Annotated in this window: 46 protein-coding genes and 1 pseudogene (1 of these 47 running past the window's edge); 20 read left to right on the plus strand and 27 right to left on the minus strand. The window is 73.1% G+C overall.

Annotated features, from left to right (window positions below; genetic code table 11):
- Positions 1–51: 51 nt before the first annotated feature.
- The gene (locus F9B16_RS14525; RefSeq protein ID WP_151540583.1) at positions 52–267 is read right to left on the minus strand and encodes a hypothetical protein; all 216 of its coding nucleotides are present in this window, start codon (positions 265–267) and stop codon (positions 52–54) included.
- Positions 268–347: 80 nt separating this feature from the next.
- Here F9B16_RS14525 and F9B16_RS14530 point away from each other — a divergent pair, with 80 nt between their 5' ends.
- Together F9B16_RS14530 and F9B16_RS14535 are read left to right on the plus strand one after the other, a co-directional pair.
- Entirely contained in the window at positions 348–728 is a 381-nt protein-coding gene (locus F9B16_RS14530; RefSeq protein ID WP_151540584.1) for a YchJ family protein, read from the plus strand.
- 131 nt (positions 729–859) lie between these two features.
- Positions 860–1,510, plus strand: coding sequence for a hypothetical protein (locus F9B16_RS14535; protein WP_151540585.1), 651 nt, complete (start codon positions 860–862; stop codon positions 1,508–1,510).
- Positions 1,511–1,621: 111 nt separating this feature from the next.
- On the opposite strand, the gene F9B16_RS14540 is transcribed toward F9B16_RS14535, so the two are convergent.
- From F9B16_RS14540 to F9B16_RS14580, 9 genes are all read right to left on the minus strand, one after another.
- Entirely contained in the window at positions 1,622–2,029 is a 408-nt protein-coding gene (locus F9B16_RS14540; RefSeq protein ID WP_151540586.1) for a cupin domain-containing protein, read from the minus strand.
- Positions 2,029–2,850 carry a phosphoenolpyruvate hydrolase family protein gene (locus tag F9B16_RS14545; RefSeq protein WP_151540587.1) on the minus strand — a complete coding sequence of 274 codons (822 nt, stop codon included), beginning with the start codon at positions 2,848–2,850 and terminating at the stop codon, positions 2,029–2,031. The genes F9B16_RS14540 and F9B16_RS14545 overlap by 1 nt, the downstream gene beginning before the upstream one ends.
- Positions 2,847–4,172 (minus strand): Tm-1-like ATP-binding domain-containing protein, encoded by a 1,326-nt coding sequence (locus F9B16_RS14550; protein WP_318839234.1) that lies wholly within the window; start codon positions 4,170–4,172, stop codon positions 2,847–2,849. The genes F9B16_RS14545 and F9B16_RS14550 overlap by 4 nt, the downstream gene beginning before the upstream one ends.
- 37 nt (positions 4,173–4,209) lie before the next feature.
- Positions 4,210–4,908: an ABC transporter ATP-binding protein gene (locus F9B16_RS14555; protein ID WP_151540589.1), complete on the minus strand. Its 699-nt coding sequence runs from the start codon at positions 4,906–4,908 to the stop codon at positions 4,210–4,212.
- On the minus strand, positions 4,905–5,840 hold the full coding sequence (locus F9B16_RS14560) for an ABC transporter ATP-binding protein (protein ID WP_151540590.1): 936 nt from the start codon (positions 5,838–5,840) through the stop codon (positions 4,905–4,907). The genes F9B16_RS14555 and F9B16_RS14560 overlap by 4 nt, the downstream gene beginning before the upstream one ends.
- Positions 5,841–5,897: 57 nt before the next feature.
- Positions 5,898–8,543 carry an FtsX-like permease family protein gene (locus F9B16_RS14565; protein ID WP_151540591.1) on the minus strand — a complete coding sequence of 882 codons (2,646 nt, stop codon included), beginning with the start codon at positions 8,541–8,543 and terminating at the stop codon, positions 5,898–5,900.
- Complete coding sequence (locus F9B16_RS14570; protein WP_151540592.1) at positions 8,543–11,878, minus strand: ABC transporter permease; 3,336 nt, start codon at positions 11,876–11,878, stop codon at positions 8,543–8,545. The genes F9B16_RS14565 and F9B16_RS14570 overlap by 1 nt, the downstream gene beginning before the upstream one ends.
- 145 nt (positions 11,879–12,023) lie before the next feature.
- Positions 12,024–13,289 (minus strand): alpha/beta fold hydrolase, encoded by a 1,266-nt coding sequence (locus tag F9B16_RS14575; protein WP_151540593.1) that lies wholly within the window; start codon positions 13,287–13,289, stop codon positions 12,024–12,026.
- 7 nt (positions 13,290–13,296) lie between these two features.
- The gene (locus tag F9B16_RS14580) at positions 13,297–14,232 is read right to left on the minus strand and encodes a helix-turn-helix domain-containing protein (protein WP_404800498.1); all 936 of its coding nucleotides are present in this window, start codon (positions 14,230–14,232) and stop codon (positions 13,297–13,299) included.
- A 272-nt stretch (positions 14,233–14,504) separates the two neighbouring features.
- Here F9B16_RS14580 and F9B16_RS14585 point away from each other — a divergent pair, with 272 nt between their 5' ends.
- Both F9B16_RS14585 and F9B16_RS14590 read left to right on the plus strand, forming a co-directional pair.
- Entirely contained in the window at positions 14,505–14,858 is a 354-nt protein-coding gene (locus F9B16_RS14585) for a YciI family protein (protein ID WP_151540594.1), read from the plus strand.
- 236 nt (positions 14,859–15,094) lie between these two features.
- Positions 15,095–16,339 carry an RNA polymerase sigma factor gene (locus F9B16_RS14590; RefSeq protein WP_225991633.1) on the plus strand — a complete coding sequence of 415 codons (1,245 nt, stop codon included), beginning with the start codon at positions 15,095–15,097 and terminating at the stop codon, positions 16,337–16,339.
- On the opposite strand, the gene F9B16_RS14595 is transcribed toward F9B16_RS14590, so the two are convergent.
- Both F9B16_RS14595 and F9B16_RS14600 read right to left on the minus strand, forming a co-directional pair.
- Complete coding sequence (locus F9B16_RS14595; RefSeq protein ID WP_151540596.1) at positions 16,333–17,502, minus strand: FAD-dependent monooxygenase; 1,170 nt, start codon at positions 17,500–17,502, stop codon at positions 16,333–16,335. The two genes, F9B16_RS14590 and F9B16_RS14595, sit on opposite strands and share 7 nt — an antisense overlap.
- A 113-nt stretch (positions 17,503–17,615) precedes the next feature.
- Positions 17,616–18,206, minus strand: coding sequence for a TetR/AcrR family transcriptional regulator (locus tag F9B16_RS14600; RefSeq protein ID WP_151540597.1), 591 nt, complete (start codon positions 18,204–18,206; stop codon positions 17,616–17,618).
- A gap of 206 nt (positions 18,207–18,412) precedes the next feature.
- On the opposite strand from F9B16_RS14600, the gene F9B16_RS14605 reads away from it, so the two are divergent.
- A complete protein-coding gene (locus F9B16_RS14605; RefSeq protein ID WP_151540598.1) occupies positions 18,413–19,372 on the plus strand; it encodes a threonine/serine dehydratase in 960 nt (319 codons plus the stop codon).
- Between the two features lie 17 nt (positions 19,373–19,389).
- On the opposite strand, the gene F9B16_RS14610 is transcribed toward F9B16_RS14605, so the two are convergent.
- Entirely contained in the window at positions 19,390–20,115 is a 726-nt protein-coding gene (locus F9B16_RS14610) for an SDR family NAD(P)-dependent oxidoreductase (RefSeq protein WP_151540599.1), read from the minus strand.
- Positions 20,116–20,162: 47 nt separating this feature from the next.
- Between F9B16_RS14610 and F9B16_RS14615 the strand changes: the two genes are divergently transcribed.
- A complete protein-coding gene (locus F9B16_RS14615) occupies positions 20,163–20,708 on the plus strand; it encodes a MarR family winged helix-turn-helix transcriptional regulator (protein ID WP_151540600.1) in 546 nt (181 codons plus the stop codon).
- Positions 20,709–20,711: 3 nt separating this feature from the next.
- On the opposite strand, the pseudogene F9B16_RS14620 reads toward F9B16_RS14615, so the two are convergent.
- A pseudogene (locus F9B16_RS14620) lies at positions 20,712–21,668 on the minus strand (RNA polymerase sigma factor); the annotation flags it as partial.
- 203 nt (positions 21,669–21,871) lie between these two features.
- Here F9B16_RS14620 and F9B16_RS14625 point away from each other — a divergent pair.
- Positions 21,872–22,495, plus strand: coding sequence for a TetR/AcrR family transcriptional regulator (locus F9B16_RS14625; RefSeq protein WP_225991626.1), 624 nt, complete (start codon positions 21,872–21,874; stop codon positions 22,493–22,495).
- An 11-nt stretch (positions 22,496–22,506) separates the two neighbouring features.
- Here F9B16_RS14625 and F9B16_RS14630 read toward each other — a convergent pair whose 3' ends face one another.
- Together F9B16_RS14630 and F9B16_RS14635 are read right to left on the minus strand one after the other, a co-directional pair.
- A complete protein-coding gene (locus F9B16_RS14630) occupies positions 22,507–25,878 on the minus strand; it encodes a pyruvate carboxylase (protein ID WP_151540602.1) in 3,372 nt (1,123 codons plus the stop codon).
- Positions 25,879–26,067: 189 nt separating this feature from the next.
- A complete protein-coding gene (locus F9B16_RS14635) occupies positions 26,068–26,640 on the minus strand; it encodes a TetR/AcrR family transcriptional regulator (protein ID WP_151540603.1) in 573 nt (190 codons plus the stop codon).
- 106 nt (positions 26,641–26,746) lie between these two features.
- Between F9B16_RS14635 and F9B16_RS14640 the strand changes: the two genes are divergently transcribed.
- Positions 26,747–27,940, plus strand: coding sequence for an MFS transporter (locus F9B16_RS14640; RefSeq protein ID WP_192808789.1), 1,194 nt, complete (start codon positions 26,747–26,749; stop codon positions 27,938–27,940).
- Here F9B16_RS14640 and F9B16_RS14645 read toward each other — a convergent pair.
- Entirely contained in the window at positions 27,915–28,094 is a 180-nt protein-coding gene (locus tag F9B16_RS14645) for a hypothetical protein (RefSeq protein WP_151540605.1), read from the minus strand. The two genes, F9B16_RS14640 and F9B16_RS14645, sit on opposite strands and share 26 nt — an antisense overlap.
- A 61-nt stretch (positions 28,095–28,155) precedes the next feature.
- On the opposite strand from F9B16_RS14645, the gene F9B16_RS14650 reads away from it, so the two are divergent.
- From F9B16_RS14650 to F9B16_RS14670, 4 genes are all read left to right on the plus strand, one after another.
- On the plus strand, positions 28,156–31,629 hold the full coding sequence (locus F9B16_RS14650; protein WP_151540606.1) for an AAA family ATPase: 3,474 nt from the start codon (positions 28,156–28,158) through the stop codon (positions 31,627–31,629).
- A 1,613-nt stretch (positions 31,630–33,242) separates the two neighbouring features.
- On the plus strand, positions 33,243–34,172 hold the full coding sequence (locus F9B16_RS14660; protein ID WP_151540607.1) for a MinD/ParA family ATP-binding protein: 930 nt from the start codon (positions 33,243–33,245) through the stop codon (positions 34,170–34,172).
- Positions 34,169–34,471 carry a hypothetical protein gene (locus tag F9B16_RS14665; RefSeq protein WP_151540608.1) on the plus strand — a complete coding sequence of 101 codons (303 nt, stop codon included), beginning with the start codon at positions 34,169–34,171 and terminating at the stop codon, positions 34,469–34,471. Before F9B16_RS14660 ends, F9B16_RS14665 begins: the two co-directional genes overlap by 4 nt.
- Complete coding sequence (locus tag F9B16_RS14670) at positions 34,468–35,415, plus strand: DUF6177 family protein (RefSeq protein ID WP_225991627.1); 948 nt, start codon at positions 34,468–34,470, stop codon at positions 35,413–35,415. Before F9B16_RS14665 ends, F9B16_RS14670 begins: the two co-directional genes overlap by 4 nt.
- A gap of 702 nt (positions 35,416–36,117) precedes the next feature.
- Here the strand turns inward: F9B16_RS14670 and F9B16_RS14675 are convergent.
- The 4 genes from F9B16_RS14675 to eccD form a co-directional block, all read right to left on the minus strand.
- The gene (locus tag F9B16_RS14675) at positions 36,118–36,414 is read right to left on the minus strand and encodes a WXG100 family type VII secretion target (RefSeq protein ID WP_151540609.1); all 297 of its coding nucleotides are present in this window, start codon (positions 36,412–36,414) and stop codon (positions 36,118–36,120) included.
- Positions 36,415–36,456: 42 nt separating this feature from the next.
- On the minus strand, positions 36,457–36,771 hold the full coding sequence (locus tag F9B16_RS14680; RefSeq protein WP_192808790.1) for a WXG100 family type VII secretion target: 315 nt from the start codon (positions 36,769–36,771) through the stop codon (positions 36,457–36,459).
- 233 nt (positions 36,772–37,004) lie between these two features.
- Positions 37,005–38,366, minus strand: a complete 1,362-nt coding sequence (eccB, locus tag F9B16_RS14685; protein WP_151540611.1) for a type VII secretion protein EccB — start codon at positions 38,364–38,366, stop codon at positions 37,005–37,007.
- Entirely contained in the window at positions 38,366–39,757 is a 1,392-nt protein-coding gene (gene eccD, locus F9B16_RS14690; RefSeq protein WP_151540612.1) for a type VII secretion integral membrane protein EccD, read from the minus strand. Before eccD ends, eccB begins: the two co-directional genes overlap by 1 nt.
- Before the next feature lie 135 nt (positions 39,758–39,892).
- Between eccD and eccCa the strand changes: the two genes are divergently transcribed.
- Entirely contained in the window at positions 39,893–43,903 is a 4,011-nt protein-coding gene (gene eccCa, locus F9B16_RS14695; protein ID WP_225991628.1) for a type VII secretion protein EccCa, read from the plus strand.
- A 43-nt stretch (positions 43,904–43,946) separates the two neighbouring features.
- On the opposite strand, the gene F9B16_RS14700 is transcribed toward eccCa, so the two are convergent.
- The 4 genes from F9B16_RS14700 to F9B16_RS14715 form a co-directional block, all read right to left on the minus strand.
- A complete protein-coding gene (locus tag F9B16_RS14700) occupies positions 43,947–45,359 on the minus strand; it encodes a S8 family serine peptidase (RefSeq protein WP_151540613.1) in 1,413 nt (470 codons plus the stop codon).
- 66 nt (positions 45,360–45,425) lie between these two features.
- Positions 45,426–46,151 (minus strand): hypothetical protein, encoded by a 726-nt coding sequence (locus F9B16_RS14705; RefSeq protein ID WP_151540614.1) that lies wholly within the window; start codon positions 46,149–46,151, stop codon positions 45,426–45,428.
- Positions 46,148–46,486 (minus strand): PadR family transcriptional regulator, encoded by a 339-nt coding sequence (locus tag F9B16_RS14710; RefSeq protein WP_151540629.1) that lies wholly within the window; start codon positions 46,484–46,486, stop codon positions 46,148–46,150. Before F9B16_RS14710 ends, F9B16_RS14705 begins: the two co-directional genes overlap by 4 nt.
- Before the next feature lie 38 nt (positions 46,487–46,524).
- Complete coding sequence (locus F9B16_RS14715; protein ID WP_151540615.1) at positions 46,525–47,271, minus strand: CPBP family intramembrane glutamic endopeptidase; 747 nt, start codon at positions 47,269–47,271, stop codon at positions 46,525–46,527.
- 224 nt (positions 47,272–47,495) lie between these two features.
- On the opposite strand from F9B16_RS14715, the gene F9B16_RS14720 reads away from it, so the two are divergent.
- Positions 47,496–47,681: a hypothetical protein gene (locus F9B16_RS14720; RefSeq protein WP_151540616.1), complete on the plus strand. Its 186-nt coding sequence runs from the start codon at positions 47,496–47,498 to the stop codon at positions 47,679–47,681.
- A 168-nt stretch (positions 47,682–47,849) separates the two neighbouring features.
- Entirely contained in the window at positions 47,850–49,670 is a 1,821-nt protein-coding gene (locus F9B16_RS14725; RefSeq protein ID WP_225991630.1) for a serine/threonine protein kinase, read from the plus strand.
- 232 nt (positions 49,671–49,902) lie between these two features.
- Here F9B16_RS14725 and F9B16_RS14730 read toward each other — a convergent pair whose 3' ends face one another.
- Together F9B16_RS14730 and F9B16_RS14735 are read right to left on the minus strand one after the other, a co-directional pair.
- Entirely contained in the window at positions 49,903–50,157 is a 255-nt protein-coding gene (locus F9B16_RS14730; RefSeq protein WP_372442232.1) for a DUF397 domain-containing protein, read from the minus strand.
- Complete coding sequence (locus F9B16_RS14735; protein WP_151540632.1) at positions 50,154–50,975, minus strand: helix-turn-helix domain-containing protein; 822 nt, start codon at positions 50,973–50,975, stop codon at positions 50,154–50,156. The genes F9B16_RS14730 and F9B16_RS14735 overlap by 4 nt, the downstream gene beginning before the upstream one ends.
- A 407-nt stretch (positions 50,976–51,382) precedes the next feature.
- On the opposite strand from F9B16_RS14735, the gene F9B16_RS14740 reads away from it, so the two are divergent.
- The 5 genes from F9B16_RS14740 to F9B16_RS53870 form a co-directional block, all read left to right on the plus strand.
- Positions 51,383–51,862: an ATP-binding protein gene (locus F9B16_RS14740; protein ID WP_225991631.1), complete on the plus strand. Its 480-nt coding sequence runs from the start codon at positions 51,383–51,385 to the stop codon at positions 51,860–51,862.
- A gap of 83 nt (positions 51,863–51,945) precedes the next feature.
- Positions 51,946–52,299 (plus strand): STAS domain-containing protein, encoded by a 354-nt coding sequence (locus F9B16_RS14745; protein ID WP_151540618.1) that lies wholly within the window; start codon positions 51,946–51,948, stop codon positions 52,297–52,299.
- Between the two features lie 340 nt (positions 52,300–52,639).
- Positions 52,640–53,899 carry a M16 family metallopeptidase gene (locus tag F9B16_RS14750; RefSeq protein ID WP_151540619.1) on the plus strand — a complete coding sequence of 420 codons (1,260 nt, stop codon included), beginning with the start codon at positions 52,640–52,642 and terminating at the stop codon, positions 53,897–53,899.
- Positions 53,896–55,290: a M16 family metallopeptidase gene (locus F9B16_RS14755; protein ID WP_225991632.1), complete on the plus strand. Its 1,395-nt coding sequence runs from the start codon at positions 53,896–53,898 to the stop codon at positions 55,288–55,290. Before F9B16_RS14750 ends, F9B16_RS14755 begins: the two co-directional genes overlap by 4 nt.
- A 678-nt stretch (positions 55,291–55,968) precedes the next feature.
- Positions 55,969–57,671 carry the 5' portion of a sporulation protein gene (locus F9B16_RS53870; RefSeq protein WP_318839236.1) on the plus strand. It continues 352 nt past the right edge of the window, so 1,703 of the gene's 2,055 nt are visible here — the first part of the coding sequence; its start codon is at positions 55,969–55,971; its stop codon lies beyond the right edge, outside the window.

The following is a 57,671-nucleotide window of genomic DNA, read 5'->3' on the forward strand; positions in this document are numbered from 1 at the left end:
CGCCCGCCCGGTGCCCTCCCGCGCTGGCCCCGCGCTGGCCCCGCGCGCGGCTCAGCTCGTGTCGACCGAGCGCTGCTGGCCCGGGTAGCCGGGCTTCTGGTAGGGCAGCCCGACCATCTCGTCGTCGAGCGTCCCGGCGGTGAGCGGCAGGTCCGGCGGCTCGGGGGCGGGGCCGTCCGGCTTCGCGCCGGACGGCGGGGCGTCCACGGGACCGCCCGCGTTCACCCCCTGCGACTCGACGAGGTCGTCTTCATGCTCTTTGTGCATGTTCGTCCCTTTACCCGGCAGGAAGCGGAATAGCCCGACGTCAGGCGGGGGCCTCCGCGCCGCTGCGGGAGAATCGCCGCATGGCGAAGAAGTGCCCCTGCGGGACCGGGACCGCGTACGGGGAATGCTGCGGGCGGCTGCACCGGGGCGAGGCCGCCGCGCGGACGGCCGAGGAGCTGATGCGGTCGCGGTTCAGCGCGTTCGCCGTCCAGGACGAGGCGTACCTGCTGGAGAGCTGGCATCCGGCGACGCGGCCCGAGCGCGTCGAGGCCGATCCCGGGACGCGGTGGACGCAGCTGGAGATCGTCCGCACCGAGGACGGCGGCCCCGGCGACGGCAAGGGCGTCGTGGAGTTCCGCGCGCACTACACGTCGGGCGGGCGGGACGGGGTGCTGCACGAGGTCAGCCGCTTCGTCCGGCACGACGGGGCGTGGGTCTACGTCCGCGGCAAGGTCCAGTGACCCCCGCGCGGGGGATGCCGGTCGACCTGTGAGGGGCAGCGGCTTCGGCCGTGCGGGGGAGGCTCGGCCGCCGCGGCGGCTGCGACGTTGGGGACGCGGGCGACGGGCGCCCGCGGCGAAGGGAGACCCACATGTCGCACCGGAAGATCGCGGTCGCGGTGGCCGTCCTGGCGGCGGCCGGCGCCGCCGGCGGCGGGACGGCCATGGCGCGGGAGAACGGCGGTCCGGCCCCGCGGGAGTCGCACGTCACCGGCGACGCCTGGCTGAAGTACCCCGGCGACCCGCAGTACCCGTACCGGCGGTTCGTCGTGGACGCGCATGGCGGGCCGTGGAAGTTCGTCAACGGCAAGATGGTCATGGGCGCCGCCCGCGGGACGGTCCGGTTCGACCACTTCGCGCCGGACGAGCCGGGCGGGCCGTCCACCCACCACTGGGGGACGATCAAGGTCGACTACGTGATGGCGTCCGGGCCGGTCGCGGTCGTGTCCGGCATCCGGCAGGACGACGAGCACGGCATCCCGCCGAACCAGAAGCGGGCCAACCTGACCTTCTACCAGTCGCCGCGCGGCCACCGGTTCGACCGGATGGGCTTCTCGTGGGGCCTGGTGTACGCGCAGTGCCAGCAGATGGGGAGCGGGCCCGCGCCGTTCAGCCCGGCCGCCGCCGGGCCGGACGGCCGCTGGCTCAAGGGCTACACGGTCAAGGCCGCGCCGCTGGAGATCCCCACGGGCCCGATCCAGGCGCCGGACGACCCGGCGGACTGCTCCTTCGCCGACGGATAGCGCTCCTCCAGGGCGTTCGGAGCGTCTTGGGGCCTCCCGGGGCCTCCCGGGGCCTCTCGGGGCGGCGGGTCAAGCCCAGCGCCACTCCGGCCAGGCGCGGCGCCATTCCGGTCAGGCCTGGCGCCACTCCGGGACGGTCCCGGCCGCGTGGAGGCAGAAGTCGGGCGCGCCTTCGAGGGCCTTCTCCTCGCCGCCCGGCGTGTACGTGACGATCAGCCGCAGCGGGCGCCACGTCGCGTTGTAGGTGGAGTGCCACGCGCCCTTCGGAATGTGGACGGCGTCACCCTCGCGGATCGTGAACGGCGCGCCGTCGTCCACCATCTGCTCCGCCTCGCCGGAGACGACGTAGATGACCTCCTCCGCGTTCGGGTGGTTGTGCCGTGCGTGCCCCTTACCCGGGTTGACGATGACCTCGCCGAGGGTGCTGCCCGCGCCGTCGACGGCCGACGGGGTGACGAACCACTTGATCGACCCCCAGTCGAAGGTCATGGTGGGCACGTCGCCGGGAGTCACGTGCATCAGATCTCCAGGTTCTTGAAGGCGGCCACCTGCTCGGTGATGGCCTGCTCGGTCGGCAGCCGCTCGACCGAGGAGGCCCCGAAGAAGCCGACGACGCCGGTCGTGCGGGACAGGACGTAGGCGGCGTCGTCCGGTTCGGCGATGGGGCCGCCGTGGCACAGGACGAGCACGTCGTCGCGGACCGCTGCGGCCGCGTCCCGCATGGCCTGCACCTTCGCGACCGCCTCGTCCAGCGTCAGGGCGGTGCCGGCGCCGATGCTGCCCTTGGTGGTGAGGCCGACGTGTGGGACGAGGACGTCCGCGCCGGCCTCCGCCATCGCCCGCGCCGAGTCCTCGTCGAAGACGTAGGGGGCCGTGACGAGGTCGCGTTCATGGGCGAGCCGGACCATCTCCACTTCGAGGTCGTAGCCCATGCCGGTCTCTTCGAGGTTCTGCCGGAACACGCCGTCGTAGAGGCCGACGGTCGGGAAGTTCTGCACTCCGGCGAACCCCATCGCCTTCAGCTGGTCGAGGAAGACGGGCATCACGCGGAACGGGTCGGTGCCGCACACGCCCGCGAGGACCGGGGTGTCCCGGACGACCGGCAGCACCTCGGACGCCATCTCGACGACGATCTGGTTGGCGTCCCCGTAGGGCAGCAGCCCGGCGAGGGAGCCGCGGCCCGCCATCCGGTAGCGGCCCGAGTTGTAGATGATGATCAGGTCGACGCCGCCGGCCTCCGCGCATTTCGCGGACAGGCCGGTGCCCGCGCCGGCGCCGATCACCGGTTTGCCCTGCGCGACCGACGCGCGCAGGCGTTCCAGGACGGTCTGACGGTTCACCGCGCTCCCCCTGCGTTCGTCTCGTGCCCTGCGTTCGTCTCGTGCCCTGCGTTCGCTTCGCGTCCCGCGTGCGGCCCGTGCTCCGTGATGAGCTCGTGCAGGCGGTCGGCCATCGCGCGGCCGAACGACGGGTCGTTGATGTTCACGTCCAGGGTCTCGGTCGGGACGGCGCCGTCCATCGCGGCGAAGCAGGCGGCGTCGGCGTCCGGGTCGTGGAACGGCATGCCCGGCGCGTCGAGCGCCGACACGCCGCCGAGCGGGACGAACAGCACGGTCGGTCCGGTGGCCGCGGCGAGCTTGGCCGCGACGCGGCGTCCGAGTTCCGCCATCTCGTCGCGGGTCGTCCGCATCAGCGTCACGGTCGGGTTGTGGACGTACAGGTTGCGGCCGGCGAACCGGTCCGGGACGGTCTCGCGCGGGCCGAAGTTCACCATGTCCAGCGCGCCCGGTGCGACGACCTGCGGGACGCCGTGCCGTCCCGCGGCGGTGAGCCGGTCCGGGCCGGCCGACAGGACGCCGCCGACCAGGTCGTCCGCCAGTTCCGTGGTCGTCAGGTCGAGGACGCCCGCGATGAGGCCGCTGTCGACGAGGCCCTCCAGCGCGCGCCCTCCGGCGCCGGTCGCGTGGAAGACCAGCACCTCGTAGCCGAGGTCGCCGAGCCGCTCGCGCGCCGCGTCCACCGCCGGGGTCGTCACGCCGAACATGGACGCCGCCACGAGGGGCCGCTCGTCCGCGGGCTCCGGCGGCGCGTCCGCGCGGGCCTTCGCCATGCCCGCCGCCGCTGCCGCCGCGTTCCCGAGGATGAGCCGCGACACCCGGTTCACGCCCGCGATGTCGACGACGCTGTAGGTCATCGTGACGTCCTTCGCGCCGACGTACGGCGCCACGTCCCCGGCCGCCATCGTCGACACGATCAGCTTCGGCAGCCCGATCGGCAGGTCCCGGACGGCGCGCGCCGCGATCGACGACCCGCCGCTCCCGCCGACCGCGAGGACCGCGTCGACCCGGCCTTGCACGAGCAGCCCGGCGAGGACGACCGCCGCGCCCTCGCCCATCGCCGTGACGGCCGCGCCCCGGTCCGCCGCGCCGCGCAGCGCCGCGAGCGTCGTGCCGCCGGCCTCCGCGACGCGCTCCGCCGGCACGTCGGCCACCACGCCGGGCGCCGGTTCGCCGACCCCGGCGTCCACGAGGACGACCTCGCAGCCCAGCTCGCGGAGCCGGTCGCGCAGCCACGCGTACTCCGCGCCCTTGGTATCGAGCGTTCCCACCAGTACCACGGTCGCCACGCCGCGCACCTCCCGTCCCGGACTCCTCGAGATCATGCCCGTGCCCCGTCCCCGGCAACCGGCCCGCCGCGGCTCATCCCGCCGCGGGCACCGGCGCTTCGGTGATCTTGCCGTCCTCCAGGTTCAGGACCCGGTCGGCCTCCGACAGCAGCGCCTGGTCGTGCGTGGCGACCAGCACGGTGACGCCCTCGCCGGCGACGATCGCGCGCAGCAGCGGCATGATCGCGGCAGCGGTCTCGGAGTCGAGCTGGCCGGTCGGCTCGTCGGCGAGCAGCAGCCGCGGCCGGTTGGCGAGCGCACGGGCGATCGCGACGCGCTGCTGCTGCCCGCCCGACAGCTCGTAGGGGCGCTGCGCGGCGTGGTCGGCGAGGCCGACGAGCGCGAGCAGCACCCGGACCCGCTCGTCGCGCTCGGCCGGCGCGGTCCGGGTCAGCCGCAGCGGGACCTCGACGTTCTCGGCGGCGGACAGCACCGGGATCAGGCCGTGCGACTGGAACACGAACCCGATGTGGTCGCGGCGCAGCGCGAGCAGGTCGTCCTCGGAAAGGGCGCCGATCTCGCGGCCGTCGACGCGGACGGTGCCGCCGTCCGCGGTGTCGAGGCCGCCGATCAGGTTCAGCAGGGTGGTCTTGCCGGACCCGGACCGGCCCCGGATCGCGACGAGCTCGCCGGGCTCGACCCGGAACGACGCGCCGCGCAGCGCGGGCACCTCGACCTTCCCGGTGCGGTAGGCGCGGACGAGGCCGTCGACGGCGACCATCGGCTCGGTCATGCGCCCTCCTCGCGGGGCCGGTCGGGCCAGACGCCGACGTGGTCGTCCTCCAGGGCCAGCCGCACCCGCTCGCGCATGTCGAGGGCCTCGGTGAAGCCGCGCGGGAGCTGGACGCGTCCGGCCCGGTCGAGGACGGCGTACTCCTCGGCGGTGCGGGTGCCGTCCGAGGCGTCGCGGCGGCGGACCTCGCTGCTGGTGCGGCCGTCGCGGATGCCGACGGTGCGGTCGACGCGCTCGGAGACGCCGGCGTCATGCGTGACGATCACGGTGGTGGTGCCGAACTCCTGGTTGACGCGGCGGAACGCGGCGAACACCTCGGCGGCGGTGCCGGTGTCGAGCTCGCCGGTCGGCTCGTCGGCGAGGACGACGTGCGGCTCGTTGGCGACCGCGACGGCGATCGCGATGCGCTGCTGCTGGCCGCCGGACAGCTCGGCGGGGCGGCGGCCCGCGCAGTCGCCGACGCCGAGCATGCCGAGCAGGTCGGCGGCGCGGGTGGCGCGCTCGCGCCGGGACCGGCCGGCGAACCGCATCGGCAGCTCGACGTTCTGCGCGGCGGTGAGGTACGGCAGCAGGTTCCGGGCGGTCTGCTGCCAGATGAACCCGACCTGCTCGCGGCGGAACGCGAGGCGCTCCTTCGCCGACATGGTGAGCAGGTCGGAGCCGGCGACGCGGGCGACGCCGGCGGTCGGCACGTCCAGCCCGGACAGGATGTTCAGCAGCGTGGACTTGCCGGACCCGGACGCGCCGACGAGGGCGATCAGCTCGCCGGGGTCGACGAGCAGGTCCAGGCCCTGGAGCGCGACGACCTCGATGCCCTCGCTCTTGTAGATGCGGACGAGGTTGTCGCAGACGATGTGCGCGCCCTCGCCGTAGGCGGGGCCGCGTTCGACGGCGCGGCGTTCGAGTTCGGCCAGATCCGGTGCGTCTACCAAGGCTCCCCCTCCATCCGGGGGGACGGCCCGCGCGCCCCCTGGTTCGCTTCGCTCATCTCAGTCCCCCGTTCTCAGGACGTCGCCCAGGTTCGGGCGGTCGAAGGCGCGGTCGACGGCGAGGGCCGCCGCGGCGGCGAGCAGCAGCGCGGCGAGCAGCCCGAGCAGCGCGGCGGCGCCGGGCGTGTGGCCGGTCGCGGTGAACCCGGACGTGTAGGGGCGCAGGTCGACGACCGGCCCGGTGATCTCCGGCAGCAGCAGCCCGAGGACCCAGCCGGCGGCGACCGCGCACAGCAGCACCGGGGCGATCTCGACGAGCGCGAGGGCGCGGCTCTGCCTCCGGTTGAAGCCGAGGACGCGCAGGTGCGCGACGGTCCGCCCGCGGGCGCGGGCGCCGACGACCAGCACCAGCAGGACGGCGAGCAGCCCGTACCCGCCGCCGATCAGCGCCGCGTTCCGGAACGTGCGGTGTACGAGGTGGACCATCGGGACGGCGGTCATGCCGTGCAGGACGTCCGCGCGGAGCTGCACGTCGCGGGGCGCGCCCTTGGGGGCGGCGGCGTCGAGGACCTTGCGCAGCGCGGCGACGTCGACGTGGTCGCCGCGGACGAACAGCTCCGTCGGGTAGTTGCTGGAGCCGAACGTCGTGTACGGGACGACGACGAACGCCGATCCGGTGTCCATGGACGGGAACCGGTCGATCGTCGCGGCAGGCTTGAACCGGAACGGGTCGATGTAGTGGCTGCTGAGGGTGACCGGCTTGGACCCCGACGCGAGGATCCCGGCGGCGCCGGGCGAGACGAGCTGCCCGTTCGGCGCGTCGGGGAGGCCGGGAACGCCGGGGAACGCCTTGCGGTAGGCGTCGAGGTCGATGCCGACGACGGTGATCGGGGCCGGCTCGCCCAGCCCGGTGACCTGCTGGACGACCCGGGCCGGCACCACCGCGGTGACGCCCCGGACGGCGCGCGCCTTGGCGACGGCGCTCGGGTCGAGGCCGGTGGAGCCGATGCGGACGTCGCCGCCGACGACGCTGTAGGAGGCGCGGACCTGCCCGTGCCGCAGCGCCGCGTCCACGGTCGCGCTGAACCCGGCGACGGCGGCGGCGAGCAGCAGGATGACCAGCGGCAGCGCGCCGATCACGCTCTGCCGGGAGGCGCGCGCGAGGCCGACGAACCACAGGGCGCCGCGGCCGCGGCGCAGCAGCGGGCCGGCGGCGCGCAGCAGGTACGGGTAGGCGCGCAGGACGAGCATGCCGAGCGCGGCGCCGAGCAGCACGGGGACGGCGGCGACGAGCGGGTCGCCGCCGGACGCGGCGCCGCGCTGCCGCAGCACCACGACGCCGGCGACCGCGACGACGACCAGCAGCAGGTCCAGGACGAGGCGGCGCAGGGACGGGCGGGCGGCGGTGAAGTCGTCGCGCCGCGCGCCGGCGGAGCCGAGGCCCCCGCCGCGCTCGCGCAGCACCATCGCGCCGGACAGCGCGAGGACGACCGCGACCAGCGCGGCGACCGCGTAGAGCGAGCTCCTCTGCGGCGGTCCGGCGTCCAGGAGGAGACCGGCGGCGTAGCCGGCCGCCGCGGCGGGCAGCACGCCGAGGGCGGTGAGGCCGCCCGCGTACCACGCGAGCTGGCGGAGCGACGCGCCGCGGGCCCGCATCGTGCCGAGGAGGGGCCGGAGCCGTTCGCCGAGGAGGCCGGCGGCGAGCAGCAGCACCCCGGCGGCGACGGCGAGGAGCCCGGCCAGCGCCATCCCGAGGACGGACTGGGCGGTGCGCAGCCGGCCGAGGAAGGCGTCCAGCCGTGCTTCCAGCGGGGTCTCCACCGTGCAGGCGAACAGCCCGGCGTGGCCCTGCACGGCCGCGCGGTAGGAGTCGAGCTCGGCGGCGATGGTCCGCGCGCGGCCGGTGTCGACCGCACCGGTGCGCACCGGGAACCGCCAGGTGAAGGTGAAGCCCCGGCGGGCGTCGGCGGCGATCATGGTGTAGCCGCCGGTGTCCGTCAGCGCGGTGCCGACGACGGCCTTGGTGCCCTCCCTGTCGATGATCCGCTCGGTGGGCCGCAGCAGGGAGACGCGCGGCGCCCAGTAGGCGTCGCGGGGGTTCGCCGGTGCGTAGAGCCCGGTGATGCGGACGTGCAGCGGCTCGGGGATCTCCTCGTCGAACAGGGTGAGCCGGGCGCCGACCTTGTAGCCCATGGCGTCGGCGTACCGTTCGGCGACCATCACCTGGATCTCCGGCGTGGTGCGGCCCTGGTTCAGCGGAACCTCGTTCACCGGCGGGCGCCCGGCGACGATGTCGATGCGCCGGTCGGTGTCCGGGTCCCAGCCGAGGGTCAGCTCCCGCGGTTCGGAGAACTCGCCGGCGATCGACTGGGGGGAGTCCAGCGCGACGGACGCCTCGGGCGGGCCCGTGACGTTCCGCAGCGAGCCCGGGAGGAGCTGCTGCCAGGTGAACGCGTTGGCGGTGAGCGCGCCCACGTTCGGGATGGCGCTGGACGCGCCGGTGCCCTTCGCCCTTCCGACGACCTGCAGGTCGGCGTCGGTGCCGACGGTGGTGGCGGCGTCGCGGTCGTATCCGGCGGCGGTGGCGGCCGGGACGGCGACCGCCAGCAGCGCGCTCACCAGCGCCAGCACGGCCAGCGCGGCGAGCGGCGCCCACTGCGTGCGGGCCAGCCTGAGCCAGGGGCCGGTGTGCAGGGCTCGGCGCATCATTCCTCCCCCGCGCGCAGTCCGGCGCCGACGTTGCGGCGGCGCAGGACCCGGATGACAGGCGGCAGCACGAGCCCGAGGACGGCGGCCGTCCCGGCGAGCATCGCCGCGACCAGCGGCCACTGGACGATCAGGACGGCCGGCGGGTACGGCTCGGTCGCCTGCACCCCGACGACCAGGTGCGGGACGACGAGCCGCGCGACGAGCAGGCCGAGCGCGGTGCCGCCGGCGAGGCCGAGCACGACCAGGAACGCCTGCTCGACGGCGAGCATCCCTGCGACCTGGCGGGGGCCGACGCCGAGCGCGCGCAGCACCGCGAACTCGCGGGACCGCTGCCCGGCGGTGACGGCGGCGTTCACCACGAACGCGATGACGGCGAAGGCGAGCGCGGAGCCGAAGCCGAGGACGAGCGCGCCCTGGAGCGCGGCGCCGAGCGGGGCGTCGCGGAGCCGGGAGCGCAGCGCGGCGCGGTCGCCGGTGACCTCGCCCCATTCGCGGTGCGCGTCGGCGGCCTTGACGGCGGGTCCGGTGCGGTCGCCGCGGACGGACGCCCACCATTCGCCGGGCCGGGTGCTGTCGGGTCCGGCGCGTCCGGAGGCGAGCCGCTTCTCCACGAGGGTGGGCAGGTCGACGAGGACGCCGGGGGCGTCGGGCGCGGTGGTGGGCAGCGCGTCGACGACGCCGATGACCTTGACGGGCTGGTCGCCGTCGACGGTGCTCAGGGTGAGGGTGGCGCCGACGCCGACCTTGGCGCGAGACGCGGCGGCGGCGGTGATGACGCCCGGCACGGCCGGCTGGAGGTGTACGTTCTGGTCGCCGTGGGGCGGTGGCGTGCCGGCGCCGAGCACCGCGTGGACGGACGTCCCGCTGGCGAGCCGGAGGCTGCCGAACACGACCTCGCCGGGCGGGCTGGCGGGGATCGCGATCTCGGCGAGCCCGGGCCCGTTCGCCAGCTTCGGGCGGGACGGGTGGACGGGGTCCGTCGGCTCGGCGAACACGTCCCACCGGGCTCCGGCGGGTGGCGCGGCCTCGCCGGTCCCCTCTCCGCGGACGTGCTCCAGGGTGAGGTCGATGGCCCCGCTGTAGCCGTTGTCGTCGTAGGAGTAGTGCAGGGCGCGCACGGACAGCGGGTAGCTCAGCACGCCGCCGGGTCCGGCGAGGGCGGCGGTGTCGACCGCGATGGTGTGGGTCCGGCCGTCCGGCCGGATGCCGGGGAGCGGGACGCGGGCCGTCACGCCGTGGGCGTCGGCGACGGTCGCCTCGGCCTTGTACGCGTCGACCGGCGGCGGGACGGTGCCGTCGGGCAGCGGCGGGACGGGTCCGGCGCGCTTCAGCCGGATGTCGAACAGCAGCCGCGCGGGCCTGCCGGGGACCGCGAGCCCGGGGGTCGGGGGGCGCGCGGCGGCGAGCGCGCCGAGCGCCAGGCCGTGCCGCAGGTCGGAGCGGATCCGGAGCATCGTCCCGAGCCGCGCGGTGTCGGCCGCGAGCAGGGTGGCGGACGCGGTGCCGATGGTGCCCTCGACGCGCAGCGCGCCGGTCACGGAGGTGACGCCGGGCAGCGCCGCGACCCGGCCGCCGGCGCCGAGCGGGGTCGGGGCGAAGACCCCGACGGGCGCGCTGACGCGCAGGTCGCTGCCGCTCTGGAAGTCGGCCTGGTCGGTCTGCGAGCGGCGCCAGGTCGCCATGGTCGTGACCGACAGCACCCCGACCGCGATCGCCATGACCAGGAGCAGCACGGGCCCGGCGTAGCGCAGCGAGCGGCGGCCGACCTGCCGGGCGCCGAGCGCGGGGGCCAGGCCGCGGCCGCGCGCGGCGACCCGTTCGGCGGCGCCGGAGGCGACGGGCACGACGCGCAGCAGCAGGACGGCGCCGGCGAGCAGCCCGAGCGCGGGCCCGGACACGATGACCGGGTCGACACCGGACGCGCCGCCGGACGCGCCGGTCCCGTCGACGCCGTACCGGGTGAGCTGCCAGATCGCGAGCGCGGCGACGAGCAGCAGCGCGAGGTCGGCGCCCGATCCGACGAGCCCGCCGCGGCGGGCGCGGCCCATGCCGGCCTGCGCCTCGACGAAGGTGCGGTTCGCGCCGCGCAGCGTCGGGACGGTCAGCGCGACGGCGCCGGCGAGCGCGGTGGCGACCGAGACGCCCCACAGCGGCGCGAGGGGCCCGGCGTCCAGCCGCAGCCCGGACGCGCGGATCGCGGGCGCCCATCCGGCGAGGTGCAGCAGCGGCCCGGCGAGCAGCGGCCCGCACACCGCGGCGGGCAGCACGATCAGCGCGCCCTCGGCGACGCCGAGCCGGGCGAGCTGGCGCATGCCGAGGCCGCGGGTGCGCAGCAGCGCGACCTCCCCGCGCCGGTGGTCGGCGAGCAGCCGGGCGACGAGCATCCAGGCGCATCCGGCCAGCAGGATCAGCTGGAGCACCGGGATCAGCATGGTGGAGCGGGTGACCCGGACCGCGTCGGCGAGCTGGGCGGCGAGCGTCGGCAGGCTCGTCACGACGGTGTACTGGGCGCCGCCGGAGGCCTTCTGGACGATGGCGCCGCTGCGCGCGGCGCGGCCGCCGAGCGGGTCGATGTCGCCGGTGCCGATGTGCCGCAGGTCGGGCATGACCGTCCACCGGACGTCCACGCCGGTGCCGGTGAGGCGGGCGGCGAACACGTCCTGCGGCACCACGAGCGGCCCGTAGGTGGTGTAGTCGCCGTGCTCGGCGCCGGTGGTGACCAGCTGGTCGCCCTGCCAGAAGTAGTCGTCCGGGCGGGGCACCTCGAAGAGCCCGACGACGCGGGCGCGCACGACCGACCTCTTGTCGACGCGGCCGTGCAGGGTGAGGACGTCGCCGACGGCGGCGTGCATCGAGCGGGCGGCGGCGGCCGGGAGGGCGGCCTCCATCTCGGCGTCCTTGCCGGTCCCGGCGCCCGGCGAGGGCCAGCGGCCCTGGGCGAGGCGGGCGTGCCGGTCGATGCCGGTGAAGGTCGCGAACGCGGTGAGCTGCGGGTGCTCGCTCTTCTCCTGCCCCGGCAGCGTGTAGGAGTCGCTGCGGACGCCCATGGAGACCGATAACGGGACGTCCCGGTAGATCTGCTTGAGCGCGGCGTCCACCTGCCGCTGCGCGGTGCCGAGCCCGCCGGCCGGGACGTTGGTGCTGAGCGTCGTGCCGACCGTCGCGAACGTCGCGTCGGCGAGCGTGCGCTGGAGGCCCTCGCGGGTCACCGAGCCGGCGTAGCCGACGAGGGCCGCGAGGACGGTCGTGGCGAACAGCGCGGTGGCGCACGCGGCCAGCACCAGCGTGCGGTCCGCGGCCATGCGCCTGACGACGAGCCCCCGTTGCCCCATAGCCGCACATGATCAATGGGCGTGACCTGGACAACAAGAGCTGAGCGGGTTTCTTGTACTTATCGCAACATTTCCGGTACTTCACCATGATCTGGACAGATCAACCGCCCTACCCGGTGCGCGGGCCTGTCCGGTGCGCGGCGGGTCACGCCTCGCCGCGGCGGAGGGCGATGAGGCGGTCCAGGACGTTCGCGTCCGCGGACAGGCCGTTGTGCGCGTACTCGCTCGTCACCCACGTCCGGATGCCCGGGATGGCGGCGGCCGTCGCCATCGACATCTCGCGGTCCACGTACATGTCGTCGTAGTAGACCGCCGCCGCCACCGGCACGGTCGTGGACGCCAGCCGCTCCGGGTCGTACAACGCCGGCCATTCGTGCGCCGCGACCAGGTCGGCGCACTCCCGCAGCGGGACCAGCGCCGGATCCTCCTCGAAGAACGACGGGAAGATCGTCTCGCCCAGGAAACGGAACGGCTCCGCCTGCGGCGCGAACTCGGGGAACTCCTCGACGACCCGCGCGGCCGACCAGTTCGACGCCGTCCCGTTGCTGAGGGACGACTCGTGGATGAGCGCGTAGAGCGGCTGCGCCGCGAACGAAACGAGCGCGTTCACGCCGTGCAGGAACGTGTCGGACAGCCGGTCCTCGGCGATGAACGCCTCCTCCAGCAGGTAGTGCAGGTTGTCGAACTGCGCGGAATGGCCGAGCCCGATGCCCAGGCCCTGGAACCGGCGGACGGTCAGCCGCTCCCCGCCCGGCAGGCGCTCGTCGGCCCGGTCCAGGTGCGCGGCGATGCGGCGCGCGACGTCCTGGTCCCCCGGGTAGCGCGCGAAGTAGCGCTCGTTGGCCGCGGCGATCCGCCGGTACGCCGCGCGGTACCAGTCGTCGGGCGTCGCCGTCAGGCTCGGCAGCCCGCCGGTGATGAACGCCTCGCTCAGCCCCTCCGGCGCGATCGACAGGTACGTCACCGTGCAGAAACCGCCGAAGCTCTGCCCGAGCACGCTCCACGGGCGGTCCCCGGCCAGGTGGCGGCGCAGCAGTTCCGCGTCGCGGACGATCGAGTCGGCGCGGAAGTGCCGCAGGAGTTCGGCGGCGGCCTTCGGATCGGCGGGGAGCGTCTGCCGGTTCAGCGGCGTGCTGCGTCCGGTGCCGCGCTGGTCGAGCAGCAGCACCCGGTATTCCTTGAGCGCGCGGGCGAGCCACGCCGCGGGCATCGCGCCGGGCCGCGGCGACTTGTTGCCCGGCCCGCCCTGCAGGTAGAGCAGCCACGGCAGGTCCGCGTCACGCCTCCCGGGCGCGACGACCTCGCGCGCGTAGATCCGGATCGCACCCCCGGCCGGGTGGTCGTGGTCGAGCGGCACGTCCAGAAAATGGTCGGTGCACGCGTACCCGGCCCGGACGAACGAGTTCCCCATTCCCCCACTATCCCCGACCCGCTGCGCCGCGGGAGAGGACGTCGGCGATGAGGTCGGGGGTGCGGGCGGGGGGCTCGGCCTGGACGCCCAGCCGGTTCAGCGCGTCCCGGTACCGGATGACGTCGGACGGGCGGTCCGGGTACAGGGCGCCGGTGAGCTGCTCCAGGTACACGACGTCCGGGAGCTCCGGCTCGGCGAACCGGAGCAGGGTCACCGGGCCGCTCTCGACGGCGTGCCCGCCGGCGGCGAACGGCAGCACCTGGACGGTGACGTTCGGCAGCCGCGAGATCTCGACCAGGTGCCGCAGCTGCTCGCGCATCACCTCGGGGCCGCCGACGACGCGGCGCAGCGCGGCCTCGTCCAGCACCGCCCACAGCTTCGGCGGCTCGGGCCGGTCGAGGACGTGCCGGCGGCGCATCCGCAGCTCGACGCGGCGGTCGACCTCCTCGGCGCTCGCGTCCGGGTACCGGGCGGCGATGAGCGCGCGGGCGTAGCGCGGGGTCTGCAGCAGGTCCGGGACGTTCTGGACCTCGAACACCCGGACCAGCACGGCGCCCTGCTCCAGCCCGAGGTACGGCTCGAACCAGCCGGGCACGACGTCGGCGTACGGCTGCCACCAGCCCGGCCGGTTCGCCTGCTCGGCCAGCTCCAGCAGCGCCTCGCGGCGGACGGGGTCGTCCACCCCGTAGAGGGTGAGCAGGTCGGCGACGTCGCGCTCCTTGAACCCGACGCGGCCCAGCTCCATCCGGCTGATCTTGGAGTGCGAGCCGCGGATCTCGTAGCCGGCGGCCTCGGTGGAGATCTCGGCGGCCTCGCGGAGCCGGCGCAGCTGCGCGCCGACGACCATGCGGAGCACGGTCGGGCCGGCCGAGCCGGACGGGACGGAAACATCGATACCGGACACCTCGGGCGACGCCCCCGGTCCGACTCTCGGGTCTCCCACGGGACGCCTCCTCGGCGCACGTCGACGTGCCTTCCGCAAAGAAGTTACCCGCCCGCGAGCCCGTTGCCCAATGCACCCGGACGGACCGTTTCGTGCGTTTCTCCGGCGATTCGTCCCATCGGCCGCCGGCGGACCGGCGCTGACCTGGCAGGATACGAGCCGGCAAGAAAATCCCGAAAAAAGTCGCGGCGGATGTCGATCCGGCCCGCCCCCGCTCGACGCGTCAGTGAGGGCCGGGAAGGACCCGGCCCGGCAGGACCACGGAGGCACCGATGCGCTTCATGATGATGACCACCGACGACGGCGCGGAGCAGGGCGAGCCGGACGAGGCGATGATGGCGGAGATGGGCGCGTTCATCGCCGAGATGTCCGCGGCCGGGGTGCTGCTGGCGACCGGCGGCCTCGAGCCCGGCGGCACCCGCATCAAGGCGTCCGGCGGCAAGGTCACCCTCACCGACGGCCCGTTCGCCGAGGCCAAGGAGGTCGTGGTCGGCTTCGCGCTGGTCGAGGTGCGCAGCCGGGAGGAGGCGATCGAGCTGTCCAAGCGCTTCTTCCAGATCGTCGGCGACGGCGAGGGCGTCATCCAGCAGGTCTTCGGCCCCGGCGACGAGGTCCCCGGCGCCTGACCCCGGGCTCCTGACCCCGGCCGCCCGACCCCGGGCGCCCGGCCCGGCTCCCGGGTCCGGCGCCTGGGCCGGGCCGCCGGGACGGGCGGTGACCTGCGGGGAGGCGGCGTCCGGGTTGCGCGGCGGGCGGCGCGGGTGCTGTCATCGGCACCGTGACGCCATCCGCCGCCCCGGACGCCTCCGGCGCCCCCGACCCGCGCGCCGGCGGCGGACGCCCGTCGGGCGTGCACGCGAGCATCGACGCGGTGTGGCGGCTGGAGTCCGCCCGCATCATCGCCGGGCTGGCCCGGCTGGTGCGCGACGTCGGCCTCGCGGAGGAGCTCGCGCAGGACGCGCTCGTCGCCGCGCTCGAACAGTGGCCCGGGTCGGGCGTCCCGGACAACCCGGGCGCCTGGCTCATGGCCGTCGGCAAGCGCCGCGCCATCGACCGGATCCGCCGCGAGCAGCGGCTGGAGACCAAGCTCGAGGAGCTCGGGCACGGGCTGGAGCCCGAGGCGCGGGAGGCGCCGCCCGAGTTCGACCTCGCCGCCGACGACGAGCACATCGAGGACGACGTCCTCCGGCTCGTCTTCACCGCCTGCCACCCGGTGCTGTCCACGCAGGCCAGGGTCGCGATGACGCTGCGCATGCTCGGCGGCCTCACCACCGAGGAGATCGCCCGCGCGTTCCTGACCTCCGAGCCGACCGTCGCGCAGCGGATCGTCCGGGCCAAGCGGACGCTGTCGGAGGCCGGCGTCCCGTTCGAGGTGCCGGAGGGCCCCGACCGGGCCGCCCGGCTGTCGTCGGTGCTCGAGGTCGTCTACCTGATCTTCAACGAGGGCTACGCGGCGAGCGGCGGCGACGACTGGGTCCGCACGGACCTGTGCCAGGAGGCGCTGCGCCTCGGCCGCATCCTCGCCCACCTCGCGCCCGGGGAGCCGGAGGTGCACGGGCTCGTCGCGCTGATGGAGATCCAGGCGTCCCGCATCCGCGCCCGCACCGGGCCGTCCGGCGAGCCCGTCCCGCTGCACGAGCAGGACCGCGCGCTCTGGGACCGGCTGCTCATCCACCGCGGCTTCGCCGCGCTGCTGCGCGCCCGCGAGATCGGCGCGCCGCCCGGCCCGTACGTCCTGCAGGCCGCGATCGCCGCCTCCCACGCGCAGGCCGCCACCGCCGCCGACACCGACTGGGCGCAGATCGCCTCGCTGTACGGGCACCTCGCGGAGGTCGCGCCGTCCCCGATCGTCGAGCTGAACCGGGCCGTCGCCGTCGGGATGGCGGACGGCCCCGAGGCGGGCCTCCGGCTCGTCGACGCCATCGCGGGCGAGCCGGCGCTGCGCGGCTACCCACTGCTGCCCGGCGTCCGCGGCGACCTGCTCGCCCGGCTCGGCCGGACCGCCGAGGCCCGCGCGGAGTTCGAGCGCGCCGCGGAGCTCACCCGCAACGCGCCCGAACGCCGCGTCCTGCTCGGCCGGGCCGCCGCCCTGCACGGCGCTCAGTAGTCCTTCACGGTGAACGCGTTGACGATCTCGCCGAAGTCCTGGAAGTCGACGACCTCGGTGTCCTTGCCCATCTCGGCGTCGCGCTGCGCGTCCACCCGCGCCTTGTTCGTCAGCGCCAGCTCCTGGTTCGCCGCGACGTACCCGCGCAGCTCCCGCTCGTAGGCCGGGAACGCCGCGCGGTGGTCGCCGCCCGCCGCCTTCAGCTCTCCGGCGAGGACGTACGCGCCGACCATCGCCATGCTGGTGCCCTGTCCTGACAGCGGCGACCCGCAGTACCCGGCGTCGCCGAGCAGGACGACGCGGCCCTTCGACCAGGAGTCCATGTGGATCTGCGCCATCGCGTCGAAGTGGAAGTCGGGCGCGTCCCACATCGTCTCCAGCAGCCGCGGCAGCTCCCAGCCGCCGCCCTCCAGCGCGTCCGCGAGGATCTTCTTCTGCGCGGCGGTGTCGCGGTAGTCGTACGCGATCGGCTGCTCGGACTCGAAGCCCAGGTAGACGCGGACCTCCTCGTTGTCGCGGACGCTCATCACGCCGCCGCCCCACGCGCTGCCCGGCATCTGGTGGAACACCTGCCAGCGGTCCAGGCCGAGGAAGTTCGGCGCCGTCCACACGCCGAGGTAGGTGCCGAGGTGCGAGATGAACCGCTCCTCCGGCCCGAAGACGAGCCGCCGGGTGTTGGAGTGCGCGCCGTCCGCACCGACGACCAGGTCGAACGTCCGGACGGTGCCGCTGCGGAAGGTCACGCGGACGCCGTCGTCGTTCTCGTCCAGTTCGGCGATCGAGTCGCCGAACAGGTACTCGACGCCACTGCCGGCCGCGTCCGCGATGATGTGCGACAGGTCGTCGCGGAGGATCTCGATGTCCGGGCTGTCGAGGTCGCCGGCGGTGATGGTGCGCTCCTCGCTGCGGTACAGCTCATTGCCGTCGGCGTCCACCATCGACATCCCGCGCATCTGGACGCGCCGCTCGCGGACCAGGTCGAGGATCCCCATCCGCTCGGCGACCTCCAGCGCCGGGCCGCGCACGTCGATCGCCTGCCCGCCGTCCCGCAGGCCCTGCGTGACCTCGACGATCGTCACCTCGAACCCGTAGCGCTCCAGCCAGTACGCCAGGGCGGGGCCGCCGATGCTCGCGCCGGAGATGAGGACCTTCGTGTTCTCCATGAGTGACTCCCTCTCAGGGGCGGGAGGTGCTTCCCGCCGTCCACCCAGGAGACTGGCCGCGCCCGCTGACCGCGCCCGCACCGTCCGCTGACGGACCGGTCACGGGCGGGCGATCACGGGTCGGAGTGGGCGGCGTGGGCGGCGTGGGCGGCGTCGATCTGCTCCCAGGCGACCTGCAGCAGCGCGGCGCGCTTCTCCTCGGGCGTCCCGTCCATGGAGGAGATCGCGAAGGTGCCGAAGTAGACGGTGAACAGCGCGCTGAGGGAGCGGACGCGGTCCAGGACGGGCCTGTCCGGGTCGGTGAGCAGGGTGCCGAGCTGCTGCATGCGGTCGCGGAAGGTCTTCGGCGCGGACCGGTCGCGCAGCGCCGCCTGGTTCTCCTGGAGGAACTGGAAGACCGGGGCCCACTCCTCCAGCGCCTCGTTGAGGCGGCGCAGCAGCTCCCGCCTGGTCTCCAGCGTCGTCGGCTGGGTGCGGGCCCAGGCGATCAGCTCGTCGAGGCGCTCGCCGATGCCGCCGACCAGGGCGTCGAGGATGTCCTCCTTGGTGCGGAAGTGGTAGTACAGCGCGGCCTTCGTCACGTCGAGCCGCTCGGCGATCTCCCGCAGGGAGGTCTGGTCGTAGCCGCGTTCGAGGAACAGCTCCAGCGCGACGTCCAGGATGCGTTCCCTGGTGTCCTTGCGACGCGTCTGCGGCTTGCTCACGGTGTGCCTCTCCTCCGGCCGGCCTGCCCGCCTCCACCGTATCGCGGCAACTTACTTGACGCCCGGCTAGTTAGCGCGGCTAGCGACCGGTCCCGGCCGGGCGGAGGCGCCGGGCATCCCACGGAACGCGCCACGCGCCAGGAGCGACCGGCCGGGATGGTACTGATAGTGGAAGCGGGCGCCGCGTCCGCGGAAAGGAGCCCCCCGTGATCGCGCTTCCGGACGTCGAGGCCGCCGCGGGACGCGTCGCCGGCCGCATCCGCGAGACGCCGCTGCTCGCGGTGGACCCCGGCCCGCTCGCCCCCGCCGGACGGCTGTGGCTGAAGCTGGAGCAGGCCCAGCACACCGGGTCGTTCAAGGCGCGCGGCGCGTTCAACCACATCCTCGCCGCGAAGGCCGGCGGGCGGCTCCCCGCGACCGGCGTCGTCGCCGCGTCCGGCGGCAACGCGGGGCTCGCGTTCGCCTACGCCGCCGCCGAAGTCGGCGTGCCCGCCGAGGTGTTCGTCCCCGAGACGGCCCCGGCGGTGAAGGTCGCGCGGCTGCGCGCGCTCGGCGCCACCGTCGTCCAGGTCGGCACGCGCTACGCCGAGGCGCAGGACGCCGCGACCAAGCGCGCCGCCGACACCGGCGCCCTGTTCTGCCACGCCTACGACCAGCCGGAGGTCTGCGCCGGCCAGGGCACCCTCGGCCTGGAGATCCTCGACCGGACCGGCGGCGAGGTCGACACGGTGCTCCTCGCCGTCGGCGGCGGGGGCCTGATGGCGGGCGTCGCCGCCGCCCTCGAAGGCCGCGCCCGCGTCGTCGGCGTCGAACCGGAGACCATCCCGACCCTCGAACGCGCCCTGCACGCCGGCCGCCCGGTGGACGTCCCGGTCTCCGGCGTCGCCGCCGACTCGCTCGGCGCCACCCGCCTCGGCGACATCGCGTACGCCGTCGCCGCCCGCACCGGCGTGGCGCCGGTGCTGGTGTCCGACGACGCGATCATCGAGGCGCGCCGGTTCGTGTGGGAGGAGTACCGGCAGGTCGTCGAGCACGGCACGGCCGCCGCGGTCGCGGCCCTCCGTACCGGCGCGTACCGCCCCGCTGCCGGTGAACGGGTCGTCGTCGTGCTCTGCGGCGCCAATACCGACCCGTCCGATCTCCTCCTCGACCCCGGCGCGTCCTAGGCGGGGCGGGAGTCCGGTCAGGCGCCGATGTAGGCGCCGCCGTTGAGGTGGAGCACCTGGCCGGTGATGTGGCCGGCGCCGGGCGAGGCGAGGAACGCGGCGAGCGCGGCGACGTCCGCGGGGGTTCCGGCGCGCTTGGTGGCGGTCTGCCCGACCAGCATGGCGCGCCGCTCGTCGGTCAGCTGGTCGCCGAAGAACTCGGTGTCCTCGATGAGGCCGGGCGCGATCACGTTGGCGGTGATGCCGCGCTCGCCCAGCCGCACGGCCAGCTCGGCGTTCCAGACGCGCATGCCCGCCTTCGCCGCGCCGTACGAGCCGCCGCCGCGGCCGCCGGCGATCGAGCCCATGCTGATCACGCGGCCGTCGCGGGCGAGCCGCGGTTCCAGGGCGGTCGTGACGAGGACGGCGCTGACCAGGTTGGTCTCGAGGTTTGCGAGCCAAGCCTCGCGGACGCCAGCGAGCCCGGACGGCGCGGGCCGTCCGGTGTCGGTGTTGCCGCCGGCGTTGTTGACGAGGACGTCCACGGTCTCGGGCAGCTCGGCGAGGGCGGCTTCGATCCGGCCGGGGTCGGTCACGTCGAAGACCACGGGCCGCACGCGGGGGCCGAGATCGGCGGCGGCCTCGGCGAGCACCTTCTCGCGCCGGCCGGTGATGACGACGTCCAGGCCGTCCGCCGCGAGGGCCGCCGCGACGGCCCGGCCGATGCCGGTGCCGCCGCCGGTCACCACTGCGCTGCGGGTCATGGGGACCTCCTTTGTTTAGGTCTAAACTTCGTCCTAAACTAGGCGCCGTGGAGGACGAGCGCAAACACGGGGACCCGGTCGACGCCATCGCGGAGGCGTGGGCGCGCGAGCGTCCGGGCACGCCGGTCGCGTCCATCGGGATCATCACCCGGGTGTGGCGCGCGGCGAAGCTGCTCGGCGACGAGCGGCGCCGCACGCTGGCCCGGCTCGGCATCGACACGGCCACCCTCGACCTGCTGTCGACGCTGCGCCGGCACGGCGCGCCGTACGCGATGACGCCCGGCGAGCTGCGCGAGGCGTCGCTGCTCACGGCGGGCGCGATCACGCAGCGGGTGGCGCGGGCGGAACGGGCGGGGCTGGTGGAGACCGAGCGCGGGCCGCGCGGCCGGACGTCGTCGGTACGGCTGAGCGACGCCGGCCACCGGCTGATCGAGGACAGCGTGAACAGGCTGCTCACCTACGAGGACTCGCTCCTCGACCACCTGGACGAGGACGAGCACGAGCGGCTCACCGAGCTGCTGCGCCGCCTCCTGGACGGGCTCGTCGAACGGCTCGGGGCCGACGCCAAGCCCGGCCAGGTGGGCGAGCGCTGAGCGTCAGCTGAGCAGGTCGGCGAGGGTCTCCCGGCGGGAGGGGTGGCGCAGCTTGTGCATCCCCTTGGACTCGATCTGCCGGATGCGCTCGCGGGTCACGCCGTAGACCTTGCCGACCTCCTCGAGCGTCTTCGGCTCGCCACCGGCGAGACCGAACCGCATCGAGATGACGCCGGCCTCGCGCTCGGTCAGCGTCTCCAGCACGGCGTCGAGCTTGCCGCGCAGCATCGACGACGCGACGACGTCGGCCGGGTCCCCGCCCTCGGGGTCCTCGATGACGTCGCCGAGCTCGCCGTCGCCGTCCTCGCCGAGCGGGGTCTGCAGGGACAGCGGCTCGCGGGCCTGGCGGCGCAGCCACTCGACCTTCTCCGGCGTGACGTCCAGCTCGACGGCCAGCTCCTGCGCGGTGGGCTCGCGGCCGAGGTCCTGCATCATCCGGCGGCGGATCCGGGTCATCCGGTTGAGCACCTCGACGACGTGCACCGGGATGCGGATCGTCCGGGACTGGTCGGCGAGCGCGCGGCTGATCGCCTGCTTGATCCACCAGACGGCGTAGGTGGAGAACTTCAGGCCGCGCCGGTACTCGAACTTCTCCACGGCGCGGATGAGCCCGAGGTTGCCCTCCTGGACGAGGTCGTTGAGCGGCAGGCCGTGGCCCATGTACCGCTTGGCCAGCGACACGACCAGCCGCAGGTTGGCCTCGACCATGTGCTCCTTGGCGCGGCGCCCGTCGGCGGCGATCCAGGCGAGGTCGTCGCGGTCCTGCGGGGACAGGGCGTCACCGAGGGTCTCCAGGCGTTCGCGCGCGAACAGCCCGGCCTCGATGCGCTTGGCCAGCTCGACCTCCTGCTCGGCGGTGAGCAGCGGGGTCCGGCCGATGCGGGAGAGGTAGTCCTTCATCGGGTCGACGAGGTCGCGGCTCGCGGTCGCGCCGCGAGCGGAGGCGCCCCGAGCGGCCGCGCCGCGGGTCGACGCGGCGCGAGCGGGCTCGGGGGACGCGACACGGGGGGTGCTGGCGTTCAGGGCGGTGTCCTTTGCTCGTCCGGCCGGGAGGGAACGGGTCACCCGATCTAGGTACCCGGCAGCCCGGCGGCATAAACTTAGGTCGACTCCATAGGTGTGTCAACTATAAATTTAGGTCGACCTATGGCAGGATGGACGGCATGGGTTTGCGGGAGATGAAGAAACAGCAGACGCGGCAGGCGATCTCGCACCAGGCGACGCGCCTGTTCCTGCGGCACGGGTTCGACCGGGTGACCATCGCCGACGTCGCCGCCGCCGCGCAGGTCGCGAAGATGACGGTCACCAACTACTTCCCGCGCAAGGAGGACCTGGCCCTCGACCTGCACGAGGAGTTCGTCGCGCAGCCCGCCCGGACGGTCGCCGGGCGCGCGCCGGGCGAGTCCGCGCTCGCCGCGCTGCGCCGCGCGTTCCTCGACGCCGTCGACCGGCACGACGCGGTCATCGGCTTCTCCGGCGCCGACTTCGCGCGGATGATCACCGGGAGCCCGGCGCTGGTCGCGCGGCTGCGCGAGTTCCACGAGGAGCGCGAGCACGCGCTCGCCGCCGTCCTCGCCGAGGAGGCCGGCACGAGCCCGGACGACGTGCTCGTCCGGGTCGCGTCGGCGCAGCTCATCGGCGTCCACCGCGTCCTGTTCGAGGAGACGCTGCGCCGCACCATCGCCGGTGAGGACCACGACGCGATCGCCGCGGCCCTCACCGACTCCGCCAAGAAGGCCTTCGACCTGCTGGAACCGTCCCTGAAGGACTACGCCGTCAGGCGGTGAGGGCGGCGCCGTCAGGCGATGACGAGCAGGAGGTCGCCGGCCTGGACGGGGGTGGCGGCCGGGACGGCGAGCCGGGTGACGGTGCCGGCCACCGGGGCGGTGATCGCGGCCTCCATCTTCATCGCCTCGATCGTCGCGACCGTGTCGCCCGCCGCCACCTGGTCGCCCTTCGCGACGCGCAGCGTGACCGAGCCGTCGAACGGCGCGCCGACGTGGCCGGGTTCGGCCGGGTCGGCGCGCTCCACCGGCGGCGCGTCCGACGCGACCGACTTGTCGCGCACGGACAGCGTGCGGAGCTGGCCGTTCACCGTGCAGATGACCTGCCGGACGCCCGCCTCGTCGATGTCGCCGACCGCTTCGAGCCCGGCCAGCACGCGCACACCCGGTTCGAGGTCGAACGCGACCTCCTGGCCGGTGCGCATGCCGTAGAGGAACGCGCCGGTCGGCAGGACCGACAGGTCGCCGTACGCCGCGCGCGCTTCGCGGTACTCCTTCGCGGGACCGGGGAACAGCAGCCGGTCGAGGGTGTCGCGTACCTCTGCTCCGGCGAGCGCCTTCTCCTCGGCGCCGTCCAGTGCGGCCCGGGCCGGGGTGTACTGGCGTCCGGCGAGCGCCTTGGTGCGGAACGGCTCGGGCCAGCCGCCGGGCGGGTCGCCGAGCTCGCCGTTGAGGAACCCGATGACGCTGTCGGGGATGTCGTAGCGGTCGGGGTTCTCGGCGAAGTCGTCGGGGTCGGCGCCGGCGGCGACGAGGTGCAGGGCGAGGTCGCCGACGACCTTGCTCGACGGGGTGACCTTGACGAGCCGGCCGAGGATCCGGTCGGCGGCGGCGTAGCAGCGCTCGATCTCCTCGAACCGGTCGCCGAGGCCGAGCGCGACGGCCTGCTGCCGCAGGTTCGACAGCTGCCCGCCGGGGATCTCGTGCTGGTAGACGCGCCCGGTCGGCGACGGCAGGCCCATCTCGAACGGCGCGTACAGCTTGCGCACCGCCTCCCAGTAGGGCTCCATCACGGTGAGCGCGTCGAGGTCGATCCCGGTGGCGCGTCCCGTGAAGTCGGTCGCCGCGACGATCGCCTGCAGCGGCGGCTGGCTGGTCGTGCCGGAGAGCGGTGCCGCGGCGCCGTCCACGGCGTCGACGCCGGCTTCGATGGCCGCGATGTAGGTGCCGAGCTGGCCGCCCGCCGTGTCGTGGGTGTGGAGGTGGACGGGCAGGTCGAAACGCTCGCGCAGAGCGCTCACCAGTGCGCGCGCGGCGGGAGCGCGGAGCAGACCGGCCATGTCCTTGATGCACAGGATGTGGACGCCCGCCTCCACCAGCTCCTCGGCGAGACGCAGGTAGTAGTCGAGCGTGTAGAGCCGTTCGTTCGGGGACGACAGGTCGCCGGTGTAGCAGAGGGTGCCCTCCACCAGCGCGTGTGTCTGGAGCGCCGCGTCGATCGCGGGACGCATGCGCTCGACGTCGTTCAGCGCGTCGAACACGCGGAAGATGTCGACGCCTGTACTGGCGGCCTCCTTGACGAACGCGCGCGCCACCGAGTCGGGGTACGGCGTGTAGCCGACGGTGTTGCGGCCGCGCAGAAGCATCTGGATGCACAGGTTCGGTGCCGCTTCCCTGATGGCCGCGAGCCTGTCCCAAGGGGACTCGCCCAGGAAGCGGAGCGCGACGTCGTACGTGGCGCCGCCCCACGCCTCTATAGAGAGGAGCTGCGGGGTCATGCGCCCGAGGTAGGGCGCTGCGGCGACGAGGTCGTGCGTGCGTACGCGGGTCGCCAGCAGCGACTGGTGCGCGTCCCGGAACGTGGTGTCGGTGACGGCCAGCGCATTCTGTGCGCGCAGCCGCTCGGCGAACGCGCGCGCGCCGAGAGCCAGAAGGCGGTCACGCGAGCCCTGCGGGAACGGCCCGTCGTGCTGGAGCGGCGGGAGCTTGGTCGCCGGGTCCAGGTTCGTGGGCGCGTCGCCGTGCGGCTTGTTGACGGTGACGTCCGCGAGGTAGCGAACGAGCCGCGTCGCACGGTCACCGCTCGACCGGGCCGTCAGCAGCTCCGGATGGTCGGCGATGTAGGACGTGGTGACGCCGCCCCTGCGGAAGTCCGGCTCGTCCAGCAGCGCCTGCAGGAACGGGATGTTCGTCGAGACGCCCCGGATACGGAACTCGGCGACCGCCCTGCGCGCGCGCCGCACGGCCTCCTCGAACGTCCGCCCGCGGCACGTCAGCTTCACCAGCAGCGAGTCGAAGTGCGGGGACACGATCGCGCCGCCGTGCGCCGTCCCCGTGTCGAGGCGGACCCCGGCGCCGCCCGGCGACCGGTACGCCGAGATCTTCCCGGTGTCGGGGCGGAACCCGTTCGCCGGGTCCTCGGTCGTGATCCGGCACTGCACCGCGAACCCGCCGACCGTCACGTCCTGCTGGGAGATGCCGAGGTCGTAGAGGGTCTCGCCGCCCGCGATCCGCAGCTGGCTCTGCACCAGGTCGACGCCCGTGACCTCCTCGGTCACGGTGTGCTCGACCTGGATGCGCGGGTTCATCTCGATGAAGACGTGCTCGCCGCGGTCGTTGACGAGGAACTCGACCGTCCCGGCGTTGACGTAGCCGATCTCGCGGGCGAACTTCACCGCGTCCTCGCACAACCGCTCGGCGACCGCCGGGTCCAGGTGCGGCGCCGGCGCGATCTCCACGACCTTCTGGTGGCGCCGCTGCACCGAGCAGTCGCGTTCGCGCAGGTGGACGGTGTGGCCCGCGCCGTCCGCGAGGACCTGCACCTCGATGTGGCGGGGCCGGTCCACCGCCTGCTCCAGGAAGACCGTCGGGTCGCCGAACGCGCTCTCCGCCTCGCGGCGCGCCGTGTCCACGGCGGCCTCCAGCTCCTCGCGGTGGTCGACGCGGCGCAGCCCGCGCCCGCCGCCGCCCGCCGCGGCCTTCACGAACAGCGGGAACCCGACCTCGTCGGCCGCCTCCAGCTCCCGTCCGGGCTCCGGCGTCGCCGACCGCAGCACCGGCAGGCCCGCCCGGCGCGCCGCCGCGACCGCCTCGATCTTGTTGCCGGCCAGGCTCAGCACCCGCGACGGCGGGCCGACGAACGTGATGCCGTTGCGCTCACACGCCTCCGCCAGCTCCGGGCTCTCCGACAGGAACCCGTAGCCGGGGTAGACCGCGTCGGCGCCGACCCGCAGCGCCGTCTCCACGATGCCGTCGACGTCCAGGTAGGCGCGGACGGGGTGGCCGTGCTCGCCGATCTCGTACGCCTCGTCGGCCTTCTGGCGGTGCAGCGACAGCCGGTCCTCGTGGGCGTAGACGGCGACGCTGGCGATGCCGAGTTCGTACGCGGCGCGGAACGCGCGTACGGCGATCTCGCCGCGGTTCGCGACGAGCAGCTTTGTGATCACGTGTTCTCCCAGGAGACGGCTCGGGCGCGTCCGCCCGCACCCGACGGCCTCCCGGGCTCGGCGCTGAGCGTCGGAGGAGCATGGGCCGGTCCGGCGGGCGAACCGAATCTTCGGATACCTACCCAGTTGACCGGCCGGGCTTTACCCGGGGATACCCCGTCCTCTTGTGAACAAAGTGATAGATCGCGGTTACCGGGAAAAATGCCCTTTCGTTCCGTCCGCGGCGAGCAGGGTCCCGGCGATCGCCCTGGCCCGGAGCGCGGGCGCGGCCGACCGCTCGCGCAGCGCGGTCACCAGCGCGCCGTCCAGCAGCAGGACGAACTGCCGCGCCAGCTCGGCGGCGTTCGCGCGGTGCCCCGCCTCGGCGAGCAGGCGCTCGAAGAACGCGGCCACCGCCGTCTTGTGCGCGTCCGCGAGCCGCCGCACCCCGGCGTCGCTCCCGGCCGTCTCGGCCATAGCGTTGAGGAACGAGCAGCCGTGGAAGTCCGCGCTCTCGAACCGTCCGGCCATCACGTCGAAGACGTCGAGGGGGTGCCCGCCGCGCTCGGCGACGGCCTCCTCCAGGCCCCTGCGCCACGTGCGGTCGCGCTCGCCGAGGACGGTCGCGACCAGGTCCTCCTTGCTCTGGAAGTGCCGGTAGAAGGACGCGCGGCCGACACCGGAGGCGGCGAGCAGCCGTTCCACACCGACCGCGCGGACGCCCTCGGCGTAGAAGAGCTCCTCGGCGGCCTGGACGAGGCGGTCGCGCGCACGGGTCGGCATGCCGCCAGCGTATCCGGCTTTGACGGAAAACGGAACCGACCGGTACCGTCTCGAAAACGGAACCGATCGGTACCGTTCTGTCGCCGCGCCAGCCGAAGGAGACCGCATGGCCGTCACCGCGCCGCCGGAGAGCCCGCCCGCCGGGGTCCCCGCCCGCACCCTCGTCCTCGCCGCCGGCACCTTCGCCGTCGGCACCGACGCGTTCGTCGTCGCGGGCGTGCTGCCCGAGATCGGCCGCGACCTGCACGTCGGCGTCGCCGCCGCCGGACAGCTCGTCACCGTCTTCTCGATCGCCTACGCCGTCCTGTCCCCGGTCATGGCCGCCCTCACCGGCACCTGGCCGCGCCGCCGCGTGCTGCTCACCGCGCTCGCGGTCCTCGCCCTCGGCAACACCGCCACCGCCCTCGCGCCCGGCTACGGATGGGTACTGGCCAGCCGCGTCCTCGCCGCCGGCGGCGCCGCGATGTTCACCCCCATCGCCGGCGCCACCGCCGCCGCACTCGCCGGCCCCGCGCACCGCGCCCGCGCGCTCTCCTACGTCACCGTCGGGCTCGTCACCTCCACGGCCCTCGGCGTCCCCATCGGGACGCTGCTCGGCACCGTGATGTCCTGGCGCGGGACGATGTGGTTCGCCGCCGCGCTCGCCGCCGTCGCCGCCCTCGGGGTCGCCGCGCTGCTCCCGCACGTCCCCGCGCCGCCCGCCGTCGGCCTGCGCGCCCGCCTCGCGCCCCTCGCCGACCGCCGCGTCAACGCCCTCCTCATCACCACCGCGATCCTGTTCACCGGCATCTACCTGCTGCAGAACTACATCAGCGTCGTCTTCGAGCCGGCCACCGGCGGCGGCGGACGCTCCCTCGCGGTGCTGCTGTTCGCCTCCGGCTGCGCGGGCACCGCCGGCAACCTCATCACCGGCGCGTGGGCCGACCGCTTCGGACCGCGCCGCGTCATCACGGGCGTCGCCGTCGTACTGGCCGCCGACCTCGCGCTGCTGCCCGTCACCGGGACGACCATGGCGGGCGCCGCGGCCGCCGTCGCCGTCTACGGGTTCACCGCATGGGGCGTCATGGTCCCGATGCAGCACCGGCTCATCGCGGTCGCCCCGGACGCGTCCGCCCTCCTCGTCTCCCTCAACGCCTCCGCCGTCTACCTCGCCGTGTCGATCGCGGGCGGCGCGGGCGCGCTGTGGCTGCGGGCCGCGGACGCCACGTCCCTCGCCTGGGTCGCCGCCGCCGCCATCGTGGCGGGCCTCGCCGCCTCCGAGGTCGCGCACCGGCTCACCGCCGTGTCCCCCACCCGATGACCGCCTTCCTCCGGCCGGGCACGCGGTAGGCGACCGCCTTCGCCCGGCCGGGCACGCGGTAGGCGACCGCCTTCGCCCGGCCGGGCACGCGGTAGGCGACCGCCTTCGCCCGGCCGGGCACGCGGTAGGCGACCGCCTTCGTCCGGCCCGCCACGCGGACCTGCCGGACGCTCTAGGCTTTCGGTCGGGTTTCGTGTGCTTGTAGGGGGAACAGGGTGCGGCTGCCGGAACATCTCGAACTTCTCGTCTCCGACGAGCCCGTCCTCGACGTGTACTCCTACGGGCCCTGGCGCGTCCCGGACGGCCTGTACGACGAGATCCGCGCCCGCATCGACAAGCTCGCCGCCGACCCGCGCTGCAAGGACGCCACCACCGACGAGCACTCCCTGCTCACCGCGCCCGCCCCGCTCGTCGTCGCGGAACTGCTCCTCACCCTCGACTTCCTGCTCGGCGCCGGGGCCGTCAACGCCGGCACCCACTCCCGCCTGCAGTACCAGTTCTTCAACCGGTACCACAACGAGCCCCGCGACCCGCTGCGCGACGCCGGCGGGTGGGGCGTCAGCCGCGGCTCCTTCCAGCCCCTCGAATGGCTCGAGGACTGCGGCGACCAGGACCTCGCCCTCGCGCTCGCCCGCGAGTCCCTCGACGTCTTCGAGGGACTCGAACCGATCGAGCAGCGCCGCCAGGCCCTCATCAAGCTGTACGACGACCCGCCGCCCGCGCTCCGGATCCAGACGCCGCTCCCCGAGCAGCGCGCCCTGTGGCTCGCCCACGCGAGCGACGACATCGTCACCGTCCTGCCCGAACTCGCCGGCCCCATCGGCTACCTCGAATGGGTCTGCTCCGGGCTGCTGCCCGTCCACGAGCACCTCCGCGAGGTCGCCCCGCACGACGAGACCGCCGACGAACTCCTCGTCCACCTCCTCCTCCAGGGCGGCCTCAAGCAGGTCCCCGCCGAACTGTCCGTCGTCCTCACCGAGGACCGGTACGGCGAGCTCCTCGAACGCTTCGCCCGCGACCGCGACACCTTCGAACCGAACCCCTGGTACCTCAACGAATGGGGATGGCTCGGACGCGCGCTCGGCGCCGGCGCCATCGACGCCTGCCGCGGCTGGCTCGACATGGCGATGCGCTTCACCGGCTGCGTCCAGGGCCTGCCCAACGAACCCCGCATCCCCGACCCCGAATGGATCCCCGTCGGCGAGTTCGGCGCCGACGTCCGCCGCCTGTTCACCCCCCGCCGCCGCATGGTGAACCCGCTCGCCGCCGGCGTCGGCACCGCCCCGTCCCGGAACCGCCGCACCCGCCGCGCCGAGGTCGGCTCCGGCCTCGTCGGGCAGCCCGACGTCGTCGCCGCCCTCGAGACCATCGCCGAGACCGGCGGGCCCGTCCGGCTGATGCTCGTCGGCCCCGACGGCACCGGCAAGCGCGACGCCGCCCAGGAGATCGCCCGGCTGCTCCGCGAGCACCGGATCGTCGACCCGCCGCTGTGGCTCGCCGACGACTTCTTCGCCGGCAAGGAGGTCTCCTCCGCCACCACCCAGCTCTACACCGAGGCCCGCGACGCCGCCGGCACCCGCCTCATGGTCATCGACGGCCTCGACGACATGTCCCGCGACGGCCGCAGCGGCGAGGCCATCGTCGAGGAACTCCACCGCGCCCTCGACGTCCACGACGACCTCCACGTCGTCGCCCTCTGCGAACCCGGCGGCGACGAGCGCATCCGCGAGGTCAACCCCGGCCTGTCGCTGCGGTTCCAGGTCGTCCGCACCCACCCGTTCGACGCCGACGGATACGCCGAGCTGTTCAACCGCGCCCTCCAGCAGCGCGGCGCGCGCGCCCACAAGCGCGCCCTCACCGCCGCCGGGCAGCTCCTCGTCCGGACGCCGCCGATCCGCAACCTCCGCAACGCCCGCCTCGCCCAGCGCCTCGCCGACATCGTCGTCGAGAACGTCCGCGCGAACACCCCGCCCGGCGAGGAACTCGTCGTCAAGCGCGCCGACGTCCCCGCCACCTTCGACACCGCCGGCACCCCGTCCGACCCCATGGCCGAACTCGCCGCCCTCACCGGCCTGCGCACCGTCAAGGCGGAGATCGAACTGCTCGTCGCCGGCGCCAAGGCCGCCAAGCTGCGCCGCGAGGCCGGCCTCTCCTCGCCCGCCGCGCCCGCCCGGCACATGGTCTTCACCGGCGACCCCGGCACCGGCAAGACCGTCGTCGCCCGCCTCCTCGCCCGCATCTTCAAGGACCTCGGGCTGCTGACGTCCGGCCACCTCGTCGAGGCGTCCCGCTCCACCCTCGTCGGACGCTACGTCGGCGAGACCGCCGTCAAGACCCGCGGCGTCGCGCAGAGCGCCGTCGGCGGCGTCCTGTTCATCGACGAGGCCTACGCCCTCACCGAGACCAGCATGTCCGACGACTACGGCCAGGAGGCCATCGCCGAGCTCATCAAGGTGATGGAGGACCACCGCGACGACCTCGTCGTCATCGTCGCCGGCTACGAGCGCGAGATGCAGCGCTTCGTCGCCTCCGACCCCGGCCTCGCGTCCCGCTTCCCCACCACCGTCCGGTTCCCCGACTTCACCGACGCCGAGCTCGTCGAGATCTTCACCGGCCAGGCCGCCGCCGCGGGCCTGTCCCCCGACCCCGCCGCCCTCGACAAGATCACCGAGCTGCTCCGCCGCGCCCCGCGCGGCCGCTCCTTCGGCAACGCCCGCGTCATGCGCAACCTGTGCGAGCGCGCCACCGCCCTGCAGGCCCGCCGCGTCACCGCGCTCCGCCGCCCCGGCCCCGACGACCTCGCCGCGCTGCTGCCCGAGGACATCCCCGACAGCCTCAGCGGCGCCGGACGCGTCCTCCCCGCCACCGACCCGCTCGCCGAACTCGACGCCCTCGTCGGGCTGCGTTCCGTCAAGGACGAGGTGCACCGCCTCGCCGCCGAGGCCCGCGGCGCCGAACTGCGCCGCGCCGCCGGCAAGCAGGTCACCGTCCCCACCCGGCACATGATCTTCACCGGCAACCCCGGCACCGCCAAGACCACCGTCGCCCGGCTCGTCGCGTCCGTCTACGGGCACCTCGGGCTGCTGTCGTCCGGCCACCTCGTCGAGGTGTCCCGCGCCGACCTCATCGGCCCCTACCTCGGCCAGACCGCCCCCCGCGTCCGCGCCGCCGTCGAGCAGGCCCTCGGCGGCGTCCTGTTCGTCGACGAGGCCTACTCCCTCGCCGGCGACGCCTACGGCCAGGAGGCCGTCGCCACCCTCGTCCAGCTCATGGAGGAGTACCGCGGCGACCTCGTCGTCATCGCCGCCGGCTACGAACGCGAGATGAACGCCTTCCTCACCGCGAACTCCGGCCTGGCGTCCCGCTTCCCCAAGCGCATCGCCTTCCCCGACTACACCGACGACGAGCTCACCGCCATCTTCGAGCACCTCGCCGCCGCCGAAGGCCTCACCCTCGCCCCGGACGTGCGCGGACGGCTCCGCGCCGTCCTCCGCGACACCCCGCGCGGCCCGTCCTTCGGCAACGGCCGCCTCATGCGCAACCTGCTGGACGCCGCCGTCGCCGCCCAGTCCGAACGCCTCACCGCGTCCGGCTCCCCGTCCGACACCGAGATCATCACCCTGCGCGCCGACGACCTCCGCACCGCCGCCCCCACGTCCCCGGAGAGCGCCACGGGCCTGTACCTGTGACCCGTCCACACGTGGTCTGACGCCGCAACACACAATTGGTCGGAATCTCCCGCCTGTGCCTGTCTAGACTCGTCTCGCCCAATCAATGCGGAGCTGGAAGGGGCTCGGTGTCCGATCGAGACTGGCAGCACACGGTGCTGCGCGACCTCGGCGCACTGGAAACCGGCCTGGTCCCCCCAAACCCACGCCCAACACCTCCCCCTGCCCTGATGGCCGCCGACCCGGAACGGGACGCGTCTTCTTCCTCTTCTTCCTCGCCCTCGGTCACCGGCGCGTCAGGGGACCGCCATTCCACGCCGCCCATCGGCACCCGCACCCCCACCGCCCCCTTCGCCCGCTCCCCCGTCCCCCGCCTGCCCCACGCCCTCGCGACCTCCCGCGCAGCCACGCTCCCCTCCGCCCCACCGCCCGACCCTCCAGCGACAACACCAGCCCCACCGGCCTCGTCCTCGACCGACCCGCAGGCAACAGCCACCGCCGACCGGACGCCCGAATCCGCCCCACCGGCCTCACCCACTACCGGACCGTCCAAGCCCTCGGCCTCGGCCGCCGCCCCGCCCCCAGCGCCCTCCGCCTCCGTCCCGCGCCCAGCGCCCTCCGCCTCCGCTCCGTCAACGGATGCCCCCTCTTCCAGGAGCGCTGACGGGACGGACCCCTCCGAAGCAGCGGACGGCTCTCCAGAGGCGGAACCGTCGACCGCCCTCACCGACTCGGCGCCGCCCGCAACCTCCGAGGCACCCACACCCGCGCACCAGCCCACCACCGCAGAAGCCAGGGCAAACAACGCCTCCACGACACCACCGTCCACACCGCCGACGGTCACCGCACCCGCCGGCAACAGACCGGCGGCCCACACCGCCGCAGACGTCGACCATCCCACGCCACCTGCAACAACAGGTTGGGTGATCACCCCGCCGCCGGAACCAGCACCGGCGTCCTCCCCTCTCCCAACACCCGCCGAACCCCGAGTTGAGCAGTCTCCCAACACGCTCAACCCATCGCCCCAGCCATCCGCCCCCGCGAACGCCGAGCGGCCCGCACCCCCAAGCAAGACGACACCGCCCGCAGACCATCACCCCTCCACCTGGACGACCGACTCCATAGACGCCCCTCCGGCGACGCCGGGCTGGACGATCCCCCCTCCATCCGAGCAGCCGCCTGCCGCACCACAGCCCGACCCGCGCCCGCACGGGCCTGCCGCATCACCGTCCGGACCGTCAACTACCGCACCTCCCGCGGCCCCACGCCTCGAGCCATCCCTGCCCACGCCCAGCGCAGCGCCCTTCGGGCAGCCCCAAGCCGCGCCCGAACCTCAGCCCTTCGGCAAGGCCCCGGACGCACCCAGCACCCCACCGCCCGGGCTACCTGCTCACACACCCGGACCGGAGCCGTTCGGCACGACCCCGGACGTAGGCGACGCAGCACCGCTCAGGCCATCGACCCACACGCCCGGCCAACTGCCACCCGGGCCGTCCACTCAAGCACCCGAAACAGCACCACCCGACGGGAACTCCCGCCACGCGCCCGGTCCCCTGCCGCTCGGGCCGATCCCCGATCTGGCGCCGCACAGCGTTCCCGAATCGTCGCCGGTCAGGCCATCCCGCCCCAGCGGCGTGCCCGACCGGTTCGGCACGCCGCCCGGTGACGTCCCGGCTCCTCAGGACCTCGTCCGGCGCAACCCCCACGGCGACCCGATGGCGCGGCGGCTGGGACGCGGGGTCCGCCGCGCGATGGGCGCGTCCGCCGCCGGGCAGGTCCGCGAGCTGGCGCAGCTCACGGCGCAGATCGGCGTTCCGGTCCCGTCGAGCCGCCGGATCGCGGTGACGAGCATCCGCGGCGGCGCCGGCAAGTCGACGATCACGGCGCTCATCGCGGGGATCCTCCGGCAGTACCGCCCGGACCGCGTCCTCGCGATCGACGCCGACCCGGGTCTCGGTTCCCTGGCGCTGCGCATCGGTGTCAACGCGCCCAGTTCGCTCCGAGACCTCGCCGCCGCGCATCCCAGCACCTGGGAGGAGACCGCCGCCCACCTCGGCCGGACCCCCGAAGGCCTCTTCGTCCTGCCCGCCGCCCCCAAGGGCGCCCTTGCGGACGACCTCGACCACGCGACCTTCCAGCACGGTACCGGCCGCCTCGGACGTTACTTCTCGACCACCGTCATCGACTGCGGCGGCGGGCTCGTCTCCGAGCTGCAACGCGGGATCCTGCACGGCGCCCATGCACAGGTCTTCGTCACCCCTGGCACGCCCGACGGCGCCCTCAGCGCGCGCGCCGCTCTCAACTGGATGGCCTTGAACGGTTTCGGTCCGCTCCTCCAGCGCACGGTCATCGCCCTGGTCGCACACACGCCGAACCCGGACGCCGACCTGGACCGCGCCGCCCATCTCCTCGGCAGCGGAACGCTCCCCGTCACGCTCCTCCCCTTCGACCGGCACTTGGCGGCCGGTATCGCCATCGCCCCCGAACGCGTCAGCATGCCCACCCACGGCGCCGCGACCCGGATCGCGGCGGACGTCTTCACCCGTTCCTTGAGCGCCTCATGAGCCGCGAACTGATCGTCCTCACCTCCGAGAAACCGACCTTGGATCTCCAAGTCCTGGCCTCCTCACCCCTCCACGTAACGGGGAATTACGTCTTCGACGCCGAAGACCGCCTCCTCCTACGCGTCCAAGAGCCCGTCCTGATATCCGTTCCAGGCGAAACCGAGCGCCTCCTCGGAATCGAGTCCGCCACCCCCATCTGGTGGACGGAGATCCATATCGCGACGGCTTCTCCCGAGGCCGATCACCTGGCTCAACGTTGCGCCGAGACCCTCGACGGCACGATCTGGACGGCTCGATGACGGAAACCGCAGGCGGCGCCGACGTCCTCACCGCCCAGGCCATGATCATGCTGGCCGACCGCCCTGTCGTCGCCCTTTCCCCGGCCATCTCCGAGGCCCTCTTCGAATGCGAGCGGACGAACCGGACCTTCCAACTGGTCACGTCCGCCACCAGCCGATTGACCCTTCCTCTCCGAGCGTCCAAAGCCCAGTGGCTCGTCCACGACGACGGCTACTACGAGGGGCTTACCGGCCGCCCGATGCACTGGAACGGCACCGCCTTCGTTCCGCTCCCGGACGCCCGCGACTACGCCCCTACCTACACGACTCCCCCGACCGCGCCCATCGGAAGCCAGCTCGTCCTGACGTTCCAAGCCCGTCACGCCCCCACGGCCGTCCTCGGCTTGCACACCGAGAAGCTGATGCGTCTCCTGACCGGCGAACCGCCAAAGGGCTGGGGCCTGACCGAACCCCTGCAACATCCCTGGGACCCCGAAGAACTGACGGCCCACACAGCGACCACTTCTTCGTCCCGCATCATCGCCATTGGAGCAAGCAGCCGCCCGGCGATATCGACCTCGGACTTCTCGCCCCTCGTCCCCCCGGCTTCCGGCACCGCCGAGATGACGACGCTCACCATCGGCTACACGGACGACGAAGACCCCCCGATCCCCCAGCTACCGTCCTTCATCGACCTCTTGTCAGCGGACCACCCCCTGACCGCGTTGCTGGCCCAACTGATTCCCGGCCGCCACGACCTCACCACCGAACCACGCTGGATGGGCTCCTCGGCCCCCATCGGCCTCGCCTCCGCCGGCGCCTACACCGGCCCGCCGGGCTTCTCCCGCAAACGCCTAGGCCCTCCGGACGCCCCCCTCACCTGGTTCCACCTGGGCAACGGCTACTCCCCCGAATACTGGCAACGCCACCAAGACCTCCTAACCCACCTCCGCCGCACCCCCTGAGCCCTTCATGTCCGTGCCCGCACACCCGGTTCCGACGCCGCCGCAGCGCCCAGCATCACAACGATGGCCTGGCCGCCGACCCGTCCTTCGAGCCTGAAGTCAATCCCCCGTCTCACTCAGCGCCCGCCGCCGAGCCGCGGCTGGCCGCCTCGGCGAAACGCTTCCGTCCTCGAATTCGCCCCGCAGGTCCCGCGACGCCGGGCTACCCGTCATCAGGGACGACCGTGACGGCGGCTTAGGCCACAGCCGCCATCGTTGAGCGGCGGGAGTACCGCGCTCCACCAGGACTGGCCGGGTGGCTCGGCCTCGACAGCCTTTCTGCCCGATGCCAGGCGGGCTTGAAGGCGATGAGGTGATTTCGGGGTCGTGGTCCATCCTGCAGCGCGACGTCCCCGTGGCCGACCGCGCCGACCAGCGTCTTCAGGGCCGTCAGAGTGTGCCGCGAATGGGGAGAGGTCACCTCCAATCGCCGATGCGACCGTAGGAGCTGCCGACGATGGGCCTCGACCGGCGCCGCCCCGATGGAGCCGCCGCCGGGCTTGGGAGCGACGGTCGCGGCCGAGCCCGTGATGTGCGTCGCGAGGCCGTTGCGACCACCTGGGGACGGCGTGACCGGGGGTGTGGTGACCCGGTGCAAGTGTTGTGTGAGGGCGGGCGGAGGGGCTTGGGGAGGCATGGGCAACGGTGCTTGCCCGTGTGGGGTCAGGAGCTCCACATGGCGGTGTTCTGGCGTTCGGCGCCGAGGTGGATGTCGTGGGATTCGCCGATGACCTTGCTCATGCCGGAGACGGCGGTGGCCATGCGCTGGGCGGCGAGTTTCCATTCGCGGGACTTCTGTTCGTAGGCGTTGCGGGCGTCGCCGTCCCATTCGGCCAGGTGGGCGCGGACCTGGCTGTCGAGGGTGTCCAGGACGGCCTGGTAGCTCTTGAGGGCGCTGGTGAAGTTGGCCTGGGCGTTCTGCATGCCGCCGAAGTTGACGTAGGTGTAGTCGGTGCTCACCGGAGGTCCTCTCCTTGGGGGGTGCGGGCGGGTCGGGGGTCTTCAGCCGTTGACCAGGCCTTTGAGGGTGTTGACGCGGGCGGTCTTGTTCTGTTCGGCGGTCTGGTACTTGGCCTTGGTGTGGACGAGTTTGTCGTGGATGAGGTCCAGGTCTTTGAGGACCTTGGCGAACTCGGTCTCGAACAGGTTGTAGACCTGGGTGAACGCGGTCGAGGACTCGCCCTTCCAGGCGGCCTGCAGTTCGGCGTGGTGGGTGTTGAGCTGGTTCTTGATCTGGCCGATCTGGCCGTGGGCGTCCTGGACGTTGCCGGCCGCCTGCTGCATGTGCTGGCGGTTCACCGATGACCGGTTGCTCATCGCCGTTCTCCTTCGCCTCGGTGCTACGGGCGTCACGGGGCGGTGCTCGCGTGTACCGGTGGAAATCCCCATCTGTCCGATACGGCTACACGCCCCGTGACAACGAGCAAGATGAAGCGTAGAGACCGGTGATTCCGCCTGTCCATCAGGTATGTCACCTGTGGATAACTATGGTCGGCGGGACGCGTGGGGCTGATCAGGCAAAGGGGTCAAGAGTCTGATCGGTTCCATCGTTATTTGGCCGGAACCGGCCGTACTGCGGCCGACGATGTAAGGGTTGGCCCCTCTTTGAACAGTTGCAGTAGGTTCGCCGGAATTGGGATTGCTTCCTTCGTGCCGTAGCCGAGTTTCGCGATGTCGTCGGCCGTGGGGATCGGGTAGCGCAGGCCTTGGTCGGTGAGGAGGGAGAACGTCTGCAGTGGCTGGCCGGGGCCGGAGAGGGTGCCCGCGAACGTCCCGCCGCCGGGGAGGACGACCTGGTCGATGCCGGAGGCGGTCTGCCCGGATGGTGCGGGGATGCTGCCGCCGATGGTGAAGCGGGCGTCCGTGGAGAGCTTGGACGCCTTCCGGTAGACGGTGCACAGGGGCTGCTGCGGGTCGTACGCAACGATGTGGGGCGGCGTGTCCGGCAAGGCGTGGTCGTACAGGTTGGTCTGGGACGGCTTGGACGCGGCCTCTGCGGGCGTGATGTCGCGCGGCGGGCCCGCCGCCAGGGAGTCGAGCAGCAGCCGTGCCTGTGTGGCGGAGATGCTCGCGAGCCCGTCGGGCAGTTGGACGTACCACCGTTCGGGGGTGCCCGCTATGGCGGCGACGTGGAAGATCTGGCCGGCAGGCGCCGAGGTGTTGCCGGGGCCGGGGAACTCGTGTCCCTGCTGGGGGATGGAAGGGGCCGCATAGTCGGGCCCCTGCGGCAGGCCGTTCAGCCAGCGTTCGTCCACAGGGACGGGCTGCTCGGCGCTGAGGCCGCGGGCCGCCTTCGGGCTGATCCGCATCCGGCTGTTGCGCCAGATGAGCCAGTCCTGGGTGCCGCCCTTGACGACGACGCCCTGAGCATCGGTGAGGGGACGCCCTCCAATGTCGGGTCCGCCCACCAGGGACACTGTGGAGCGCCCCAAGGGCACTGGAGTGCGGGCGCATAGGGACCACGCGGTGTGGCTTGGTTTGCCCGGTGCGGGCAGGGATTCCGGTGCGCCCTGGATACCGGTGAGCGGGTCACGGGGGTACTTCGCCAGGGACTTGGACGAGACCGTCTTCCGCTGGATGTCGGACGTCGGCGTGGCCAGGCGGGCGGACGCGTAGTTGAGGAACGGGACGAGCTTGCGGTCCTGCCGGCTGTAGGCGTAGGTGGCGCCCGTCTCCTTCTCGATGATGAGGACGCCGGGGCGTTCGAGGTTGCGGGCGCCGCCCTTGAAGATGAGGCCGGTGATGCCGAAGCCTGCCGCGACCAGGACGGCCACCATGACGCCGCAGAGGGTCCCGACGCCGGTGCGGCGCAGCGGGGACTCGGCGGCGCTGGGGCGGCCCTGGAGGAGTGCGAGGGCCACGCGTTGGGTCATCAGGCGGTGCGCCTGGTAGAGGTCCTTGCGGGTCTGCATCAGCCGGCCAGCCCGCGCAGCCAGGAGTACAGGTCGAGCAGCCCCAACGCGAGTGGCAGCAGGCTGATGATGAGCAGGATGTCGACGATGTCACCCGCGCGCCCCCAGAAGGGCGACGGCTTGCGGACGGGGAGCCTGAGGGCCATGGCCGTCATGACGGCAACGGCGAGTAGGGCGGGGAGGACGACGGTCACCAGGGTCACGGCGGGGGTGGCGGTAACGGCCTGGTGCAGGGCGAGGATGGCGAGCCCAGCGAAGCCTGAGAGCAGCATCCAGAGGCGTTGCGAACGGCCGTGGAAGACACGCGCGCGCAGGAGGAGCACCAAGGAGAGGCAGAGGCTCATCGTCACGGGCAGCCATCCGTGCGTGGTCAGTAGGGAGAGCTGTGCGCCGAGCCCCGCCAGCCCTACGGCGGACACCAGCCCGGTGGCGAACCTGTCGGCTTCGCGCGTGCGGCGCAGGAGGGTCGGCCCGTCGAAGGTCTGGGCGCTGCGGAGTTCTTCGGCGTTCTCCGGGACGGGCGGCAGGGGCAGTCGTGCGAGGCGGAACGCCAAGGAGGGGATGAGGGCTGTGACGGCGAGGCACAGGGAGGCGTCGAGGGCGGCCATCCCGTACGGGGACAGCCCGAGGCCTTGGACGAGCGCGGCGGACACCAGTCCGAGCAGTGCGACGAACGCGATGCCCAGGAACGTCGGCAGGCCGTCATGGATGGCGAATGCGGAGACGACGGCGGCGAGGGTGACCGCCGCGAAGGCGGCCGCGAGATGGGGCGTCCCGAGGTGCAGGAGCGCCACGGGCCTGGCCGGTGCCAGGAGGCCGCCCAGGAACGCGTACGGGAGCGCGCTATAGCCGAGTACGGCTCCGGCCCCGGAGTCGCCCAGCGCGCGCGACAGGACGATCCCCGCCAGCAGGAGCACGGCGGCGGTACCGGCGGAGGCGGCTGCCAGCAGCCCCCAGGGAGGCCCCGCTAGGGCCACTCCCACGGCGCCGAGGCCGAGGGTGGCCGCACCCGCGAGGAGGCCGAAGCGCCGGGTGGTCTCGGGGCGCCAGCGGTCGGCGTGCTCGTTGACTCCGGTGGCGACGACGTCGGCCACGTCGTCGAACGCGACTTCGGGGAACTGCGACAGTTCAGGCCGGAAGTAGAGGATCTCCCCGTCTCGGACGCCGAGGGCGGACAGCGAGCGGGACTCGTCGAGGGGCGCCTCGTCCAGCCGCTGCAGCACCCAGCCGGAGTGCGCGAGCCCGGCGTCCGCCAAATTGTGCCCCGCGACCTGCAGCAACGTCGGAAGCATGTGGGAAAGGGGAATGTCTCCGGGCAGCGAGAGGTCCAGCCTGCGGTGCGGGGCGACGACGACCACGCGGCACAGGTCGGCGCCCGTCGAGGTATTCACGCGACCTCCGATCGTAGCGATGACCGCACATTCACTATCAGCCGCGACCGTTTTCCGCCACCCGGAGAATGGCTTTACATCGGGCGGCGGCGCGCGGCCGGGATCACTAGGATGACCGGAAATTGACTCCGGGTCATGGCGACGCGAAGGGACACGGCCGTGGGAATCGTGGTGGTGCGGCGGCCGGAAAGGCGGCCGCCTCCGCGGCTGCCCGAGGGCGAGATCGTGCTGGAGCCGCCCCCGGAGATCCCCGAGACGATCAGCCAGGGGTTCGCGAACGCGCTGATGTACCTGCCCATGGCGGCCAGCGGCGCCGCCATGGGGTTGATGTTCATGGGCGGTGCGGGCGGCGCCGGGGGCGGCAACCCGATCATGTGGGTGGCGTCCGGTCTGTTCGTCCTGTCGATGATCGGCATGGGCTTCGGGCACATGGGCCAGGGCGCGGGCGAGCGGAAGCAGCGGCTGAACGGAGCACGCCGCGACTACTACCGGTACCTGGACCAGATGCGCGCGCGCGTGCGGAAGGCCGCGACGCAGCAGCGGGAGGCTCTGGAGTGGAGCGGCCCCAGTCCGCGGACACTGTGGTCGCTGGCGATGAGCCACCGGCTGTGGGAGCGGCGGCCTTCGGACGAGGACTTCGGCCAGGTACGGATCGGCCGGGGCCGGCAGAGGCTCGCGCTGGAGCTCGTCACCCCGGAGACCAAGCCGATCGAGGACCTGGAGCCGATGTGCGCCGGCGCGCTGCGGCGGTTCGTGCGCGCCCATGCGACGGTCCCCGACCTGCCCGTGGCGGTCTCGTTGCCGGCGTTCGCGCGGATCACGGTGACGGGGGACCCGATCGCGGCGCGGGCCATGGCGCGGGCGCTGGTCGCGCAACTGGTCACCTTCCATACGCCGGACGATGTGCGCCTCACCGTCTGCGCATCGCCGGACCGTATGCGGCAGTGGCAGTGGGCCAAGTGGCTGCCGCACTGCCTGCACCCCACTGAGCACGACGCTGCGGGACCGGTACGCCTCACGGGGCACTCGTTGGCGGACCTGGAGGCTCTCCTCGAGGACGACCTGAAGGACCGTCCTCGCTTCTCTCCTGGGGTCGACTCCCAGGACCTTCCGTTCCACGTGGTGGTGGTGGACGACGGCATCGTCCCGGCCGACTCGCAGATAGGCGCGGACGGCATCAAGGGCGTGTGCGTCATCGACCTCAGCGGTTCCGTTGCGCCGACGTCGGACGCGACCATGCTGCGCCTGCACGTCACCGATGACGGCATGCGGATGCTGGAGCGCGACCACACCGGCAAGGACGTGTCCAGTCCGCTCGGTAAGGCGGACTGGTTCACGCCCGTGCAGGCGGAGGGTCTCGCCCTTCGCCTGGCGCCGCTGCGGGCCGGCGCGGCGGACGAGCCTGAGCAGAATGCCCTGGCCGGCAATCTCACGCTGACATCGTTGCTCGGCCTGAGCGGGCCGTACGCCATCGACCTTCGGTCCACATGGCAGCCGCGAGCGCAGCGCAACCGGCTGCGCGTGCCCATAGGCGTCGACTCCGACGGCCGTACGGTGGAGCTCGACATCAAGGAGTCCGCGCAGGGCGGCATGGGTCCGCACGGGTTGCTGATCGGTGCGACGGGTTCGGGCAAGTCCGAGCTGTTGCGGACGCTCGTCCTGGCCCTGGCGGTCACGCATTCGTCGGAGACGCTCAACTTCGTGCTGGTCGACTTCAAGGGCGGGGCGACGTTCCTGGGGCTGGAGCGCCTACAGCACGTGTCGGCGGTCATCACGAACCTGGAAGAGGAGCTGCCGCTCGTCGACCGCATGTACGACGCGCTGCAGGGAGAGATGATCCGGCGGCAGGAGCTGCTGCGCGCTGCAGGCAACTACGCCTCCCTGCGGGACTACGAGCGCGCGCGCGAGCAGGGCGCCCAGCTGGCTCCTCTGCCGACGCTGTTCGTGGTTCTGGACGAGTTCTCCGAACTGCTGGCCGCCAAGCCGGAGTTCGCGGAGCTCTTCGTGATGATCGGGCGTCTGGGGCGGTCGCTTGGTGTGCATCTGCTCCTCGCCTCGCAGCGGCTGGAGGAGGGCAAGCTGCGCGGGCTCGATTCGCATCTGTCGTACCGGATCGGCCTCCGCACGTTCTCCGCCATGGAGTCGCGGGTGGTCCTGGGCGTGCCGGACGCGTACGAGCTGCCGTCCCAGCCGGGCAACGGGTACCTCAAGGTCGACGTCAGCGACATGGTCCGGTTCAAGGCGGCGTACGTGTCGGGGCCGGTCGAGGAAGAGGAGCGGACGCGGACGGCCGCTGCCGGTACGGCGACGCCGCGGCAGATCATTCCCTACAGCACGGCCTACGTTCCGCCGCAGACTCCGCACCAGCCGGCGCTGGAGCAGCCCGATGCCGGGCAGGAGTCGGGCGAGACCCTCTTCAAGGCCGTCATCGACCAGCTCGCCGGGCAGGGTCCTGCAGCGCACCGCATCTGGCTGCCGCCACTGGACGTCCCCCCAACGGTCGACCAACTGCTTCCTCCGCTGACGCCTACGCGCGAGCAGGGGCTCACTGCAGCGGGTTGGGAGGGCCGTGGTCGTCTCGCCGCGGTGGTGGGGATCGTCGACCGGCCTTTCGACCAGCAGCGCGTGCCCTTGTGGGTGGACCTGTCGGCGGCGGCCGGGCACGTGGGGATCGCGGGCGCGCCACAAACGGGCAAGTCGACGATGCTGCGTTCGCTCATCACGTCGCTCTCATTGCTGCACACACCGGAGGAGGTGCAGTTCTACTGCCTGGACTTCGGTGGCGGCACGCTCGGCGGCCTTTCGGGGCTGCCGCATGTGGGCGGTGTGAGCAACCGGCTCAACGCCGACCGCGTCCGCAGGACGGTCGCCGAGGTGTCCACGCTCCTTGAGCGCCGTGAGCGCGACTTCGCCGAGCGGGGCATCGACACCATCGCGACGTACCGGCGTCTACGGGCGGCCGGTCAGATCCCCGGTGACGGGTTCGGAGACGTCTTCCTCGTAGTGGACGGGTGGATGACGCTACGCCAGGAGTACGAGCACCTGGAGGAGGTCATCACCGACATGGCGGCGCGCGGGCTCGGCTTCGGCGTGCACGTGGTGGCGACGGCCGGCAAGTGGTCGGAGTTCCGGATGGGGATCCGGGACGTGTTCGGCACGCGGCTGGAGCTGCGCCTGGGCGACTCCTACGAGTCGGAGATCGACCGGCGGCTGGCCGAGAACGTCCCCGAGGGGCGCCCCGGGCGCGGCCTCACCCGCGACCGCCTGCACTTCCTGGCCGCGCTGCCGCGGCTGGACGGGATCGGCTCCGCGGACGACCTCGGCGACGGCGTGGCGAAGATGGTGGAGGCCGTCGCGGGAGCGTGGCAGGGGCCCCAGGCGCCGCCCGTGCGGCTGCTGCCGGACCTGCTGCCGTCGTCGGCCCTGCGGGACGCTCTCGGGGACGCTGAGACGCCGAAATGGCGGGTCCCCGTCGGGATCGACGAGGACGCCCTGGCGCCGGTCCTGCTGGACTTCGCCGCCGACCCGCATTTCGTCGTCGTGGGCGACACCGAGTGCGGCAAGTCGAACTTGCTGCGCCTTATCACCGAGGGCATCGTGGCGGGGCACGGCCCGGACGAGGCGAGGCTGGTCTTCATCGACTACAGGCGCGCGCTCCTGGACACGGCCGACACCGACCACCGCGTCGGCTATGCCGCATCGGCGTCCGCCGCCACGGAGTTGGTGACGGACCTGGTCGAGGCGCTCAACGACCGGCTGCCGCCCGCCGACCTCACCCCGGAGCAGCTGCGTAAGAGGTCTTGGTGGAAGGGGTCCGATGTGTTCGTCGTCGTCGACGACTACGACCTCGTCGCCACTGCGAGCAATCCACTGCTACCACTGCTGGACCTGCTCCCGCAGGCACGTGACATCGGCCTCCACCTCGTCCTGTCCCGGACCATGGGCGGTATGGGCCGCGCCTTGTACGACCCTGTCATCCAGCAGTTGAAGGACTTGGCCGCACCGGCGCTCATCATGTCCGGCAGCAAGGAGGAGGGGGCGCTGTTCGGCGAGGTGCGTCCGACGCCGCTGCCGGTGGGGCGCGGCACCCTCACCGACAGGCGGAACGGCGCACGCCTGGTGCAGACCGCCCTATTGGACGACTGACAGGGCGGCTCGATCGGCGGAGCGGTTCGATCGGCGGGGCGGCTCAATGGTGGGCGCCGATGGTGCCGCCCTCGGTGCCGGTGACGATCGGCTCCTCGTCCTCTTCCCGGTCGCCTAGGACGACCCGTCCAGGACGCCACCCGCGACGCTTCCCCATGGGGACGACGATGCCGCACAGCGCCGCCAGTGCCGCCAGCCCAACGGCACCTGCCGCGACACCTGTGGCAACGTCGGTGGTATGGGCGTCCGGATGCGATGGTGCCGCCAGCTTCGCCGGGTGGAGTGCGGGCTGCGCGGTCGCCGCGCCAAGGGTGTCCTCCCCGGGCACTATCGCGGTGACGGCCTGCGTCGGGTTCACCATGCCGCGCCCTGTGCCGTCGCCTACATTGCCGTCGGCCGTCGACAGAACGCGCCTAACGACCTGGTCCTGATGCAGGGCAGGGTGGCTCGCTCGTACCAGCGCTACGACACCCGACACATAGGCGGCTGCGAAACTCGTCCCTTCCGCCTGAGGGTTGTAGCCGCCACCGGGCCACGGAATGGTGAGGTCCTTGCCGGGCGCGCCGACATCCACCCGGGACTGGAGACCGGACGACTCGATACGGTGGCCGTCCTCCCCCAGTGACGCGACGGAGATGACGCCCGGATAGCTCGCCGGGTAGGCGGGGCCGTCGTTGCCGTCGTCCTTGGTGGCATTGCCCGCTGCGGCGACGACGACCGCGTCGTGGTCCTGCGCGTAGCGGACGGCCTGTTCCAGGGCCGCGGACGGGGCGGCCGCGATGGACACGTTGATGACCTGAGCACCGGCGTCGGTCGCCTTACGGATGGCGCTGGGAAGCCGTTCGCCACCGTTATCGTCGCGGTCGGCGTTCTGCTGCTTGACGATGACGAGCCGGGCCGCGGGTGCGACGCCGGTGAGCGGGATCCCCTGGGCGGCCAGGTCGCGTCCGGCGATGAGCGCGGCTACGCCGGTGCCATGGCCGGCGCAGTCCTTCCTGCCCGTTCCGGTGAGGTCGGTGTAGTCGACGACGCGTCCGTCCAGCATCGTGTGGCCGGTGTCCACACCGCTGTCGACGACGGCCACCTTCACTCCCTGTCCGCGGGTCAGGCCCCACACGCGTTGGAAGGCAAGCCGCTTCTGAGCCCAGGGTTCCTTGATCGCACCGCGGTAGCCGCGCGGCAGGTCGCATGTGACCGGCGCCTGCGACACCGGTGGCGGCGCGCTAGTGGACGGCGTAGGGGAGGTCTTAGCGGAAGGCTTGGCGGACGGCTTCGACGTGGGTTTCGTCGAGGGCTTCTTCGTCGGCGAGGACTTCGGGGTGGGTTCCGTCATCGGGCCTGCGGCCGCGGTGGCCGGTACGGCGGCGGACGCCGGTAAGGCCGGGCATGAGGACGCCAGTAAGACGCCCGCCGCTACGAGTCCGATCGCGCGCATCGCCTTCTCCCCCGGGGGCATGGGTGGCTCGGCGAACGACTGTAGAGGAATCCTTACGCCGTTGGCATCGCGCGTGTTGGGAAGCTGTCAGGAAACGTGGCGGCGGTGCTCCTGCCATAGCCGGACGGTCATCAGGACCGCCGCGATGGCCGCACCAAGGAGGAAGCCCACAAGGAAGCCGGTGCGCGAGTCCGCCGGTGCGAAGGCGAGCCACCCGGCGCAGGCGACGACGACGAAGGCCGCGTAGCAGGAGGCGAACGTGTAGAAGCGCCTGCTCCAGAAGAACCGCTTGGCCGGGATCTCGGGCGGTGCCTGCAGTTCGGCGTCCGGCCCTAGGCTCGCGGCCTTGGGGCGCTTGAAGTACTCGAACTGCATCCAGTTGCCGCACGGCTCCCAGCCGTCCGGTGCGAGGCGTTGCTCGACGGCCTTGCGCCGGCCGGGCAGGACGGTCTCGCGGCGGTACTCCCAGCGCTGCGGGTGCTCGCCGTCGCGGCGGCAGACGAACCGGCCGACCGAGTCGACCCGCTCGACCTCCCAGCCCTCGTCGCCGAACCGGTTCAGCATCGCCCTGTCCTGGAAGGCGTCGGCGGTCCAGCGCCACGTCTGCGCGGACGCGTCCGGTTCGGGGCCGTCGTCCTCTGGCGGAGCCAACCGCGCGGCGAACTCCTCTACGGGACCGAACTCCTCTTCTGGTTTCGTCCCCGACTCGGCTATGTACGCGGCAAGGTCGTCGACCGTGCCCGACACCTCGTCCGAGGGGACACCGCTGTCGCGCAGACGTTCCGCGAGGTCCTCGAAGTAGGGGGTCGTCATCGGATCCCTCCTTGCGCGAGCACGTCTCGTACTGCCGCATCGAACGTCAGCCAGAGAGCCCCCTGCTCGGCCAGCGTCGCGCGCCCCTCGTCCGTCAGGTTGTAGTAGCGGCGCCCCGGACCCCGTTCGGCGACCCGGTACTCGGCGGCGACGAGGCCGGCCTCTTCCAGGCGGTTGAGCACCGGGTAGAGGGTGCCGCCCTTGATCTGCCCCAGGCCCGCTTTGGCGAGCACCTTGGCGATCTCGTATCCGTAGCTCTCGCCGTTCGTGAGGCTGGCGAGCACCAGCAGATCGAGGACGCCCTTGAGCCAACTAGCGCGTCGGTCGGCGACCATGGCGGCCATCCTCACAGCCGTAGGGACGGGGGCACAAACTAGCTCCCGGCAGGGACGACATCGGTCTCACGCGCCTTCGCGGTGATCCAGGGGACGACCACCATGCTGAGCACGTCGATGAAGATGTGCAGGCACACGGGCACGAGAAGGCTGCCGCTCGACAGGTAGAGGTAGGTCAGCGAGCAACCGACCGCGGCGACGAGGACCATGCCGGCCCATCCCTGGTACACGTGCCCGACGGTGAAGAGGGCCAATGCCACTGCGGCCGCCGTTGTCACGCTCAGGCCGAGGACGTCGACGCCCAAGGCGATGAGGAAGCCCCGGTACACGAGTTCCTCGGAGACGCCCGCGGTGACGGCCATGGCGAGCGCGTACCAGCGCTCGGTGGACGTCCTAGGGAGCATCTCCTTGATCTGGCTGTTCTCCGATGGGCTCCTGCCGGCACGCGCGCTCCGGTGGAAGAGCCACGCAAGCAGCGGCATGGCCACGACCATCGCGCCCACGGCACCGATGGCGAAGGACGGCTCCCGCGGCGCACGGACCCCGATGTCCGACAAGTGGACGCCGGGCGAGACGAGCAGCATCAGCACGGCCAGGGCGGCGGCCCACCACGAACCTGAGATCCACTGGCGGAACATGCCGATCAGCGCGTTCGGGTCCTGGTCGCGCCGCCGCCGCATGCGGTCGTAGGACCGCTTGCCCCACACGCCTTCGGCCAGCACGTAACCGATCAGCGGCACCGCCAGGCCCAGCCCCAGGGGTGAGAAGTCGGGCGAGATCTGCACCTGACCACCTTCTTCTCGTCCATCGTGACGACCTAGACGGTAGAGCAAGCTAGCTAGGCATACAACCTAGATAGCTTCGGGCAGCCCAAGCCGGAACATTCGCCGCTAAACGGAACGATCACTCGGAATAGCCGGATGGATCTTGCGGTTGCAACTAACGTGCGAACCCCGGCCGACGGGGTAGCACGCACGTCACGTCCACGACGACCCCCTGGAGGCGAGCCATGCCCAGCAGCATCCTTCGGCCCCGCATCGACCACGGCCGCAAACACGTGAAGTCCACCTCGCTGCGCGCCCTCGCGGTCGCCGCACGCCTGGAACGACACCACGCCCCGGAGGGCCCACCGGGCCGCTCCTCCGGCCGGGACGAGCAGCCGCAGCCCGAGCGGCGGGCGCCGGACCCGGCCTGACCCCAGCGCGCGCGGCCACATCCGGCCGCCGTACCCGAAGCCCTCGCGCATCCGCGCGAGGGCTTCGGCATGCCGGGAGGAGGTGCTAGATCAACCGTTTCCCGAAGCGCATACCATCGTTGGCCATAGTCTTGCGGGACGAATCGGAAGCAACGGGGAGCGAGTGGTGTGACGGACAGGACGATGCCGGACGCCCATCCGCTGCGGTCGGGCGACCCGACCGAGCTGGGCGGATACGAGATCCTGGGCCGCCTGGGCGAGGGCGGGCAGGGCGCGGTCTTCCTGGGCCGGCCGGCCGGCGCGGACGCGGCGGTCCGCTCCTCCGACCACGTCGCGATCAAGCTTCTGCACGGCGGGCTCGCCGGGGACGAGGCCGCACGAGCACGGTTCGTGCGGGAGCTGGAGGTCGCCAAGCGCGTGGCCCGGTTCTGCACCGCGCAGGTCCTCGACGCCGACCTCGCGGGTGACCAGCCGTACATCGTCAGCGAGTACGTCCCCGGACTGTCCCTGCACCGCGTTGTGCGCGAGGAGGGTCCCCGTACCGGCGGCGCGCTCGAGCGCCTCGCCATCAGCACGCTGACGGCGCTCACCGCGATCCACCAGGCCGGGATCGTGCATCGCGACTTCAAGCCCCACAACGTGATGATGGGACCGGACGGCCCCCGCGTCATCGACTTCGGGGTGGCGCGCGCGCTGGGCGCGGCGGGTGAGACCCAGAACGTCGGTACACCCGCCTACATGGCGCCCGAGCACTTCACCGGCGGCCAGGTGGGACCGGCCTCGGACATGTTCGCCTGGGGCACCACCATGGTGTTCGCCGCCACCGGACGGCCCGCGTTCGGCAATGACGAGATGGCGACCGTCATGCACCGGATCATCACCGGCGAACCGGACATCGGCGACCTGTCCGGGCCGATGCGCGATCTGGTGCTGGCGTGCCTGGCCAAGGAGCCTTCGCAGCGCCCCACCGCCCGGGAGGCGCAGGAACGTCTCGTAGGAGCGGCCAGTGGCACCTCCCAAGTGGCCGCTGTAGTGCCGCCCTTGCCCGCGTTCCCAGGGCTCCCCGTGGACAACGCGGCGCCGGGCCATCCGGGGTCGACGGACCCGAACGCTCCGCCCTCGGTGATGGCGGGGGCGTTCCTGCCGCCCGACCATGTCACCGACCCGACCGGACCGCGGAACAGGACGGCGCCGCAGCCGCCCCCGTACGGCGAGATGACGCCGCAGCCGGCCGAGGCCCACTACGCGCCCTTGCCGGCTCCCCCGAGCCCCCCAGGGCCGCCCTACGCGCAGCCGGCGGGCGGCGGGAAGCACGGACGGCGTCTCGTGCCGATCGCGGCAGCGGTCGCGGTGGCCGCGGTCCTCGTGGGCGGCGGCGCGGTATGGGCCGCGACGAAGTCGGGCGGCGGCGGGCATGACAACCAGGGCGTGGCGGCCTCCGACCGGAGCCCGGGCGCGGACGACGGCTCGTCCGGCGCGGGCGGTACCGCCGGATCGGCGAACGGCCCGGCCAAGCCGAAGCAGCCCGGCAAGGGCAAGCAGCAGGGGCAGGGGCAAGGGCAGGACCCGGCCGCCCCCAACAAGAAGCAGGGCGGCAAGCAGCAGCAGCCGGGCGGTTCGACCCCCACCCAGGGCACCGGTGGCGGTGGCGGCGCGTCCACGCCCGTCCACGAGCCGCCCAACAAGTACACGCCACAGCAGGCGTGCGGCAGCGGCTACAACGTGCAGCGTTCCGTGGCCGGCTCTGGGGGCACCGCCTACCTGCTGTACAGCAGCAGCACTCAGAAGAACTGCGCCGTCACGATGAAGACCAAGAACGTGGGCAAGGCCTCCGCCGTATCGGTGTGGCTACAGGCCCAGGGCGGCAGCCGTATCGGCGACAGCGGCTCGTACGCGTGGTACGCGGGACCGGTGTACGTGAAGGCGCCCGGCGTGTGCGTCCGCTTCGGCGGCAACGGCGCCACCGCCCCCTACGGCAACTGCGGCTGACCCGCCGTCCGCGCACGACGGACAGGGCGGGCGACGACGGATAGGGCGCGCAGGGCGAGCTCCTAAGGCAGAAGAAAAGGCCACCCTCGCGCCTGGGTGGCCTCTGCCGTGTTCGCTTCTCGCATTGGCGGACGGGTCGACGTTCGATGCACCGTAGCCGACCCGTCGCGGTTCGACATGCCGCACGGTCCCCTGAGGCCCGGACGGCGTTGTTGGCGGTTTTCCAGGAGTGTCAGTTGCGGGAGGCGATGAGGTGGTCGAAGTCGCCGTCCTTGGCACCGAGGATGAGAGCCTCGATCTCCGGGCGGGTGTAGATGAGGGCCGGGCCCTCGGGGTGGCGGGAGTTGCGCATCGCGACCTGCCCACCGGGCAGCTCGGCGATCTCTACACAGTTCCCCTGGGAGTTGCTTCGCCGGGACTTCAGCCACCGCGCTCCGTGGAGCTTGGTCGCGGGCATCCCGTTGTCGTAGTCGGTCTGGAGCATCATGTCTCTCTGAGAAAATCACCAAGAAGCTCGACGGTGCGCTCCGGGGTCGCACTGTCGACGCACAGGCGTTCCATCGCCTGCAAATAGGTGTCGACGTCGTCGCGCTTGTCCAGGTACATGGCGCCGGTGAGGTTCTCGACGTAAACCACGTCCGGCAGGTCCTGCTCGGGAAAGCGCAGGATCGTGAACGCCCCTCCTTCGGCGGCGTGGCCGCCGAACCTGAACGGCATGATCTGGATGGTGACGTTGGGCAGCTTCGACATCTCGATGAGGTGCTCGAACTGGCCCCGCATCACCTCCGGCCCCCCGATGGGGCGCCGCAGCGCCCCCTCGTCGATGACCGCCCACAGACGCGGGGCGTCCGGGCCGGTGAGCCGTTCCTGCCGTTGCAGGCGCAGTTCCACGCGCTGGTCGATCTCGTGTTCGGCGGCTCCGGCGTTGCCCAGGCGTATGACCGCACGCGCATACCCCTCCGACTGCAGCAGTCCCGGGACGAACTGCAGCTCATACGTGCGGATCAACGCCGCCGACTCCTCCAGGCCCACATAGGTCTGGAACCAGCCGGGCAGGACGTCGTTGTACCGGTGCCACCACCCGGGGGTGTTGGCCTCCCGCGCCAGCTGTATCAGCGCCTCGCGCTCGGCCTTGTCGCCGACGCCGTACAGCGTGAGCAGGTCGTCCACGTCGCGTTCTTTGAAGCTGACGCGCCCGAGCTCCAGGCGGCTGATCTTCGACTCCGACGCGCGGATGACGTAGCCGGCGTCCTGACGGGTCACGCCCTTCTGCTCGCGCAGACGGCGCAGCTGGGACCCGAGCAGGATCCGACGAACCGTCGACCCGCTTCCCGGCGTCTCTGGAGTCACGCCCAACCTCCCGGCTATTCGGCGGACAGCGAACCTAGTGTGCCACTGGCCTCCGTGTCCTGCGGTTACCTCCGATCACTCGCGTGCAACCCGGTCGCCCCACACCCTCACAACCCGGATGCACGTGCATTGGGCCTTGCATTCGCACGCTACGATGCGCAGGATAACGCACGAGACTTCCGAGCCACGGCTGCACAACGAGATCACTCTGCGGGGTCCGGGGAATGACGTCACGCCAGGCGCACGACGACACGCGGTGGGAACTCGGCCCCCTCGCGGGGCCGGCGGTCCCACGGGACCATGCCGTGCACTCGACGCCCATACCCGAGTCATGCGATCTCCCTCCGCGCCTGGACGCGGCCGTGACCGCGCTGACGGAGCTCGCCGGGGCGACGGTCTCCTTCACCGTCCGTCCCGATCCCGAGTCGGTCACCGAGGCCCGGCACTTCGCGCTCTCCCGGCTGTCCGACTGGGAGCTGCCGGAGCTGGCCGACGACGTGGGCCTGGTGGTCTCCGAACTCGTCACCAACGCGCTGCGGCACAGCGGCAGGGCGGCCTGCGGACGGCCGGGCGACGACGTGCACCGCGAGGGCGTGTACGACGACCCGGCCGACCCGCTGGGCTCGGCACCGTCCGCTATACGGCTGCGGCTCGTGCACCAGAAGCCCTGGCTGCTGTGCGGAATCATGGACGCGAGCCCCACCGCGCCCCGCCGCAAGGAGCCCGACTACATAGCCGAGACGGGCCGCGGCCTGCATCTGGTCGAATCCTTCAGCGTCCGGTGGGGGTGGCGGACCCTCTCCCACGGGAAGGTCGTATGGGCGCTGTTCCGGTCGCCCTGAGGGATTGCGCCCTGAGGGATAACGCGCCGCCTCACTGGGTATAGGGGACTGTCCCCCCGACGAGCGGCAGAGAGGGAGCACCGGTGGACTTCGCCGTCGAGCACCGCGTCGAAAAAGGCCTCACCGTGGTGAAGATCAGTGGGGAGATCGACGTCTTCACCAGCCCCCGACTGCGCGAGGAACTGCTCGGCATCATCGACAGCGGCGGCCTGCACCTGGTGATCGACCTGGGCGAGGTCACCTTCCTCGACTCCACCGGCCTCGGCGTGCTGGTCGGCATCTACCACCGGCTCCGCGCGCGCGACGGCTCCATGTCGTTCATGGGGGTGAACGACCGGGTCCGGCGCGTCTTCCACGTCACCCAGCTCACCAAGATCTTCGTGCTGCACCGGTCGCTGGAGGACGCCATCGCGGCTCACGAGGCCGCCGCTCCCTGACCGCCGCCGCCCGGCCGCCGGGCTTCGTCACTCCCGGCCGCCGCGCTTGGTCGTCTCGCGGCCGCCGCGCGTCATCGGTCCCGGCCGCCGCGCGTCATCGGTCCCGGCCGCCCGCCCGGCTCCGGAGCCTCTCGACCGCCACTTCTCCGGCCGACTTGTCGGCCTTTCTGCTGATATCCAGGGCGGTCCGTCGCGGAGTTATCCACAGTTCGGCGCGAAGGCGCCGTGCCCGGTCGCAACCGGTACGGTGAGTCAGAGATCAAGCCCGCCGCCTGGGCACGGCCCACCGACGCGCGCGGTGCTGTCCGCCAGCCGATCATCGAACGGACGGGAGCGCTCCGTGGCAGAACAGCCGCTGCATGAGCACACGCTCGGCAATGGCCTGCGCGTGGTGGTCTGCGAAGACCATGTCGTACCGCTGGCCGCCGTGAACATCTGGTACGGCGTCGGCTCGCGGCACGAGCGGGCCGGACGGACCGGCCTCGCCCACCTCTTCGAGCACCTGATGTTCCAGGGCTCCGCCAACGTCGCCGAAGGCGAGCACGCCGCGCTGCTGGAGAGCGCCGGCGCCGCGTTCAACGCCAGCACCTCCTTCGAACGCACCAACTACTACGAGACGGTCCCCATCAGCCACCTGGAACTCGCCCTGTGGCTGGAGGCCGACCGGATGGGCACGCTGCCCGCCGCGCTCACCCAGGCCAACCTCGACAACCAGCGCGACGTGGTGAAGAACGAGCGCCGCCAGCGCTACGACAACCAGCCCTACGGCACCGCGTTCGAGCGGCTGTGCGCCCTCACCTTCCCCGAAGGCCACCCCTACGCGCACACCCCGATCGGGTCCATGGAGGACCTGGACGCGACCACCCTCGAAGACTGCGCCGACTTCTTCGGGACCTGGTACGCGCCGGGCAACGCGGTCCTGTCCGTCGTCGGGGACGTCGACGCGGAGAAGACCATCGCGGCGGTCGAGCGGTACTTCGGCGGCATCCCCGCGGGCCCGCAGAAGCCGCCGCCCCGGCCCGGCGAGCTCGGGCCCCTCTCCGGGGTGCGCGACGAGACACTCGACGAGGACGTCCCGTCCCCCGCGTACTTCGCGATGTTCACGCTGCCCGCCGACGGCGGCGACGACATCGAGGCGGCCGAGCTCGCGGTGGAGATCCTCGGCGGCGGCTCCGGGTCGCGGCTCTACGACCGGATGGTCCGCCGCGACCAGATCGCCACGGAGGTCTGGGCCGGCGTGACCCGGCTCGCCACCGGGCAGTCGCTGGCCATCGTGGACGCGATCGGGCCGGAACCGGACAAGATCGCCGCCGTGCTGGACGAGGAGCTCGCCCGGTTCGCCGCCGACGGCCCCGACGCCGACGAGACCGCCCGCGCCACCGCGCAGGCCGAGCGGGGCTTCCTGGAGCAGACCGAGACGGTCACCGGGCTCGCCAACGCGCTGTCCCAGAACGCCACCCAGTTCGACGACCCCGCCCGGGTCTTCACCGCCCCCGGGCGGGCCGCGGCCGTCACCGCGGACGCGATCAAGGAGATGGCGGGCCGCTGGCTCGCCCCGGGCGGCCGCACCGCCCTGACCTACGGAGGTACGCCGTCGTGACCGGTCCCAGCCCCGACCTGCCTCCCGGTACCGCGGGCCTCGCGCTCCAGCCCCGCCCGGTGCCCGGACCGGTCCCGCCGTGGGCGTTCCCGGCCGGCACCGCGGGGCGGGTCCCCGCCGGGCCCGCCACCCTGCGCGTCGACCTGCCCGGCCGGAGCCTCGCCGCGGTCAGGCTCGTGCTGCACTCCGGCGCCGGCCGCGAGCCCGACGGCCTGGACGGCGTCGCCACGCTCACCGCGCACGCGCTCCTGGAGGGCACCGAGCCCGGCGGCGGCACCGCGCTGACCGCCGCGTTCGAGCGGCTCGGCGCCAGCCTCTACGCCTCGGCCGACCTGACCGCGCTGCGGATCGCGCTGGACGTCCCCGTGACCCGGCTCGCCCCGGCCCTGCAGCTGTTCTCCTCCGTGGTGCGCCGCCCCGCGCTGGACGACGCGGACGTGCGCCGCCTCGTCCGCGAACGGCTGGAGGAGATCGCGCAGGAGGACGCCGACCCCGGCTCCCGCGCGATGCGGGAACTGCGCGCGGTGATGTTCCCCGCCGAGGCCCGCGCGTCCCGCCCGACCGGCGGCACCCGCGGCTCGGTCGGCGCGCTCCAGGGCTCCCACATCCGCGACTTCTACGGCTCGGTGGTGCCCGCCGAGGCCACCGCCGTCGTCGCGGGCGACCTGACGGGCACCGACGCCGACACGGCCCTCACCGCGGCTCTGGAGGGCTGGGCCGGCACCGGCGGGCCGCTCCCGACCGCCGATCGGATCATGCCCGAGTCCGCCGCCCGGATCGTCGTGGTGGACCGTCCCGGTTCCGTGCAGACCTACCTCGCCCTCGGGCACGGCGTGCCCGACCGCTCCCACCACGACTGGCCGTCCCTGGTGGTCGCCTCCCACGTGCTGGGCGGCGGCCTGACGTCCCGGCTCAACGCGGTGCTGCGGGAGGAGAAGGGCTACACCTACGGTGTGCGCGCGGGACTGCTGCGCATGCGGCACTGCGGCCTGTTCATCGCCCAGGGCGCCGTCCACACCGAGGTGACGGCCGACGCGGTCGCGGACGCGCTCACCGAGCTGCGCAGCATCATCTCCCGGGGGATCGACGCCGAGGAGCACGGGTCGTCCGTCCGCGCCCTGGCCGACCGGGCGCCCGCCGAGTACGAGACGGCCCGCGCCGTCGCCGCCGAACTCGCCGACGCGTCCGCCAGCGGGCTCGGGGCCGACTACCCCAGCAACTACCTCGCGGCCGTGCGCGCGTCCACCCCGGACGGTGTCGCCCGCACCTACAACAAGCACATCGACCCCGAGGCGCTCACCATCATCGCCGTGGGCGACGCCGCACAGATCCGCGAACCACTGGAGAAGCTCGGCTACGCACCCGTCACCGTCACCTCAAAGGAGGAATGACCCCTACCCGGCGACCCGGCCTCGCGCCGCCGCCCCAGGGCCGCGAACCGACAACACGAACCAGCACCACAGCCGACGGAGTGAGCTGACAGCCCGAACCGCCAACCCGAACCGCCGGCCCAGACCGAGGCCACGAGCCGACGGCCCAGACCGAACGGGCCGCTCGGCCCGGGGGAAGGGATCGGCGGGCGGCGCGGCCCGCGGGAAGGGATTGGCGGGCGGCGCGGCCCGGCGGCACGGACCAGCGGCACGGACCAGCGGCACGAACCAGCGGCACGAACCGGCACGGCTCACCGACGGCCTGACCTGGCGGCACGAGCCGGCAGGGCGAACCGGCGGGCGGGTCGGCGGCGGCACGACCGGCGGGGGGGCGAGCCGGCGAGGCGGCCCGGCCGAGGTGAACCCGCGGGGCGGGGGGGCGAGCCGGGCGAGGTGAACCGGCAGGACGGGGCGGCGGCGTGAACCGGCGGCAATGATCGGAGGTCCGGGCCAGCAGGCGGGGGCGGGCCGGCGTAGCGGGTCGGCGGTCTGAACCGGCGGCGCTGATCGGCGGGTGGGGCGGGTCGGTGGGGCGGACTCGGTGGGATGAGGCGGTGGGGTGGGCGAACCGATGGCATGGTGGAGTTCGTCTGACATTCGCGGGGGAACGTCCCGCGCGTCGGGAGAAGGGAACGGCCGGTGTCCTACGGGCAGATGGCAGGCGGGCCGTCCGTCGACACGATCCTCGCGGAGCCGAACTGCAAGCCGGGCGGCGTCGTGGCGGGCAAGGTCCACGTGCGCGGCGGCGACCGTCCCCTGGAGGTGCGGCACGTCACGCTGGCGCTGATGCCGCGCATGAGCGACGGCCGCGGCGAGACGGCAGGCCCGGAGGTCTACCGCGGCGCGCTGACCCGCCGCTTCACGCTGGAGCCCGCCCGGCAGCGCGACCTGTCGTTCTCCATCCCGCTGCCGTACGAGCTGCCGTTCACCACGGTCCTCGGACGGGAGCTGCCCGGCTTCACCATCGGGCTGTGCACCGAGGTGGACGTCGCCGGGCAACCTGATCCCGGCGACATCGACCCCATCTCGGTGGAGCCGCTGGAATCCCAGCAGTGGGTGCTCGCGGCCATCGCGAAGCTCGGCTTCCAGATCAGGCACGTGACGTTCGAGGAATCCGAACTGCGCGGCGTCGCCCGGCACCTGCCGTTCCACCAGGAGATCCACCTCGCGCCGCCGTCCGCCTTCCACGGCCGGCTCGACCAGATCGGGCTGACGTTCGTCGCCAGCCCGCGCGAGGTGGCCTTCGTCCTGCGCGCCGAGGACCGCGCCGCCTCGTCCGACGAGGCGTTCGGCGTGTTCAAGGTCGGGCATGCCGAAGCCGCCGAGACGGACTGGAACGCCAGGATCGGCAAGTGGCTCGACGAGGCCGCCGCGCTCCCTCGCGCGGCCCACGCGAGCCCGCCGCCCGGCGGGTCCGCTTACGGCGGCCAGGTGACCTTCCCGCCGCCACCGCCCTCGCCCGGACAGCCCGGGCCCGGCCCCGCGTCGCCGGGTGGCGGGTACGGCAGCGCGGGCAACGCTCAGTTCCCGCCGCCCGGTCCGGCTCCGGGCGCGCCTCCGGCACCCATGCAGCACCCGGGCCACGCGGCGGCCGGCTCGCCCTTCCCACCGCCTGGCACTCCGGGGGCGGGCTACCCGGCGTCCGGCGCCCCGGGGCCGTCCGCGCCGGGCTTCCCGCCGCCTCCGCCCGCAGAGTTCGGACCGTCCACGCCCGGCGCCGCAGCGGGCGCAGGTGGCCACGGTGCCGCACCCGCCTACCCGCCCGGCGGCCCGAACCCTCCGTCGCCCGGCCAGGAATTCCCGCCTCCGCCGCCGGGTCAGGGGTTCGCCTCCCCGCCCGGTCCCGGCATGGGAGGCCACGGCGCCGCGCCCGCGTACGCGCCCGGCACTCCCCCGCCACCGAACGGCCCAGGGCACCAGCCGCACGGCGCGCCCCCTGCGGCGAACGTGCCGCCCGGCCAGGGCGCCCCGTTCCCGCCGCCTCCTCCCGGAACCCCGGGAGCCGCGAGCCACGGTCAGCCGCCTGGATTCCCACCGCCCGCGGCCTCCCACGCCCCTGCCCCCGGCGATTTCCCACCGCCCGCCCCCGGAATGCCGCCGCACGGCGCACCGGGCTATGGGATGCCGCCGCAGGGCGGAGCGGGCTCCGGAATGGCGCCAGGTGGCGGGCCAGGCGCGGGGATGACGCCGCACGGCGCGTCGGGTTCTGGAATGCCGCCGGGTGGCCCACCCGGTGCGGCGATGCCGCCGGGTGGCGTGCCTGGTGGCGGGATGGCGCCGGAACTGCCTGGGCAGCATGTGCCGGGTGGTCCTGGCTCGTATCCGCCGCCTGCGGCTCCCGT

Source organism: Actinomadura montaniterrae, from assembly GCF_008923365.1.
GTDB lineage: Bacteria > Actinomycetota > Actinomycetes > Streptosporangiales > Streptosporangiaceae > Spirillospora > Spirillospora montaniterrae.

Bases quoted from the DNA above. Each gene is read 5' to 3' on its own strand.
- F9B16_RS14595 (WP_151540596.1), bottom strand. From the start codon at position 17,502: ATGGAGAACACGAAGGTCCTCATCTCCGGCGCGAGCATCGGCGGCCCC.
- F9B16_RS14680 (WP_192808790.1), bottom strand. From the start codon at position 36,771: ATGAGCAACCGGTCATCGGTGAACCGCCAGCACATGCAGCAGGCGGCC.
- F9B16_RS14665 (WP_151540608.1), top strand. From the start codon at position 34,169: ATGAGCCGCGAACTGATCGTCCTCACCTCCGAGAAACCGACCTTGGAT.
- F9B16_RS14710 (WP_151540629.1), bottom strand. From the start codon at position 46,486: ATGGTCGCCGACCGACGCGCTAGTTGGCTCAAGGGCGTCCTCGATCTG.
- F9B16_RS14700 (WP_151540613.1), bottom strand. From the start codon at position 45,359: ATGCCCCCGGGGGAGAAGGCGATGCGCGCGATCGGACTCGTAGCGGCG.
- F9B16_RS14625 (WP_225991626.1), top strand. From the start codon at position 21,872: ATGGGTTTGCGGGAGATGAAGAAACAGCAGACGCGGCAGGCGATCTCG.
- F9B16_RS14550 (WP_318839234.1), bottom strand. From the start codon at position 4,172: ATGATCTCGAGGAGTCCGGGACGGGAGGTGCGCGGCGTGGCGACCGTG.
- F9B16_RS14575 (WP_151540593.1), bottom strand. From the start codon at position 13,289: ATGGGGAACTCGTTCGTCCGGGCCGGGTACGCGTGCACCGACCATTTT.
- F9B16_RS14530 (WP_151540584.1), top strand. From the start codon at position 348: ATGGCGAAGAAGTGCCCCTGCGGGACCGGGACCGCGTACGGGGAATGC.
- F9B16_RS14640 (WP_192808789.1), top strand. From the start codon at position 26,747: ATGGCCGTCACCGCGCCGCCGGAGAGCCCGCCCGCCGGGGTCCCCGCC.
- F9B16_RS14705 (WP_151540614.1), bottom strand. From the start codon at position 46,151: ATGACGACCCCCTACTTCGAGGACCTCGCGGAACGTCTGCGCGACAGC.
- F9B16_RS14730 (WP_372442232.1), bottom strand. From the start codon at position 50,157: ATGATGCTCCAGACCGACTACGACAACGGGATGCCCGCGACCAAGCTC.
- F9B16_RS14540 (WP_151540586.1), bottom strand. From the start codon at position 2,029: ATGCACGTGACTCCCGGCGACGTGCCCACCATGACCTTCGACTGGGGG.
- F9B16_RS14565 (WP_151540591.1), bottom strand. From the start codon at position 8,543: ATGCGCCGAGCCCTGCACACCGGCCCCTGGCTCAGGCTGGCCCGCACG.
- F9B16_RS14525 (WP_151540583.1), bottom strand. From the start codon at position 267: ATGCACAAAGAGCATGAAGACGACCTCGTCGAGTCGCAGGGGGTGAAC.
- F9B16_RS14535 (WP_151540585.1), top strand. From the start codon at position 860: ATGTCGCACCGGAAGATCGCGGTCGCGGTGGCCGTCCTGGCGGCGGCC.
- eccB (WP_151540611.1), bottom strand. From the start codon at position 38,366: ATGCAGACCCGCAAGGACCTCTACCAGGCGCACCGCCTGATGACCCAA.
- F9B16_RS14585 (WP_151540594.1), top strand. From the start codon at position 14,505: ATGCGCTTCATGATGATGACCACCGACGACGGCGCGGAGCAGGGCGAG.
- F9B16_RS14570 (WP_151540592.1), bottom strand. From the start codon at position 11,878: ATGGGGCAACGGGGGCTCGTCGTCAGGCGCATGGCCGCGGACCGCACG.
- F9B16_RS14635 (WP_151540603.1), bottom strand. From the start codon at position 26,640: ATGCCGACCCGTGCGCGCGACCGCCTCGTCCAGGCCGCCGAGGAGCTC.
- F9B16_RS14610 (WP_151540599.1), bottom strand. From the start codon at position 20,115: ATGACCCGCAGCGCAGTGGTGACCGGCGGCGGCACCGGCATCGGCCGG.
- F9B16_RS14555 (WP_151540589.1), bottom strand. From the start codon at position 4,908: ATGACCGAGCCGATGGTCGCCGTCGACGGCCTCGTCCGCGCCTACCGC.
- F9B16_RS14670 (WP_225991627.1), top strand. From the start codon at position 34,468: ATGACGGAAACCGCAGGCGGCGCCGACGTCCTCACCGCCCAGGCCATG.
- eccCa (WP_225991628.1), top strand. From the start codon at position 39,893: ATGGCGACGCGAAGGGACACGGCCGTGGGAATCGTGGTGGTGCGGCGG.
- F9B16_RS14720 (WP_151540616.1), top strand. From the start codon at position 47,496: ATGCCCAGCAGCATCCTTCGGCCCCGCATCGACCACGGCCGCAAACAC.